We start from the raw sequence: 51,845 nt of genomic DNA, 5'->3' as shown, positions 1-51,845 counted from the left end.
AACCGAAACAATCATAGATGCTTTGCACACTCAAATTCAGTCACCCGTAAAAAAAAACCAAGAACTTATCGAAACCTAGCCAGAAAAGAATACTTGACAGTAGCAAAGAAACGAAGATCATCACTAAAAGAACGAAGAAAAGCGATTAAGAAACAACTTCAATATATTAAAAGAAATTTAGCTCAGATCGAGGACATGGGTGAGCTAACGTGGCTGAATAAATATTATTATAAAATGCTATTAGTAGTCACAGAAGTCTACCGTCAACAGTTATGGATGTATGAAAATAAAACACATAGTATTGAGGACAGTTGGGGTAAGTTTAACACAACCCCACATCCGCCCCATCGTCAGAGGGAAAGCCGGGAAATCCGTTGAGTTTGGGGCAAAGCTGTCAGCCAGTTGTCGTAACGGATACGTGTTTTTAGACCGAATTAGTTGGGATAATTTTAACGAGTCTGTAGACTTAAAGAAACAAGTAGAAGAATTTAAACGGTTCACGGGATTCTATCCTGAATCAATTCATGTAGATCGAATTTATCGAACCAGAGAAAATCGAGCGTGGTGCAAAGAAAGAGGGATTAGAATGAGTGGCCCCCCTCTAGGAAGGCCCCCGACAAATATCAGCAAGTCAACGAAAAAACAGGCTCAGTCAGACGAGAGAATTCGTAACTCAATTGAGGGAAAATTTGGAGAAGCCAAAAGAAGATTCAGCCTCGGTAGAGTGATGGCTAAACTTGGTAATACTTCTGAAACAAGCATCGCAATAACTTTTCTGGTGATGAATCTTTCTGCCCTGCTACGGCAGGCTTTTTGGCTTTTTTTCGGTCTATTTCACAACAAAAACCTTTTGTCATGTTTTTTGGCTTAAATCATTGGTAAAAGCTATGTTTCGCCATCACAAGATTGACACAACTTATATTGCCGATGCCAGCTCAAATTCACTCATCTTTCTAAATGCTGTTTTCTGACTTTTTCAGCAAGCCCTAAGTAGCTATCCAATCCTCTCGAAAAAGACAAGGTGGAAAAAGAAATCCGGTACTTTCCTATGGACAAGCTTCTCTAAAAGTACGGTTAGAGGCAGGGCTGTTTCAGGCTCCGTAGGGGCAAACCCTCGTGAAGAGTCCCGATATTTGAAACATCGATTTCATCGTCCGTGGGGGGGCGGGCACGGGGAGTAGGGGTCGCACAGCCCCTACTACAAAATCGCGATTTTCCTGAGAATGAAACCGCCCTGCGGTGAGAGGGGGATGCGGGATTATTTTTTTCCGAATCAAGAGAGTTAATGGCTACTTGTTGACATATTCATCTCAAACTCAAAACAACAAAGCCTGAGAGCAAATGCTCTCAGGCTTTTCTAGCGGGATTTTTAACTGCTTGTTGCATCTGGCGTGCTAGCTCAAGCAGAGGATTTGGTTTCTTCAGCTACTTGTTCGTTGTTGGGTAACTCCAGGCAATAACCAGCCCCGTATACGGTTTTGATGTACCGAGGATGGCGGGGATCGGGTTCCATCTTGGTTCTCAGGTGTCTGATGTGTACACGAATAGTTTCGATGTCGTCGTCGGGGTCGTAACCCCACACTTCTTTGAGAATTTCGCTGGGAGAGACTGTCTGACCGTGGCGCTGAAGCAAGCAGTGCAGCAACTCAAACTCTAGGTGGGTCAGTTTGACTGTCTGAGCGTACCAAACAGCTTCAAACCTTTCGGGGACAAGGGTCAGCGGGCCGTAATTCAGAATTTCGGAGTGTTTGGCAGCTTGGGGAATGCGGTCTGTGCGCCTTAGTAGAGCTCGCACTCGGGCTAGCATCTCTTCTAGTTCAAAGGGTTTTGTCAGGTAGTCGTCGGCGCCGGAGTTGAAGCCTTCTACTTTGTCTTGAGTTTGACTTAAGGCTGTCAACATCAAGACGGGAATGTCTGAGGTGCGCTCGTCACGCCGCAAACGCTGACATACGGTGAATCCGTCTACTCTAGGCAGCATGAGGTCTAGGATGATCAGGTCGGGGAGCAGTTGTATTGCTAGTGCCTGACCTTTGATGCCGTCTTCTGCCTGGGTGACTTCATAGCCAGCCATTTCTAGGTTGACGGCTACAAGTTCGGCGATCGCCGCGTCATCATCAATAACAAGTATCCGGGGCATCATTATTTATCTCACCGCTAACCGAATGGCAGATCCTACAGCCTTCTGGGGGTTCCAGGTAACTTTAACGAACAATTTTTTAATTTTAAGCTTCATTAAGGATTATAAGGTTGATTAAGAACTTTCGGAGCTCTGTAAATATTCTTGTACTTATTATAAGCGATAACAGCGCATATCAGAAAACTGTTTACTCCAAATCTGGCTGGGGGCAGATTTGGGGTGGGGAAGAACAGCCTTAACTTTTGCAGGGTGCGCCTAGGTCCTCACAGGCTCGCCCTAGCGGTAGTCCGCGTCTTGCATTACCCTGTTAACCGTTAACTGTAAATTTTTTAAGTTGGTTAATTTTGCTTATAAAATTTTTGTGTTTTTTGAGTGGGTATGGCTGGCTTTTTGGGGGGATTTACGGTATTATTAAATAATAATAATACAAGTAAGCTGTGGAGCATTTAAACCACTAACGATGTCAGTAGGGTGCGTCAGATATCGCTCGCTTCCACCGACAAGGGAAACGCGGAGGACGCTCCGCACCATACAATACTATTTTAAATACTCCACAGCTTATTTATAGAAATAATAAAAACTATTACCATTATTAAATAATGACATATAAAAGTCAAATAATCAATCCCGCAACCTGAAAAATTTTGGTCATTTTTTTGCCTGTTGGGCTAATTTTTTTCTCTGCTTGGAATCAGCAAAACAACCGATAACAAATGCTTGCATACCTACTGAGGGCGAGTTTCCGATCGAGCTGGCGGAGTATTTTGGTTGGGAACAGTCGGCTTAGAACTTAATTTTTGGAAATAAAGACTGCCGATGGTGGTTAAGAATATTGTGTAAGCCGCCGCTTGGACGAGATAAAGTCGCTCTCTGTATCCAAACAGTGCTTTGAGAATCACTCCTGGAAATTGTCGATCGGGCAAAATTTCTGCTGCATTCCACACCATCGGGCCTAAAATACAAGAGTGGACTGGTGCGAGGCGATCGTAATAAACACAAATCGCTGCATACTTGCTATTCATCTGCGACAAAATCCCAGCGGCTTGGTCAAAATGCTTGAGTGCAGATACTGCCAAACCTGCCACGATTAACAACAACAAAATCCCCATAAACTTGAAAAACAGGCGGATATCAATTTTGACACCCCACTTGAACAGTAGCGCGCCAATGATTGCCGCCCCAGTCAAACCGCCCAAAGCACCCAAAGCGGGACTCAAACCTTGTTGAAATTGAGCGCTGACAAATATAACTGTTTCAAAACCTTCGCGCAGTACCGCAATAAAAATTAAGCCAAATACGCCCCAGCCGGCATTGCTATTTTCTGTCAAAGCTGCTGTAACTGCTCCTTCAACTTCTGCTTTGAGAAAGCGAGCTTGCTGAGTCATCCAAATTAGCATCCAGCTTAGCATTGCGATCGCCACAATTCCCAATACGCCCTCTAATAGCTGTTTAATGACTGGTGCGTAAGGCTGCTCAGATGTTGATAGTGCTGCGAGCAATCCATTGAATATAACACCCACAATACCGCTAGAAGCAATGCCGACTGCGACACCTGCATAAACCCAAGAATTGAGGTTACTTTGCTCAGCTTTTTTAAGACAAGCTAGTACAATTCCGACTACTAAGGCGGCTTCTACGCCTTCGCGCAGGGTAACTATAAAAGTTGGTATGGCTTCACTAAAATTCATTTTTTATAATTAGGGGGCATGGTCATGGGGCATGGGTCATTGGTCATTGGTCATTGGAAATAACCAATAACCAATAACCCATAACCAATCACAATTAACTAATGATTAAATCAACTATAATCCCGGAGCATTTTTTTCAGTTCTACTTGGTGTAATTCTTCTTGCCCAATTAGATTTCGGGCATATTCTTCCAAATAAACGCTGGAGTTGGTCACGACTTCAAGTAAAGACTTATACTTTTTGAGGGCTTTTTTCTCGTGATTTAAACTTTCTTCTAACAAGTCTTTCACCGAGTGTTTGTAGGTTTCTTCGATGGGAGCAATTTTCTGACTGGGGTGTCCCTCTAAACCGGTGAGAATTTCTCCTGCTTGTTGGGCGTGGAGTAGAGATTCCGTTGCTTGTGCTTTAAAAAACTGCACGATGGGAATCCGGTTTGGCCCTGTCACCATTAGTGAATAGTGGGTATAGCGCACGACACCTGCAAGTTCCCATTCCATGATGGTGCATAGCAGTTCCTGGGTTTTTTTCTCGTCAAGTTCTTTCATTTGTTGTTTTAGAGGTAGAATGCCTTAGAGGGCGCTGTTTATAATAGCACATTTAAGTTAAAAAGGAAAAGTAAGGTGCTGATGGCGCAGCTTACCGGAGAGATGTTGTATGTGAGCTAGGGGTTAACTTCTAAGGTTCCTGTAGGTTCAAACACTACAGTAAATTTAGCGACTGGTGCTGCACTGTTACTGCTGCTAGTTTCGGAAGATTTGAGGAGATTTGGCAAAGGAGTTTCTTTGGTGTAATCCTTGGCTGGTTGATTGAGTGGCTGGAAATTGCCGTAGCTTGCGGGGCGGAACGCCATCGCCCCATCTTGACTTGTACTGACTCGATAGACTAGATTTTGATTGAACGTAGGGCTAATTTGCCAACTTCGATCGATGCGATCGTACAGTTTCAGAGTTAACTCATCTAGTTTTACGCCGTAATTTCTGCTGTCTGATTTGTTCCATCTACCGCCTAAACTTTCTGCTGGGCTGCTGATACAGGTACAGCTTGGAGAGTATTATCTGTAGCCCTACTTGCCATAGCCGTTTCAGTAGACATATTAGTGAAAGGTACAACCTCTGGAGACTTGTCAGACAAATTTTTGGGGTTGTCAACAGCTAAACTGGAATTATTTGCAGCCGGAAGCGGACTGTTACTCGCAATAGCTCGTTAGGCCACCCCTTAGCAACAGCATTAGCGGGATTTTGCCCCTCCATTGTCAAAGACTTGACATGAAAACCGCGAAACATTTATTTTTGGCTAACGCGCGGGAGCATCTGAATGAAAGCAGCCCAGCTAAAAATTGGAGTTTTGAGGCTCTCTTGCTGGGGGGCAGGAGGCAGGAGGCAGGAGGCAGGAGGCAGGAGGGAAGAGGAAGAAGAAGTGTTTTTACAAATATGAGATGTTCCCTAACGCGCCACATTGCGATGGGAAAAGTCAATCGATTTTAGATTTGAGATGTGAGATTTTAGATTAAAGCATTAACCCAGCCCAAAAACGGATACGCTGCCACGTACAGGAGTGGTGGAAAGATCAAAATTTTAGACCCTAGTTCAAGCTCCCAGATTTATCTGTGGGGTAAATCTAAAATCTAAAATCTAAAATCTAAAATCGACTGACTTGCGCGAGATAAATACGTTCGGCAAGTTTCATCGGATACAGGTTTTTTATTTCTGGACGGATGAATTCAGGACTTGTATCCTGGATGATTTCGGTCAAAAATTTAATGTAAGTTATTCTCAAGAGTGGGAATAAAACCAATTAGGGATTTTCAGTTTTTTCTTGATATTTTTTTTTAATTATTGCTTGAGCTTGATGGTAAATACATTTTGCAGGTTAATCTGTAAACAAACATTGATCCTTTTTATCAAAAAGCTTGAATGTGGGGGTCTTCGGTACAATATCCGAATAATTCTTCAGGATTATTTAATGTTGCATTTTCATCCTCAAAACTTTGGCTGTGAAGCCCGAATCTATGTCAAATAAGCGATCGCCCGCCGCAAATCCCCCGATCGCTCGATCGCATTAATGCCCCCAGAGGGGGTTTTAAATTTTAGTAAAAAATAGTTGACTAAAGAGTTGGAACTTCTCTCGTTAGGATACATCAATGCACATACCTGATGGTTTTCTTTCACCGCCAGTAGCCATTGCCACCGGCATAGCAAGCGCAGCAGCAATCGCAGTTGCCCTAAATCGAACCAGCGCCAGTCTTGGACTCCGACAAGCCCCAATTATGGGCTTAACTACAGCTTTCGTGTTTGCAGCCCAGATGATCAACTTTCCGGTAGCTGGTGGCACTAGCGGCCACTTGTTGGGAGGGGCGCTCGCTTCCGTCGTTTTGGGGAGCCCTTGGGCGGCAACTTTAGCGATGAGCACAGTTTTTATAATTCAAAGCGTCTTGTTTGCCGACGGGGGCATCACCGCCTTGGGAGCTAATATTTTTAACATGGGGCTAGTTGGCATTTGGGTGGGCTGGTGGCTGTTGCAGCCATTGCAGCAACTTTTGGGAGGTTCTAGAAATCGTTTGCCCCTAGCTGCGGGTATTGCCGCTGGCCTCAGCGTCGTGGCTGCTTCGATTAGTGTGGCGATCCAATTGGCAATTTCTGGTACTGTAGGGCTCAATATCGCATTGCCAGCAATGGTAGGGGTACATATTTTAATTGGGATTGGCGAAGGGGTAATTACAGGCGGCGTGTTAACTTATCTCGTCAAAGTGCGGCCGGATTTACTGCCGGGAGAACAGCCACAATTGCAGAAATGGATAGTGCCAGTAATCGGAGTTTTATTAATTTCCGGGGTGCTTTCACTATTTGCTTCAAGTTGGCCTGACGGGTTAGAAGCGGTAGCCGAAAAATACGGCTTTAAAGATAAAGAAGCTGTGGCGATCGAAAATCCCACTCCTTTAGCAGATTACACAGTTAAAGGATTAGAAGAACAGCCTATTGGTACTAGCATTGCTGGACTTTTAGGGTCTGCCTTCAGCTTCGGCGCGGCTTTTGGGATTGCTCAGTTGGTGGTAAAACCTAAAGATGTCTAAACTCTCCATACCTTTTCGATTGCGAGTGTCTCTCACAATTGTGATTGGCATGGGTTTTCTGAAGACAGGCGCTTGGCTGTGGCTGGGAATTTATGGGGCGATCGCACTTTTTTGGTCGTTTTGGCTCAGGGCTCCGGTGCGAACCCTAGCGCAACTGTTGGGAGCAGAATTGATTTTTCTGTCCTTATTAGTGCTGCCCCAAGGTTGGGAACGCGCCAGTTTTTTGTTGCTGCGTTCCCTAATTTGCCTGCTAATTATGAACAGTTTTCTGCTAACTTTGCCACCCCACAGTTTCGGAATCGCCCTCAAAGGATTACCCCTACCAGCAGGTTTGCAAGAAATTGTACTTTTAACAGGACAATACTTAGAAATCCTGCTGTCCGAAGTCAACCGCATGAAAATATCAGCCCAACTCCGGGGCTTGTCGGGTACCGGAGGATGGCTGCGCTACGCCAGTGCTTCCATGATCGGAGCGCTTTATTTGCGAAGTCTCGATCGGGCAGAAAGAGTACACGCAGCAATGCTAATTCGCGGGTATCAAGGAGCTGTACCTGCCGAATCAAAATCAACACCAAAAGAGCGACTCTGGCTGACAGTAGCAATTGTAATGGCAGCCGGATTAACAATAGCTTCTTATGGTAAGTGGTAATTTAGAAGGGGCAATTGGTAATTGGTAATTGATTAATTCATTCCTCTACCTTTTGCCTTCTCCCTTCCCCTCTCTGCGCCCTCTGTGCTCTCTGCGGTTACATACTCTTAATCCTAAAATCGAGGCAAATAAAACTTGAGTAGACTAAAATCTGTGCCAACAATCGAAGTAGAAAACTTAGTATTTGGCTATCCCGATCAAAAGCCAATATTGCGGGGAATTTCTTTTAGTTTGCAACCAGGAGAAAGAGTGGCTCTACTCGGCCTGACAGGTGCTGGTAAAAGCACTTTACTCGAAAACTTGATCGGATTAAAAATCCCTCAAGCGGGCGAGATTAGAGTGCAGGGAAAAAAGTTGGAAGAGGCGACGTTATCGCAGGCGCGCAGGCAGATTGGATTTTGCTTTCAAGATGCTAACGACCAGCTATTTATGCCGACTATTTTAGAGGATGTCATGTTCGGGCCTCGCAATTACGGAGTGCCGCCGGGAGTGGCGCGCGATCGAGCTTTAGCCCTATTAGACGAATTTGGTTTAGTAGAATTTGCCAACCGTTCGGCCCACGAACTTTCGGGAGGTCAAAGAAGATTAGCAGCCTTGGCAGCAATTTTAGCATTAGAGCCGGCAATTTTAATCTTAGATGAGCCGACGAACGGACTCGATCCCTCGTGGCGGCGTCATTTGGCGTCTGTTTTGTCCCAATTGCCGATCGAGGTAATTTTGATTGCTTCTCACAATTTGAATTGGATCGGTAAAACGACTCAAAGGGCGTTAGTTTTGGCGGATGGTGAGATAAAAATTGACAGAAAAACCCAAGATTTGCTGGCAGACAAATCAACTCTCGAATATTACAATTTGCCACCAGATTGGTAATTAACTATTGGTCATGAGTCATTACATAAAGCAGTGATAACCAACCACAAGCGATGGCAACGATTGGGTGGAATTACAGGCAATATATATCTGTAATTACAGGTCGAATTTGCGGACGGCTTCATTGTACAAATGAATAGCTAAATCGCGTATAATTTGTTCATTTTGAAAATCACTTCCTAACTTCTGTTTGGCAATTTGAACACATTTTCTCATCAAGTCTGACGAACTTTCGATGTGAAGCGCGATCGCCCTTTGCTTTTCTTCAAAGCCGACCTCGATTTCCGCCAGCCTTTTGACCGATTGACAATTCGCCGATTGCTCTAAATTTGCCGCCATTTTTTCCTGCTTTCTCCTTTGGACTTCCTCGGAAAAACCCGCAGCGATGAGCCCCGCAGGTAACGCAAAAATTCCAATTCCCAAAAATGCTAATATTGCTCCTAACAATTTTCCTAAAGGAGTGATTGGATAAATATCACCGTAACCGACAGTAGTTAATGTCACAACTCCCCACCACATTGCATCGGGGATGCTCGCAAAAGTTTCGGGATGCGCCTCGTTTTCAACAAAATACATGACGCTAGAGGCAAATATTAAGAGAATAAAAACTGCAAATGCAGTGGCAATTAACTCTTCTTTTTTAGCGTACAATACTGCTCCCAGAGTTCTGAGCGATTCTGAATAGCGACTCATTTTTAGCAAGCGCAACAGGCGCAAAACACGAATTAAGTTAACGAAGTTAAAACTAGGAAATAACAGCAAGAAGTAAAAAGGTAAGATTGAAATTAAATCAATCAAGCTTAGCGGTGTAAGAGCATATCTCAATCTTCCCCAAAGCGGGTGGCTGTATTTGCGATCGACTGTAGAAACCCATAGCCTCAAAATATATTCTATTGTAAATACTAAGGAGGAAACAATTTCGATGTTTGCCAAAAGCGATGTGTGTTCTGGCGACAAGGTGGGGGAAGTAGAAGCAATAAAAGCTGCGACGTTAATCAGAATCAAACAAGTTATGAAAACATCATCTGCTAAACTGTATAAATTGCTTGACTCTGAGGTTTCTAAGATTTCATAAATTATAGTTTTGATTTTTTTAGGCATTGGAGTTTGTCCTAAGAATTTAGCAATTAACGCTCGCGCTTCACTACAGTATAAGCAATGAAATTCCCAAAATTAAGCAGGAGTTGCCCTCAAGCTAAAAAATTGTGTTCTTCAGAGAGGCTCTTGTTACGAAATTCAATATTTTTCATGGAAAGTGGGTTGTTTGGGGCAACGGTATTCTAGTAAAATTTAGAGTTGATCTGGAAAAAATTTCCAACTATTACTGGGTTTGCAGGCAAAAATCATGAAGGTAGCCGTATTCAGCACCAAATCCTACGATCGCACATTTCTGGAAGCAGCGAATGTCGGCGGCAAACACGATTTAGTTTTTTTTGAACCGCGTCTGAACCTGGAAACCAGCGTTTTGGCTGCTGGATTTCCGGCCGTTTGCGCGTTCGTGAACGACTCCTTGGACGCGAAAACGCTGCTTAGCATTGCCGAAAAAGGCGTCCGCTTGCTGGCCCTGAGATCCGCCGGATTTAATCACGTCGATTTAGCAGCAGCGAAGGATTTAAATCTAACTCTGCTGCGAGTTCCGGCTTATTCTCCCTACGCAGTGGCCGAACACGCAGTCGCTCTGATTTTGTCCCTCAACCGCAAAATCCACCGGGCCTACAACCGCGTCCGCGAAGGCAATTTCGCCCTAGACGGCTTGTTGGGTTTTGACCTTCATGGCAAAACGGTGGGAATCGTCGGAACAGGCAGAATTGGCGCAATTACTGCCCAAATTTTGCACGGATTCGGGTGTCGCCTGTTGGGATACGATGTTTACCAAAACCCAGATTGCCTCGCCCTAGGCATGGAATACGTCGCACTCCCGGAACTGTTCGCCACCTCTGATATTGTCAGCCTGCACTGTCCGCTGATACCGGAAACTTACCATTTAATCGGTGCAGAGGCGATCGAGCAAATGAAACCAGGGATGATGCTGATCAATACCAGCCGCGGTCAGTTGATTGACACTAAAGCTGTCACCAAAGCACTGAAGTCTGGTATAATTGGCTACCTAGGCTTAGATGTTTACGAACAAGAGACGGATCTGTTTTTTGAGGATTTGTCAAATCACGTTATTCAAGACGACGTTTTTCAGCGCTTGCTGACTTTCCCCAACGTCCTGATTACCGGACACCAAGCTTTTTTCACCGAGGAAGCTTTGAAAAATATCGCCGAAACCACGATCGGCAATATCACCGACTTTGAACAAGGACGCCCTTGCCCGAATCAAATCGACCTCTCTCAAGTGAAAAAATGAGTCAAAAGACCGATTTGGCAGCGAAGGCAATTGTTTAAAATCAAGTCATATCATTATTTTTGCTTGCAATTTGTGAAACTCTGCCTTAGTCTCATCAATTAGTCCCTGCAGCGCGGATGCTGTGCTAATTGCCGGAGAATTCTACTGGCAGCAATTCACAGCCTGCAATTTTACCTGACAACGGAGTAAGTATCCAATGACACAAGCTAACTTTTCGGACGAGACACAAACAATCACTGAAGTGGTGACAGTAGATCTGGTTGAGGACAAACCGGGGGTCATGACTACAGTGACAACCACAGAAACAACGGCCGGCCAGTTCCAAGATATTAAAGACCAAGTTATTACAATTTTGTCGGAACTTCCAGCCTATCTCTCTAATTTTTTTGCTGACTACCAAAAGCCCCTCATCACAGTTGGTTTAATCCTGGCAGGCGGTATTAGTATTAAGGTAATGCTGGGAGTTTTAGGTGCTCTTAATGATGTCCCTTTGGTAGCTCCAATTTTTGAGTTGATTGGCATGGGATATACGGGTTGGTTTGTTTACCGCTATCTGCTCAAGGCTTCTAATCGCCAAGAGTTGTTAACGGAAATTGATTCTTTAAAAGAACAAGTTGTAGGTAAAGATTCTTAAAGGGGTGTTGAAGGAAGAGGGAAGAAGGAAGTTCGGCAACGGATGTAACGGATGTCAGGAAGAAGGAAGAAAGAGGATTTTTCCCACTCTCCTCTTTCCTAATCTCCCACTCCTCCCTCTCCCCCTCTCCCACTCTCCCAATCTCAATTTGGATGGCAAACTTGTTGCAAAGTGGCGGTAAAGTCGGGGTAGGAAATGGCAGCAGCTTCTGCCCGGTGAATGTTAGTAATACCTGTGGCGTTGAGGGCTGCGATCGCCAAACTCATGGCGATTCTGTGGTCGGTGTAGCTGTCAACATCCGCGCCCGTCAAAGGAGTTCCCCCGGTAATTTCTAAACCGTCAGGTAACTCGGAAATTTGGGCTCCCATGCGGTTGAGTTCGGCAGCAGTCACCGCCAGCCGATCGCTCTCTTTGACTCGCAACTCGGCCGCATCTCGAATTATTGTAGTACCGGAGGCAAAGATCGCCGCTACTGCCAAAATCGGGATTTCGTCAATCAGTCGGGGAATTAAGTCGCCTGCAATGGTGCATCCCCGCAATTGGCCGGAACTACGAACCAAAATATCCGCTACAGGTTCCCCAGCCGCCTCTCGCTGATTTTGCAGTTCAATATCGGCGCCCATCATCTCCAAAGCTTCCAAAATGCCTGTACGAGTTGGGTTGACGCCGACATTTTCGACTACGAGCTCGGAACCTGGGACGATCGCCCCAGCAACTAGCCAAAATGCCGCCGAACTAATATCCCCCGGTACAATCACATTCTGCCCTTGCAGTTGTGTCGGCCCAGTGACTGTCACGCTACAAGTTTCTGGATCGACGCTCAATTGGGCTCCAAACGCTCGCAGCATCCGTTCGCTGTGATCCCGCGACAGAGCGGGTTCTGTGACTGTAGTTTCTCCCTCCGCCATCAAACCGGCGAGCAAAATGCAAGATTTAACTTGAGCCGAGGCGATCGGAGAATGGTAGTGAATCGGTTTTAACTGCTGTCCCAGTATCCCTAAAGGAGCTAAAGAATTACTTTTTCGCCCCCAAATTTGCGCTCCCATTTGTTGTAGCGGTTTAATGACGCGCGACATGGGGCGCGATCGCAGAGAACTGTCACCCGTTACCGCATAAAAACGCCCCGGATGAGAGGCTAAAATTCCCAACATCAGCCGCATCGTCGTGCCGGAATTACCCGCATCCAAGACTTCCACAGGCTCCTCTAACTCGCCAATTCCGACGCCCGTGACTGTCACCCGTTCCGCGTTGAGTTCAGAAACTTTGGCTCCCAGGAGCGAGAAACATTTAGCCGTGCTGCGGGGGTCTTCTCCTAGGAGCAGTCCCTCAATAGTAGTTTCACCTTGGGCGATCGCACCCAACATCAAAGCTCGGTGAGAAATCGACTTATCGCCCGGAACTCGAATCCTCCCCACCAGCGACAAGCCCGATGCCGGTTTTTGAATGCTTAAAGTTTGGCTTTTGTCAAGAAGCGTAGTAGTTATAATGTCAGCTTGCATTGAGATAAACTAGGATTGGATGGCGTTAGCTATCCTACCTTTTTCTCAGTCCTAAGTCAGTCGTCTTTTGTACGGGCTGAGGGTTTTTTCCCAATGTGTCCGGTTAACTTAAAGGCTGATTAAACTCGCCCGGAGACTCCGCTGTCAGTTGTCGGCGACACGGGAGTGCGGACGCAACGGCACGGATTTCACATTAATTTCACAAATATTATCCGTGTATCTGCTTAGATTTCATCTCCAGCTCTGAGTTATCGACCAGATGATTGAATTGTGACTAAACAATTTTAGATTTTCGATTGCGAGTTGTAGATTTTTCATTTTGTTAAGCAAAAGCTCCGGAATTTGGAACCCAGCCAATCTAAAATCTAAAGTCTAAAATCTCAAATCTCAAACTGCCCGATCCACCACAACTCCTAAACTTTTATTTATGCTGACCCATCACCGCAAGCCTGTAAGTTTATCGCTCGTCTCCACAGATTTACCTTTGTGGTCAGTCGTTGAAACCGCTGCTACGCTTTATCAAAAAGACCGCGAGCGCTTTCACTTGTTGTTGCACGAACCAGCAATAATCGATCGCGAATTTTCCGACGGTTCCAACGAATCTGCCGAGCCAGTTACAATCTTACCCCCAACTACAAAACCCCGGTTGCTCTGGCTAGAAGTTTCGCCCTATCGAGTCATTATGACGATGCAAGGAAACGGCAAATACAGTTACCGCCACTGCTGGGAACGAGGAATGTACGGCCTGAGCCGTTATTGGCTTCAGGGCGAATCGCTGGCGACTCCCGAACAGTTGCGACTCCGCAACTTCACTCGCAACTTGACCCTGACAGGAAAGCCGGAACCGGATCACTTGCAGTTAGAATACGAGTTGTGGTCGGAGAAAGTGCAACTCGGTCGCTATATTTTGAATCTAGAAATTCATCACTAAATTGGGTAATTGCAAAGGGGTAGATAGTAGGTGAAGGCGACGCATTCCTCAAATTCCTTCACCCCCCGTGGGTTGTTGGGGTTCGCGTGGCAATCTCAAAATACAAAACTCTTAGCCTTTAGCGATCGCCCTTACAATAATTAATCAGTTTGCTAGTCAAAGCGTCTTGATTTGCGGCTGCTTGATTCGCCTGTTGGCCGGCTCTAATAATATCTGCTTGAGCTGTTTGGATTTGCTCTCGACCTTCTATACTTGTAGAAGCGAGATTTCCAGCCTGAAGGCTTTTGCTTATGTCGCCGAGTGCTTGACTAATTTCCTGGAAGGATTTAACCGATGGCTCCTGAATTTCTTTGAGGGTTGGATCTGTTATTCGCAGAGCTTGAAGTTCATTCGCTATTAGGTTCAAATTTTTAGCTAAATTGTCGGTCGTTGCAGCATCGTTGCTGTCTTTATCAACATCAATGAGAGCGTTGCCTTTGTTGACAATTTCAGTAAATTTAGTACACTGGACAGTTCGACTCTCGCTGCAACTAATCGTCAGCGTACAGCAAGCAACAACTATCAGCAGGATGGCAATCTGTTTGCGAAAAAAGTACATGAACCCTCGGTTGCAAAAAAAGTAGATTCTGGGATTTTGTCGTAGAGTGCGTCACTCGATTTTCGATTTTCGATTTTCGATTTACTTGCGACATTGAATCAAAGGAGCTGGAACTTTGGTCTAAAATTAGGGATTGTCCACAAGGCGAGTGTACGCGGCACAGTATCCGTTTTTGGGTGTGTCAGCGGGCCGATCGATATATCGACTGTCGAACAACTTTCGCGGCATTCAAACACGCTCTACTAAGCTAAACTACGTACCTGTTTAGGAACTATGGTCAAAAACAGCAATAACCTAAAGAAGGGAAGCATTTGGGGATATCTTACCCTGCTTTTGCCTATTTCCTTGACGGCGGTTGCCAGTTTCGAGTCGGGAAGGATGTTTTGGGCGATCGCCACCACAGCGGGCGTTGCTTGGGCTTACAAGCTCTATCAGCAGCAGCAAAAAAATAAACTCGCTCATTTAGACTCGGTTTTCTATAAGTTGATCAAGGAAAATCAAGGGCGAGTTACGGCTTTGGATTTGGCGATGAATGCAAAACTGCCCGGAGAAAAGGTTCAAGAGTATCTCGACGAACGAGCCTCTGAGTTTGCCGCAGATTTTGAAGTGACGGAACAAGGCGGAATTTTGTATTATTTTCAAATAGCTCCAACTGTCAATCAAAGCGAAACAGCTAATGCGGCAATAGCTGTTCAAGAGCCTCCCACAAATCGGGAAAAAACACAAGAGAAAAAACCAAATTTATTCCCCATTGCTCAAACCAAGACTCCTCAAAAGCCCAAAATCTCTTTTACCCAGACGGAACTATCCCGCAGGTTCAAAGTTCACGCAAGTACGATCGGCAAGTGGAAACTTAAGCCGGAGTTTGCTCAGTGGAGCCGCGAAAAAGACCCGGAGGATCTCGCCTGGGAATATTCTACAGAAAACAAGCGATTTTATCCCAAAGATTGAGGTATTGACTAATTGACTGATTTGGGTTATCTTCAGTGAAAGTTGAAGTTTTTTTGAAATTAAAGGCAAAGCAAATGCAGCAGCACCAGAACCGAGAACAGCTCCCGCTAGATCGGATATTTCTGGGAAATTGTCTGGAACTTCTGAGCAGCTTGCCAGATGAATGCGTTGATTTAGTAGTATCCTCTCCTCCCTACAATTTGGGCAAGGAATACGAAACCAAGCAAGCTCTCAATATTTATTTAGAAGAACAGAGAATTGTGCTCCAAGAGTGCAGCCGAATTCTCAAAAAATCAGGTTCGCTGTTCTGGCAAGTCGGTGCTTTCTCCGATCGGGGTACGCTAATTCCGCTCGATATTCGCTTCTTTCCAATTCTAGAATCCTGCGGGTTAATTCCTCGGAATCGAATTATCTGGGGGAGACAGCACGGTTTGCACGGCAGAAAGAAATTCTCATGCCGCCACGAGACAATTCTTTGGTTTACTAAATCCGATGAATATATATTTAACTTAGACGATATTAGAGTACCGCAAAAGTATCAAAATAAAAAACATTACCGGGGATCTCGCAAAGGCGAACTTTCATGCAATCCTGACGGGAAAAACCCAGGCGACATTTGGATGTTCCGCAACGTCAAACACAACCACGAAGAACAAACTATACATCCCTGTCAATTTCCCGAAGACTTAATAGCTAGAATTGTCTTGACTACAACGGTGAAAGGTAATGTTGTTATCGATCCTTATATGGGTTCGGGTACGGCGGCCGTTGTAGCTAAAAACTGCGATCGGCATTTTATCGGTGCAGAATTGGATCTAAAATATTATCAAGTTGCGCTGCGTCGTTTAAGCGGGGAACCGGACGAGCGCGGCTATTTCCCCAACTTAAAAACTCTGCGGGACTATGTAGAAAAAACCGGACAGCCAATAGAAGGATTTCGGTTTGACGTACAAGTAGGTAAAAAACCAACTGAACGCAGCAAAGCAAAAATATATCCCGAAGAGTATCACTTAGAAGAAATGGAGAAACGCTTGCTCTATGAGGAAGCTGCTTTTGCTGCGGATATTCGGGGAAAAGCTCCACCAGTAGACCTCAAGCTAAATGGCAACGGTAAGAAAACGCTGAATTCTACTAAAATTGGAGAGCAATTAGAACTTGAGCTGTGGAGCTAGTATATCATTTTTCAAATAATCCGAATAGAACTGCGACTGCGGGGCGAGCGTCCTGAAATTATTTGACATTCACACTCTTGCTGAGTTACTATTGTCCTTGATGTTCGAGCGCTGTAAACAGTCAATTTTGCAGGTACTTTTGTATTCCTTTGGTTGAATAAACACACTATTCTGAGCGGTACATTAAATAGAGAGGCCGATAATACTGTTAACTGATTCACAGCTTGCTCGTAGTAAAGGCTGCTATTAGCAGCAGGAAACATTTGTGCTCTTGTAACTATAATAACAACCTTAACGGGCTGTCCTGTCAGAGGCGTCTTAGTGTTGAAAAACAATTGCGATCGCACAGTATTGTTTAATAGAAGTGCATAGTGAGAAAACTGAACTTCTACAATCGCACCAGCAGAGCCAAAGTCAACATCTGTTCCCAAAAATCGATATATCGGCGGAATCTTGATTTTCGCTAGCCATCCAAGTTTGAGCAACTCAGTTTTGATGTATTCATTGGTTGCTACAGTATCGAAAACTGGAGCGCCCAGAAATCCAGCTTGAGCTGAAGGTTTTATGTGCAGTGGCATAGCAGCAAGTACGCTGCTGATTTGGTTCCATTCCGCGCTACAGTAGTTACTGATGACAGTGTTTGCTTCATTGAAATCCGTAAATTCAATTAAAATAGCATAGCCTCCTTTTTCCTATGTCCAAAACAACCTTGCGAGTAGTCGCCCGCCTCGCAGCCTTTCCCGACAAAGTAGCAGAACTTAAATCTCTGCTGCTGAGCATTATAGAACCAACTCGTAAAGAAAAAGGGTGCATCAAATACGAACTCCTGCAAAATCAAGCCGATCCCACAGATTTTACCTATGTTGAAGAGTGGGAAAGTGCTGATTTGCTCGAACTACATCTCGGTTCAACTCACATTCAAGACGCCGTACAGAAATTAGACGGTTTGGCCGTTGGGCCTCCAGATATCCGCCGCTATGAATTGCTAGCTTAATCGGGTTTTTATAGCAATTTGATTAATGTGTGTGAAATAGCTTCTATTCCCCCAAAGTTTGCGGCGAACCCTACCTACATATATAGGTTCTGCGTAAGTCCAATTCTACTCACATCTTGCACTATTCTCGCTGAACAGGCTTTTCGGCCTGTTCCACAAAGAGTAGATTTTCTCGCTGAACAGGCCGAAAAGCCTGTTCAAAAAAGGATTATTGACAATGGTGCAAAATCTTAGATTCTACTAACTTCGGAAAAATTTATGACATTAGCAACAATAAAACAGTTATTTATTTATCCAATTAAAGGGCTGACACCGCAAGAAATGTCGGAGTTTGCTTTAACAGCAGGACACGGAATTAAGGGCGATCGAGCTTTTGCCTTAATGTTTGCAGATAATCTGGAAGCTGCAAAAAAGCCCGCAGATAATGTGCCTTGGATGAGCAAAAAAAATTTTGCGGTTCAAAACGATTGGCCTCTGTTAGCAGCTTTAGAATGTGATTATCAACCGGAAACTGCCGTTTTAACAGTCAAGCGTCAAGGAGTTGCAGTGTTATCCGCAGAAACAAACACAGCAGCGGGGCGCGATCGCATCGGCAGTTTTTTCACAGAATATTTGGCAGCAATTGAACCCACAAAAGAAGCGAGACACCCGCAGTTTGCACCTTTGCACTTAGTCGGCGACACCAGCGGCGAAACTCGTTATCCCGATCGAGAACCCGTACACATTTCTTTACTCAGTCAAGCCACATTAGACCAATTAACAGAAATTGCTGTTCAAAACATTGACGTGGGCCGATTTCGCCCGAACATTGTGCTAGAAGGTATGGCAGCTTGGTCAGAATTTGAGTTGATCGGAAAACAGTTTCAATTAGGAACAGCGCGTATAGAAGTTACAGCACGAATCGGCCGCTGTGTCAATATAGAAGTGAATCCAGAAACGGGCGATCGGGATATTTCCCTACTCAGTTTACTGCAAAAGGAATTCGGTCACGCACAAACTGGAGTTTTAGCCAAAATTATCAACAGCGGCACAGTTAAAATCGGCGATGTTTTGACTGCTGTAAAATAGTAGGACTTACGGGCGGGCTCTTCGGCCCAACCCCTACTTCCCACAAGAAAACTCATTATTTGTGGAACAGGCATCTTGCCTGTTCATGAGAATATCTTGGCTGTTCCTGAGAATGGTGCAAGATGTGAGATGCACCTCTCAAGGATTGCAGCTTACCTGAATATCTTAACTCATCCTGCTTGCGGCACCCTCACCTTATTACCAATCAAATTCAGAAAACTCGCTCCAAAATGTTGAATCTCCAAAAAATTAGCATAGGAAGGAGTTGACTTGTAAACTCTAAAAGTCCGCATAATTCCTAAAGTCGCCGCACTTTCCAGGGGGCCGATAAAGCTAGTATCTCTATCCAAAAAATGAGACTGCTTAGCCCAGTGTGCCATCTGTTCTGCATTCAAAAAGTAGCAGCCGGAATGAGGATTCAACGCTCGCTCAAAAGCGACTGTTTGTTCCATGATTTTTCCCTTTAACTGCCGCTGCTCCTCCACATTTTGAAACTTAGCAGTAGCTGTTGCTGCTAAATCACCATCAATATATGCTTTAAAAACCGCGCCTTGAGGCGCTATTTCATAGCGATTAGGTTGCAGCAAATTCCCATTTCCTCCGTGATGCGTAAACCACTTTAATTTACTAAAAAACCACGGGTCATGCAGAACTAAATCATCTTCCAAATAACAGAAATAATCGTATTTGTTAAGACAGGCTCGCAAAACTGCTTGACACTCAAACCCCAACAGCAGCGGTTCGCATTTGGTAGCGTGGTGCATAAAACATCTGGGCTGCACTGGCAGTTGAGGCAACAGATGATAACCTTGAGTAGTGCAAACAACAATGTCAATTTCGTGCTGTTGAGATTGATTTGCTGGGATAGTTGCACATTCGCTAATGTCAATCATGGACTGAGATTTGCCGTACAAAGCTTGCAGCGATGTCACGCAAGCTGTTAAAGCGTTTAGTCGTGGTTGCGGATCATTTCGCTGGGAAGCGTGTTTTCCGTCGCCGCTGGGATTGTAAAAGTGAGCAATAGTGAATAGAATTCGCATTGGTGTGGAGTAACAATTAGAAATTAAACAATAAAACAGAACGATCGCACAATAGCCTATAAATCTTACCGCACTTAGTCACCAAATAACTCCGGCAGGCGATCGCGCAACTCAGCATTTAAACGCGGCAACTCGTCCCGCATCTGTAAGTACCAATCTCGGCGCTGTCGGTAGTGCCCGCACAGCAAGCGGTTGTCGCGCACCCATTCGTAAGCATTCGCGGCTATTTTCCTGCGCCGAGAAGTGTCAGATATCAGCGAATTTAGTTTGGTTTCAAACTCTTTTTCATATCTATAAATCAATCCCGTTTCACCTTCGACAATAGAATGTTCGTACACAGTGGGACTTGCCAGCACCGCTACTCCCCGCGCTGCACATTCAATAAATTTTAAGTCAGATTTCGTTTCATTAACCGGGTTGGAAACAAGCGGTAGCAAAGCTATATCGCAACTGTACATAATTTCTTGATACCGTTCGTAACTGCAAAAGGGTTCAAATTCTTTTTGCTGTATTTCCAAGGATTCAAAAAATCGGCGGTCATGGATTACTTTAACTCGAATCCGGTGCTTGTGTGCGACTAAAACTCGATTGAGCGCTGCCATAATCGGCTGCCAATCTTTTTCGCGGTTGAGCGCACCAAAAAAAATTGTGACTGTATCTTCTGCCGGATAAATTCGCGGCGGAGGTAGATAGGCTAATTGATTGGGAAATACGGCAACATTTGGATTGTATTGGCGCAAAATTTTTGCTAGCGGTTCTGTCGAAGTTTGAACGCAGTGACAGCCGCGATAGCTGAGGTAATTATTGTCGGCGTATTCGCGGCGACGGATGGGATTGTCGTCAATTTCAGCTACTATTAAATAGCCTTGTTGCAGGAGTTCTTTGATTTGGGGAATGTACGCGGGATATTGCATGATTGTCCGCTGCCAGATGAAGACTTTTTCTTCTTCCGGCAGCGGCGGAATTAACTCGGCTTTTTTCACGCCGGATACGGCGCGGACACCGGGAATTGTAGCGCTAAATTTGTCCGGTTCCAAAACTCGCACACGATCGCACCCTGTAGGAGCCATAATGATAGTCTGAATCAGCAGTCTGCGCGCAGGTACGGCCGATTTGGTCGATCGCACGATATAATGTTCAGCACCGGTTTCCGTAGCAAAACTGCTCGATGTTAGCTCTAAAGCCTGTACCATTGGATGCAGCAATTGCTGAAACTGGACAAAATTTTCGGTTTTGTGTCCCTTCCCTTGAAATTCATAAACCTGCAATCCGGCTTGAGCAAATAGTGATTTAATACTTTCTAGGGTAAACCAGTGCTGCATCTTGTTGTCGGGATTCTCCCACTGTCCCCGCAACAGATTGACAATTCGCCGCCAGTATTGAACATTAGGGATTCTAGCGAGAATTTGCCCCTCTGGATTCAGCAAAGAATTGTACTGCTTGAGAATATCCCAAGGATTTTTAAAGTAGGGTAGCAAGTCGCCAAAAACCAAACAATCTACGGTTCCTGGGGCGATGTCAAGACTTTCGAGGGCAATTTCTTCAATATCGGCTACCGTCACCCAGTTTAGCCGATCGACCGCTATTTTAGCTTTTTCTCGATCGCATTCAATGCCAATATACTGACAATGGGGATTGATCAGCTTGTACTGTTCGCCCGTCGAGCCCATACCGCAGCCAATTTCAACAATGACTTTAGCATCCGGCGGTAGCAGCTTCAATAAGTCGTGGTTGACGCGATCGATCACTTTCTCTAAAATTCCTGATTAGTTGATCGTAAAATAAAACAGAGCCACCCATGCCGACAGACAACCAGCCGAAGGTTAGCATTGCGATGCCAGTATACAATGGCGATCGGCACATTTGTCAAGCACCCTATTTTCTGTTGCCAACCCTTTCTATTCCCTCTCTTCTCTTCCTCTGCGTTCTCTGCGCCCTCTGCGGTTCATTTAATCTTATTCACCCATCATACAAGCATTCCTATATCTTAGCAAAAATTGAGCAAAATTATAATTCATTCTCAACCCCTACCCTCATTCAGCGCGATAGAAAAACTCAATTAATTCGGCTTTTTCCCAAAAAAAATTAACCCAACAATTTGCTAAATACATTAGAAACTATGAACCCTAATCTAGGAATGAACATCGCCGGCTACATCAGCGGCGAATTTGGCATAGGAGAAGGTGTCCGAGCCAACATCAGAGCCGCAGAAGCAGCCAACATTCCCTTCATTATCAACAATTTTACCCGCAGTCCCCACCGCAAACAAGACACCACCTATCAAAACTTTAGCCAAGACAATCCCCATCCCGTAAACTTAATTCAAGTCAACGCCGATGAAGTTGCAACCTTTATCAAAGATAGAGGTTCCAGCTATTTTGAAAACAAATACAATATCGGATTTTGGGCCTGGGAACTTCCCGAATTTCCCCCAGAATGGCAGCCAGCATTTAATAACTTTCACGAAATATGGACTTACAGCAACTATTGCGCCGAGGCAATTTCCGCAGTCTCGCCAATTCCCGTCATCAAAATCATGCCCAGTATTGCTCTCCCCGCACCTTCCCTGAACAGAGAAGCACTGAATTTACCTAAAGATAAATTTATTTTCTTGTTTGTCTTCGACTTTTCCAGCCGCATCGAGCGCAAAAATAGTTTAGCGACAATTCAAGCATTTAAGCAAGCTTTTGGCGAAGATAACAGCGTATTATTGGTCATCAAATCTTCTAATTCAACCCAACATTTAGAACAGCAAAAGTTATTAAAGTCTGCTATCGCTAATTGTTCAAATATCAAACATCTAGACGGGTATTTGTCCAAAAATAAACTAAACGGTTTGCTGTACAATTGCGACTGTTATGTATCCCTGCACCGCTGCGAAGGATTTGGCTTAACAATGGCTGAAGCCATGTTTTACGGCAAACCCGTAATTGCCACCGGCTATTCATCAAATACAGAATTTATGAATGTCGGCAACAGCTATTTAGTCAAGTATAAGTTAATCCCAATTGAGCAAGATTGCGGGCCTTACAAAAAAGGCAATGTTTGGGCCCAAGCGGATGTCGAACACGCTGCGGATTTAATGCGGTACGTCTTCAACAATTACCGGGAAGCTCAACAAATTGGAGCGATAGCCGCTGAGGAAATTAAGACTTTACTCAACCCCCAAGTTACAGGGAATAAAATTAGAAAACGTCTCGAATATATTGCCGAGATTACCGATAACTTTCAAAGCATACCTCTGTTAGGAACAGCCAAAGCGAAGTCTGCCAAAATTAGGGCTAACTTGCCGCCATCACAGCAACAAAGTCAAGCAAAAGGAGAACTGCCAAACGAGCAGCCGAAGGTTAGCATTTGCATTCCGACATACAACGGAGAAGCATTTATTGGGGAAGCAATTCAAAGTGCTTTGGCCCAAACCTACGCTAACATAGAACTGATTATATCCGACGACGGCTCCACAGACCGCACAATTGCGATCGCCCAATCATTCCAATCACAAACCTCAGTCGATTTCCGCATCATACTGCACCGCAACTACGGTTTATCACAAAACTGGAATTTTTGCATCTCTCAAGCAACAGGTCAATATATTAAATTTTTATTTCAAGACGACTTGCTCGCACCAGAATGTATTGAGAAAATGGTCGCACTCGCCCAACAAAACTCAGAAATAGGTATGGTTTTCTCCCCGCGCGGCATCACCATCGCTGACAATGAATCTAACCCGATTTTGCGCGGAGCTTCCCAATCAATTAAAGATTTGCACAAAAGCTGGTCGAATTTAAAATCTATTCAGCCAGGAAAAGAATTACTCGCAGATACTAAATGCTTGAACAACCCGATAAACAAAATTGGCGAACCGAGTACCGTCTTAATTGCCGCGCGAGTCTTTGAAGAAATAGGATTATTTGATTCGGGATTATCTCAGTATGTAGACTTAGATATGTGGTGGCGAATCATGGGCAACTATCATATCGGATTTGTAGACGAAAAACTGTCCTCACTGCGGATTCATCCCGAACAACAAACTTGGAAAAACTTCGCCGCTGGGGAAAATCATAAGGATGTAGTAAGATTTTATAAAAAACTACTAAATAGTCCTGATTACAGTTTCCTGGATCAACAAATCAAACAGACAATCCGCCATAAGTTGGCATTGAGAACCCAGCCGAGTTTATCAGAATTATCACCACTGCTCGATCAATACAATAAATTCCCCTCAAAACAGCCTCTTCTCGCGCTGCGCCCCTACCGCCAACAGCTAGCTGAGTATTGGCTGAATTTGCCAGCGGAAAAATTAGAAATTGCTTACTCGAAAGACATGGGGAAGGCTCATAAATTGCTACTAGATAGCGCCCTAAAAAATGAAACTTTAACTGAGTCAGAACAACGTTTTGTCCAGCAGTTATCCTCGAAACTTGCTGAAGGAGGGGAAATTGCCGAGAAGATGCAATATCTCCTCGCAGCGATGCTGTACCGCGACGCTTATCAGTTGCCGATTGAGTATAAAAATGCAGCGATTCCCCAGTGGTTTTTTGACGATTTTCTGAAATTCCTATTTCAGTCACCGAATTATTTTCAAAGGAGAGGTGGAATTGTCAAGAACGGGCAAGATGCCCGTTCCACACAAGATGAATTTTCTGGTGGAACAGGCATCTTGCCTGTTGGTTCCACAACAGATGAATTTTCTGGTGGAACAGGCATCTTGCCTGTTGGTTCCACACAAGATGAATTTGCTGGTGGAACAGGCATCTTGCCTGTTGGTTCCACACAAGATGAATTTTCTGGTGGAACAGGCATCTTGCCTGTTGGTTCCACACAAGATGAATTTGCTGGTGGAACAGGCATCTTGCCTGTTCCTAAACAAGTAATTGAGAAGGGTGCAAGATATCAGTTTCAACCCAAGTCGGAAGTAGAAAGTTACTCTGAATATTTCCAGCAGTTAATCAAGTACGTCGCTGCTAATATCGCCAGTTTTCCAGATTCAGAAGTTTGGCGTTATTTGGCAGCTTTTATTGCCAAAAGTGTTAGCTTCCAAGCTTTGTATTTGAGCGACGAGGTCAATCTGCTCAATATATTGAGTCAGCGAGCTGATATTCTGGAATTTCATTTGAAAAATATCGGCAGTCAAATAGAATGGAATTTTCCTCAGAGAGAACCTGAAAGAACTAAAATCAGAGTTGGCTTTTTGCTGGATAAAATTAGTGAGGAATCCGAGACTCGTGCTGCAATTGCGAGTTTTGAATATTTAGACAGAAGCAAATTTGAAATTATTGTGTACTATTTCCAGGTACAAGACGAGCGACTGGGGAAATATTGCGAAAATTGCGCTGACAAACTGGTGCAACTGTCAGAAACTTTGCCCAATCAAGTCCGAGAAATTCGATCGCACGATTTAGATATTCTGCTAATCTGCACCAATACTACCGACACTTCTCAACCAAGCGCGCTGCTGTGCCTGCACCGACTAGCGCGGGTGCAAATCGCTACCGGTGCATCAACCCCCGCAACCACCGGCACCCGAAATATCGATTATTTCATTGCTGGAGATTTGACATTGCCCGCAGGTGCTGCTGCAGAGTTTCGCGAAAAATTAATTACTTTAAAAGGGTCGGGAGTTTGTGTAAGCTATACTGTAGGGTCAGCACCTGCCACAGTTGAACCGACTCGCAGGAGTTGGGGAGCCACCGACGAATCTGTAGTGTTCATGTCCGGCGCTCAAGCTTGGACAATTATCCCAGAATTGAGAGAAACTTGGGCAAAAATTATTGCTGCCGTACCGAATTCTATTTTAGTTTTGTATCCCTTTAGTTCCCGCAATGGAAACTATCCGACGGTGCCTTTTTACAACCAAATTCGATCGCTCTTTGCCGAATTTGGGATTGACAAAAAGCGCTTAGTTGTGATTAAGGCGCTGCCATCTCGCGCAGATTGCATAAAATGTCTGGAATTGGCTGATATATATTTAGACTCCTATCCATACAGCAGTGGCTGCTTCTTAGCAGAACCCCTGTTGGTGGGGTTGCCTGTAGTGGTAAGAAAAGGGCAAAAAACTCGATCGCGACAATCAGCCGCAGTCCTCGAAGAACTACTAATTCCGGAACTGGTAGCTGACAGCGAGAACTCTTATTTAGAGCTGAACACAGCACTGGGAACCAACCCAGAACTGCGCCGGCACTACCGCGAGCGAATCCAGCAAAAAATGGCGGCAAACCCCAAATATCTCGACAGTCGCGCTTGCTCGACCCAACTCGAAGCACTCTTTGAAAAACTATTCCGAGAGTGAAGGAAGAAGGAAGAAGGAAGTTCAGCAACTAAGCAGTGTACGGGATTTAACGGGTAGATGTTGAGGGAAGATTTTCCCACTCTCTCACTCTCGCATCCCGTTACCATTCTGAGCCCCGCGGGGAACCCCTCGCTAGGCAGAGCGTCAAGAAATAGACAGCAATAGCGCTAGCCCACTGACGGTCTGCTATCATCGGGGAATCGAGGGGTTAGTGGTTGTCGCTCTTTTCCTGCCACAGCTAAATTAAAAGGGGAAGCGCAAGTCAGTTGGAGATAAAAAAATGACAGGACTTTTTCAAATAGGCGATAAATTATTGCAAGCTCAAGATATGCCATCGCTCCTGAAGCGGTATCAGTTGATGCCACAATTCTTGCGGGGTGTAATAGTAGACCAAGCGATCGCATCCTTTAGTTGCAGCGACGAAGAACGAAAATCCGCCGTCCTTGACTTTCTGGCACAACACCAACTGACAGCCCCGGAAGCCAAAGAAGCTTGGCTGCGTAGCCAAAACATGACGGAAGAAGAACTTCAAGAGATGGCCGTTAGGCCCTTGCTGATCGAAAAATTTAAGCAAGCAACTTGGAGACCTAAAGTAGATAATTATTTTTTAACCCGCAAAGCCAGCCTAGACCACGTAGTCTATTCCCTGGTACGCACCAAAAATCCAGCACTGGCAAACGAACTTTACTTTCGCATCCTCGAAGGGGAACAAACCTTTGCTGAAGTGGCCCGCGACTATTCCGAAGGGCCGGAGTCCAAGTCAGGCGGCTTGTTGGGCCCCGTACCCCTCAGCCAGCCCCACCCGGCAATCAGCAAACTTTTGTCTGTCAGCCAGCCAAATCAACTCTGGACGCCGCGTCCTCTGGCAGAATGGATGGTAATTATTCGACTAGAAAAGTTCATGCCGGCCCAGCTTGATGAATCGATGCGGCTGCACTTGATTAACGAACTATTTGAAAGCTGGCTAGCCGAACAGATATCGCAAATAGGCCCGCTACAGCCCCTCTCCTCCGTGTCTTCAATTTCATGACAATCCAGCAAGTTGGTCAGGGGCCCCCGGATTTATCCGTGGAGACTTGAAAAAGCGTAGCATCCTGACAAAAACCCCCTGGATTCAATCTAAAATCTAAAATCTAAAATCTAAAATTGGATGACTTCTTCCGCTGTTTCCCTCTCCCAAATTCAGGATTTCCTAGCTCAAACACCTCCCTTTGACCGAATGTCAGAGACGGCTCTGACAGCCTTGGTGGCTAAATGCCAACTCCTTGGCTACCGGACGGGGCAACCCCTGTTTGAACGGGAAAAAATGCCGACTCAGGTGGCAATTATCTATCAAGGCCAGGCCCGGCTGCTGGGCTTTGACCAGCGCTCGCAGCGCCACGTAAGTTTACGCTTGGTGCAGTCGAAGGAAATCCTGGGCTGGGCTGGCTTGCTCAGAGGAGTTCCCTGCGAAACGGCGATCGCCTCTACAGATGTGATCGCGATCGTCCTACCTGCTGAAGATTTCCTGAGCGTACTGGAAAAACAGCCGACATTTGGAGAAGCCTTTCGCGAACACTGTTCGTTGAGCGAAGTATTTGAACTGTTGAGCCTGGAATTGCAGCGCCAAGCCGACGGCACTTCCAATCTCAAGGAACTCACCCTGCAAGCTTGGCAAGATGCGACAGTTGTCAACGTGCCAAACGGCAACAAAAAAACTCAAGACATCGCCAAAGAGCTAGATGCCGATCGAATTTGGCTCGTCAGCAGCGGCGTCTTGGGCGACTTTCCCACCGGCAGCCGCTTCTCTGTGGAAAACGCAGCCAAATCCTTAAAAGTAGAAGGCCGCCTCGGCGCTCGCTTGGTCGGCTTCCGGGAACCCCCCGAAGCCCAACCCGAAACAGACCCATTAAATGGCACGACAGAGACAGGAGGCTCTGGGCAGAATCCGCCCAACGGAACCTCGATCGCGGTTATAGACGCCCCCGATCGTCCCCCAGAACCCAAAACCGACCAACCAAAGGATGCCGGGAGATACCCAGTTTTCCGGGCCAAAGGGCAGATTGAGGCCCCGCTTGCTTGCTTCCAAATGTTGAGCAAGTATTTCGGCCTCAAGTTTCGTCGAGATATCATCCGCAAAGTTCTAGAAAATCAGTTAAAAACCGCTGGTTCTATCAGTATGCAAGCCTGCGGGGCGATCGCCCAAAGCATCGGCCTGACGCCCCAATTGGCGCAAGTGCCCGCAGAAGCCATCAACCGCATCAAAGCTCCCGTAATGATTAAATGGGAAACCAGCTTTGCCATTATTTACAGCATCACCGAGCAAGAATTGGTGATGGCCACGCCCGAAAAAGGGTTAATGCGGAAGCGGATACCTCAGTTTAAAGAAATCTGGGGAGAATCAGGAGAAGTCCTGCTGCTGCAAGCTCCGCAAGTCGAACAAAAAGAGCAGTTCAGCTTCTGGTGGTTTGTGCCGGCGCTGATGGAACACAAGACAGTGTTTTTTGAGGTGTTGCTCGCTTCGTTTTTTGTACAGTTATTTGGTCTTGCCAACCCATTAATCAGCCAAGTAATTATTGATAAAGTATTAGGTCAGCGCAGCATTGACACCTTGGATATTTTGGGTGCATTTCTGTTAGGTGTTGCCCTGTTTGAAGGACTGCTCAACGGTTTGCGTACCTTTTTGTTTATAGATACCTCAAACCGCATTGATGTCAAATTGAGTGCAGAAGTCATCGACCACTTGCTCCGGCTGCCCCAAAATTACTTTGACAATCGGCGCGTCGGAGATCTGGTTTACAAATTCAGCATGATGGGCCAGATTCGGGAATTCATGACGAGTACAGCTCTGACAGTGGTTCTCGATGCGGTATTTTCGGTGGTTTACGTCGCCGTGATGCTCTCCTACAGCGTGCAGCTAACGTTTGTATCTTTGGCAGTGGTACCGGTACTGGGGCTGATGATTGTTCTAATCAATCCGCTGGTGCTGCGCCTGATCAAACAGAGAAATATGCGTTTTTCTGACTCTCAATCTTATTTAGTGGAAGTAGTCAGCGGGATTCAAACTGTTAAGGCTCAAAATATTGAATTGAAATCCCGTTGGGAGTGGTCGAGCCGCTACGCAAAATACATTACAGCCAGTTTTAAAACAATTATCACGGGGACTACGGCCGGTACGATTAGCAGCTTTTTAAACCAGGTGGGTAACTTAGCTCAGTTGTGGGTGGGAGCTTATTTGGTACTGGGAAATGAGATTACTTTGGGTCAGTTGATTGCTTTCCGAATTATTTCCGGGAACGTGACTGGTTCGCTGCTGCGTTTTGTGAGCGTCTGGCAGAGTTTCCAAGAAGTCTCGATGTCGATCGATATGCTCAAGGATGTGGTCGATACGCCGACGGAAACCAGCGATGAAGATCGCAGCAATATCCCGCTGCCGGCAATTCAAGGGCAGGTTACCTATGAGGAGGTTTCCTTCCGATTCCTGGAGAGCGGGGCACTGCAATTGGCTAATGTTAATTTGGAATTTCCCGCTGGCAGTTTTGTGGGAATTGTGGGGGGAAGCGGTTCCGGTAAAAGTACGGCGATGAAGCTGTTGCAGCGTCTTTATCCGCCGCTGTCGGGCCGGATTTTTATTGACGGCTATGACATTTCTAAGGTGGAACTGTACTCGCTCCGCAGCCAACTTGGGGTGGTGTTGCAAGATACTTTGCTGTTTAACTGTACTGTGCAGGAAAATATTGCTCTGAGTAATCCAGATGCGAGTACGGATGAGATTGTGCGAGCTGCGAAATTAGCGGTAGCTCACGATTTTATTATGGGCTTGCCTGCTGGCTACAATACGATAGTCGGAGAGCGTGGTTCCTCGCTTTCTGGGGGTCAAAGACAGCGTTTGGCGATCGCCCGGACGATTTTGCAAAACCCGAAACTGCTGATTTTGGACGAAGCTACAAGCGCCCTCGACTACCATTCCGAACGCCAAGTTTGCAATAACTTAGCAGAAGCTTTCGCCGGCCGCACGGTGTTTTTCATTACTCACCGCCTGACTACCATCCAAAACGCTGATGTAATTATTATGATGGATCAAGGTTCTGTAGTCGAGCGGGGAACTCATAAAGAATTAATGGCTCTTAAAGGGCGTTACTACTGCCTCTTCCAACAACAAGAGTCATCGAATACCTAATCTCTAACAACTCACAACTGATCGCTAACCCTTAACAACTGAGAACTAACAAATGGCTATGAAATCGTTAATACTTTCTGAGCAACCAGTCATTCTCGAAAAACCAGCGATTTGGTCGCACTTGTTTTTGTGGATGATCATGCTGATGACCACTTCTGCTGTAGTTTGGGCTTATTTTGCTAGCGTAGAGCAAGCTGTCCCCGCTGTGGGTCAATTGGAACTCAAAGATGGTGCTAGAGACATCCAAGCACCTGCTACGGGCGCTGTGGTGAGACTTCACGTTGAAAATGGCGATCGCGTGGAAAAAAACCAGCCTCTGCTCACTTTCAACCCTGTTGCGCCCAGTGCCGATTTAACATCGGTTCAGAAAACTAAAGAAGCTCTGGAAAAGGAAAATAAATTTTACGAAGATGTTGTCAACGGCAAAATTCAAGGCCCTGTTCCTTCTAACCTAGAATCAACAATCAGGGACAGACAGAGCCTCACGGCACAAAATCAAGTGCTGCAAGCTTTGATTGACGAACTGTACCTCAATCGGGGAGCCAGCGGAAATTTTGATGCTGCTCAGCAAGGACTTTATGTTAATTATCGATCGGAATTTCTGTCTCGCGTCGCTGCAGCTCAAGGCCAAGTTCAGGAGTTGGAAAAACAACTGAAGCAAGCTCAGGATGCTGAGAAAGCTGCCGGCGATCAAATGATAGTCGCACAGCAACAATTGGGTTTTGCCCAGAACCAATTAAATTATGCCCAGCAGCAGTTAGCTTCTTCGCAAGAGCAAGTAAAATCCGCCCTGGCTCAGAGAGATTTGGCCCAAGAACAGTTAGCGAAATCGCAACAAGTATTGAAGTCGAATCAAAACATTCTAGGCCGACTCGCCCCCCTGGTGGAGGAAGGAGCCATCGCTGAACTGCAAAAAGAACGTCAAGAACAAGATGTTTTCAGAGGCCAAAGCGACGTTCTCAAACAGCAAGATCAAATCAAGCAGCGCGAAGGTGAAATCAACTCTCGCAGGGGCGAAATTAACACGCGCCTCGGTGAAATCAATACGCGCCGAGGCGAAATTAACGCGCGTCAAGGCGACATCCAAAAAATTAGTGCTGACATACAGCGCCAGCAAGGAGAGCAAGCGCGCATTCAGGAGTCCATCGCCCGCGCTCAAGAACAGTTAAAAAATACCAAGGATGCCTGGGCGAGAGAACTTTATACCAAAATTGCTGAAAACGAGAAACAAATTGCCAGCAGCGATTCTCAGCTAAGCCGCTTCAAAGTGGAAAACCTGAAAAAGTTGTCCGAGGTGAACGCTCAGCTAGAAAAGGCTCAAGAAAACCGCGACACTCAAGTTCTGAAAGCTCCGGTATCCGGTGTTATCTTCGATTTGAAGCCTTCTACGAAGGAGAAAGCTAAGTTGGATATGGCGAAAGATCCGATATGCCAATCCATTATTAATTCGGTGGTGAAACCGGGCGAACCGCGCCCAGCACGCTGCGAAGAAGCTTATTACGAAGCACAGCAAACTGAAAAGCTGCTTAAAGTTTTGGATGACGACAACGGTTTGGAAGCAGTTGTTTACCTGGAAAACAGCAATGTGGCTCTGGTATTGGATGCTTTGAGACAGAAGCGGGCCAAATTGGAGCCGTATCACGGCAAGCAATTAGACGGAGAAAAGATTGACTGCGAAACAGGTAAAATTTGCGTTTGTCCAGAGAAGGAAATTAACAGAGAGAAACTGGGTTTGACGAAATACCAATGCGTGCCTGTGGAAGTGAATGTAGAAGCTTTCCCGGCGATGGAGTTTGGTACTGCTGAGGGTGAAGTGATAGAGATTAGCAGCGATGCTGAGCCTCCTACTGAACTGCGGAAATACTATGCTTTCAAAACCAAAATTAAGCTCAAAAATCAGAAGTTTGTTTTGAACAAGGGCAAGGCAAATGAAGTGGAGGTTAACTTGCAGTCGGGAATGGCAGTGAGTTCTAATATTAATATCGGCAAGCGGACTGTTTTGCAGATGTTTATTAACCGATTTACTGGGAAAATGGATACGTTCAAGACTATTAAGTAGCGAACAGTTGACGGTTTACTGTTGACGGTTGACGGTTGACCGTTGACCGTTGACCGTTGACGGTTTACTGTTGATTTTCAGTCGAAAAGCTGATGATATCATGTCCGTTCGAGCGATCGCGATTTTTGTAGGGGCCCGTGAGCCAACAATACTTGCGAATAATTTACACTCTCAAAAACCCGCCCTGACCGGGATATTATGGTTAATCGATCGGACATGATATGACTAGATTTTACAATTCCGATGCTACCGGATTGGATATTAATGAAAAAAATCATATTATTTACTTTATATCTAATTCCTGTCCTCTTATTAATCGGATTTGTATCGAATTTTAACGTTAACGTTCCCGTTGATGACGAGTGGAGGTTAGCTAGCCTTTTTGAAAAAATAGCTGCGGGAAATGTAACTTTTAACGATTTTTGGGCTTTGCACAGCAACCACCGCATACTTTTCCCTAAAATAATTATTGCGGTGCTGGCTTTTGCTTCCCGATGGAATATTAATTATCAGTTGTGTCTCAGCATAGGTTTGGCTGCGATAACTTTTATCGCTATGTACAAGTTATCCTCAATGCAAGTTAAGAATGTTGGGGATGATTTGTGGCATTTAGCTAATATTTTAACTTGTATTTTGCTTTTCTCTCTAGTTCAGCACGAAAACTGGCTGTGGGGATTTCAATTAGCGTGGTTTTTAGTCAATTTGTGTTTTGTCGCTGCGGTTTATGCGCTGGTTTCAAATCACAAATTATTGCCTAATATTAGAATCTTTATTGCTGCTGTATTCTGCTTTGTTGCGAGTTTTTCCCTCGCGCAAGGCTTGCTGTCTTGGTTGGCTGCAATTCCCGCTGTGGCGGCTGTAGAAGGAAATGCGGCGCAGAAAAGAAAAAGACTTATTGTCTGGATGCTGCTGTTTGCGACAACTTGTGCTGTTTACTCAATTGATTATCATCCTAGTCGGAAAGCAAGTATTATTTCATTGTTGAATAAGCCGTTTGTGGTGATTGATTACTTTTTAAGTTTGCTGGGTTCGCCAATTGTGCGATCGCCTGGAATTTCAGCATTAGTTGGATTGCTAATATTTGCAAGTTTCTTATTTTTTGTGTTCCACTTTGGGAGAAAGATTACCGAGCATCGTGAGGCTTTACCTTGGCTGTCAATAGCCTTGTTTTCGGTTTTATCTGCTCTGTTTATTACGGCTGGTAGGGCCGAATTTGGGGCGATTCAGGCGATCGAATCGTCGAGATATACGACTAATTCGATTTTGCTGTTAATTGCTTTGGTTCAGCTCGGTCAATTGTTTGTCCGAGGTAAGATTGCTACCATAAATCGCACCTATAAGTTTGTTTATCGGGTGTTAGCAGGGCTGTTAATTGGGATAATTATTCTTAACTCTCAGCAGGCGATCGCCCAAACTAGATTAGCAGTTATTTACAAACAAGGCGCTCAAGATTGTTTGCAGTTAATTAACTATCTGGAACCGTCGGATTTTTTTGATAATTCGCCGGAAAGCTGTTTGAGGGTGCTGAGCAAAAAAACTTGGCTGGTGAGAGAAGGCGCTGCAATTATCGACAAAATAGGTTGGATCAAGTTCGCGAAAAATGTAGAGTTTATTTCTAATACGGAGAAAGTTTACGGTTATTTAGACAAACCTCAAACTAGCGATAAATCCTTGACTGTTAAGCAAAATGAGGCTGTCAAGGCTGCTGGTTGGGCGGTTTTGCCAGAAAAATTGCAACAGCCCAATATTGTACTGCTATCTGTCGGGGATAAAAAATCTTTTTTTGCTAACGCTTATGTAAATTTGGACAGTCCCGACATTGCTGAGAGTTTAAAATCTGAGTTATACAATAATGCCAGGTGGGCTGTTGATTTGTCGGATAATAATTTGCCGATCGCCCAAACAGAAATTAAAGCTTGGGTGTATAATCCTGTTGACAACCAGTTTGTCGAGTTGCGCGGAGGATGAGGAGTGAAAATTTCTGTGATTATACCAGCCCACAATGAGGAGGGCTGTTTGTACGGTACTGTGCGGGCGATCGCCCAGACGCTCGATTTAGAAGGCATTCCGCACGAAATTTTGATTGTGAATGACAATAGTGTCGATCGAACTATTGATATTTGCCAGGAGTTGTCAGAGACTTTTCCCACAGTGAGATACATCAACAATCAACCTCCCAACGGTTTCGGATTTGCGGTGCGTCGGGGATTGGTGGAATTTGACGGAGATGCTGCGGCAATTGTGATGGCGGATGCTTCCGACGATCCGATGGATTTGGTAGCAGGATACCGCAAGTTGCAAGAAGGATATGATTGCGTTTTCGGTTCCCGCTTTATCAAAGGTGGTTTTATAGTTGATTATCCCATTCACAAGTTAGTAATTAACCGCTTAGCAAACTGGTTTGTCAAAAGTATTTTCGGCTTGCGGTACAGCGATGTCACCAATGCTTTTAAAATTTACCGCAGAGAAGTAATTGAAGGCGTGCAACCGATTCTGAGCCATCATTTTAATTTGACAGTGGAACTGCCTTTAAAAGCAATTGTTCGGGGTTTTTCTTATACGGTGATTCCTCTGAGGTGGTACAATCGGACTGCTGGTATTTCTAAGCTGAAAATCAAAGAGATGGGCAGTCGATATTTGTTTATTGTCTTGTATGTCTGGCTCGAAAAACATCTGTCTCGCGGCGACTACCACCGGACTAGAAAGATAGCAAAGTTGAAAGTGAATGCCTGATAAAATTTTAATTGTTGGTGGTGCGGGTTTTATCGGCAGTTGTTTGGCAATTGGCCTGAAGAAACTGCACCCGGAATGGCAAATAATTTGTTTAGATAACCTGCGTCGCCGGGGCTCGGAATTGAATCTGCCTCGGCTTAAAAGTTGTGGTATTCAGTTTGTTTACGGGGATATTCGCACAGCGGCAGATTTAGATCCAGTTGCACTCAATGCTGACTGCATTATAGATTGTGCTGCGGAGCCTTCTGTGCTGGCTGGTTTTAGTTCGCCTCAGTACGTTTTGCAGACGAATTTACTGGGCACTGTGAATGTTTTGGAGTTGGCGAGACAGACTGGTGCGAGTTTGCTGTTTTTGTCTACGAGTCGGGTTTATCCGATCGCCAGTGTCAAATCTGTTAAACTGTTAGAGTTGCCCAATAGATTTGCGATCGCCCCTGAGCAAACTTTACCCGGTATATCTGAGTTGGGCATATCAGAAGACTTCCCATTAAAAGGACACCGTTCGCTTTACGGAGCCACTAAATTAGCTTCGGAATTGCTGATTGAGGAATACAGGGAAGCATACAATGTACCCGCAATTATTAACCGCTGCGGGTTAATTACTGGTGCTTGGCAAATGGGTAAAGTAGATCAGGGAGTTTGCGGTTTGTGGGTGGCGGCTCACTATTTTCAAAAGTCGCTGAGTTATATCGGTTTTGGTGGCAGTGGGAAGCAGGTTAGGGATTTGCTGCACGTGGAAGATTTGTTGAGGTTAGTTAATTATCAGTTAGAAAATTTTGCTAAATTTGACGGCGAAGTTTTTAATGTAGGCGGTGGTTTTAGCAACAGTCTTTCTTTGGTTGAGACAACTGATTTGTGCCAAAAGATTACGGGTAAATCGATTTCAATTAATCCTGTTTTGGAGGAACGCGCGGGGGATATTCCGATTTTTATTACTGATTCTTCTAGGGTGATGGAGAAAACAGGATGGCGGCCTGTTATTGGGCCGGAAGCAGCTTTGCAGGATATTTATGATTGGATTGCTGCTAATGAGGTGGTTTTAAGTTCGATTTTGTAGGGATTTTTTTAATGGCAGGTACAGGGGGATAAACGCGGCTAAACGCAGATGAATCTCTCTGCCTGCATATGACTAGGATTGCCTGTCATGAGGCTCTGCCTCTATTGTTTTGTTTCGATGCTTTAACAAACATTTGCCCTCCCAAAAAACGCCACAACAAAGGCAATTTTAAGTAAATTTTTAACAGCAAGGGCGAGGCCGGTCTGCCTTTCGTCGAAAAGGGTAAAAATCTCGGTATAATTAAGTCGATTTCAAACCCGACAGTTTGTAAAAGCTCTTGTAGCGATAAATGCGTTATCGGTAATTGATGGTCGATAAAATCGTAGTATTCCTTGTATGAATATTTAAAATTAGGCTGAATTACCAACAGAGAACCGCTAGGCTTGAGGGCCTCGAAGCAAAAAGAGATAATTTCTACAAGTTCCTCTTTGTTGCGGAGGTGTTCAAAAAAATTTGAGATAAAAATACTATCGAACTGTTCGGTAAAAGATGTGTAATTTTCTAAATTCAACACATCAATATTAAGCACATTTACATCAGCATTAGCAAATAACTTTGAATCGGGATTAAGATCAATTAAATATTTTTTTTTAGCCCGAATTTGATTGATAAATTCGCAGTAACCGCCGCCTATATCTAAAACCGCTGATTCGGGAGGAACATAATTTTGTAAGAAGTCGTCAATTAAAACTTTCCATAGTGCCACCTTCGCTTGCATTTGTCGCGAATCAAAGCGGTTGGCATACAATTTTTTGAGATATGTGTCAGTTTTCATAGTAAAATAGCCTAGACTGAGTATGAGTTTATCACTTTCACAGCTAACTATGAATGTTATATCTACCGAAATACCGGAAGTTCTGATCGTTGAGCCGAAAATTTTCGGAGACGATCGCGGTTTCTTTTTTGAGAGTTTCAATCACCGAGCTTTTGTCGAAAAAACAGGCGTGACAGCCGAATTTGTTCAAGACAATCATTCCAAATCCTCTAAAAATGTGTTGCGCGGTTTGCACTACCAACTGCAGCAACCTCAAGGAAAATTGCTGCGGGTAGTTGCTGGCGAAATATTTGATGTAGCGGTGGATATTAGACAAAGTTCGCCGACTTTCGGAAAGTGGGTGGGGTGTTTGGTGAGTGCAGAAAATAAACGGCAATTTTGGGTGCCGGCGGGATTTGCACACGGTTTTTTAGTGGTTTCCGAGACGGCTGAAGTTTTGTACAAAACTACAGATTATTACGCACCGGCACACGAGCGGTGTATCCTGTGGAATGACCCCGATTTGGCGATCGACTGGCCGCTAGATGGTGCCAAACCAATCTTATCAGCTAAAGACCAAGCTGGACAAACATTGAAAACAGCTCAAGTGTTTTGATCATGAAAATTTTACTCGCAGGCGGCAGCGGACAGCTAGCTCAAGAATTGCAGCCGATTTTATTATCTTCGGGAGAGGTAATTGTGCTCGATCGCACTCGCCTCGACTTATCCCAACCCGAAAGCATCCGTCAAGCAATGGCTGAAATTAAACCGGATTTAGTCATCAATTCGGGTGCTTACACTGCGGTAGACAAAGCCGAAAGTGAACCAGAATTAGCATATGCAGTCAACGCTATTGCCCCAGGAATTTTTGCCGAAGAATGCGAAAAACAGGGAGCAAGTTTGATTCACTTTTCTACTGATTATGTATTTGACGGCAGCCACGGTTCTGCTTATTTGGAAACAGATTCTACGAATCCACTGGGAACTTACGGCAAGTCGAAATTAGCAGGCGAGGCAGCAATTCTCAAATCGGGAAACCGACATATTATTATTAGAACCGCGTGGGTTTACGGCAACGGTGGCAAAGGTAATTTTGTCAAAACCATGCTGAGGTTGGGAAAGGAAAGGGAAGAAATTCGAGTAGTAGCAGATCAGATCGGAAGTCCTACTTGGACTCGGGATTTAGGTGCGGCGACTTCACAAATTATTCCTCTCCTTGGGCCAGAAACTTTTGGGACTTACCAGTACACTAATAGCGGTGTTTGTAGTTGGTACGATTTTGCGATCGCCATTTTTGAGGAAGCAGCACAACTCGGCTTTCCCCTAAAAGTTCAGCGCGTAATTCCCATCACCACCGCCGAATATCCGACACCGGCAAAACGCCCCGCTTTTTCTGTCCTATCTACGGTAAAAATATCAGCACTTTTGGGCACGTATCCTCCCCACTGGCGGCAAGGGCTCAGACAAATGCTGGCAAGAGAAGTCAGTCGATTTTAGATTTTAGATTTTAGATTTTAGATTTACTTGCAGCATTGAATCTGGGAGTTTGAACTTTAGTCTAAAATTTAGGGATTCAGGACAATAGGACTTATCCACTGGTGGCCAGAAACCGGGTTTTTTACGAAAATCCTTCGCTGTAGCCTAGAGATTAAATAAAAAACCCGGTTTCTTTGTCGGGAGTGCGTCGCTAAACCTGCCCCATTAATTAAAAATACCCCATGTCTGAATCCATGAAAATCAAGCAACAATATATTTTAATTGCCGCCTCAGTTCTCGGCATCCTAATACCAGCTTCATATATTTTGTACTTGATATCGCAAGCGGGAGACTTGTCTAATTTTGATTATTGGTGGATGACATGGAATTTTTATTCAGTAGACGGTTTTTCTACAAATCCTTTTAATTGGATATTTCGGGCCAACGAGCATTTTGTCTTGATTCCGGCCATTATTTATGGCTTGAATATAGCTGTCACCCAAGGTTCAAATATTGGTTTGTGTTTAGTTGCCTGGTTTTTGGCTTGGATTCAGTGCCACGTATTAATTGCTCTGCTGCCGTTAAAAATGAGGCGTTTTCCGCTGCAATTTATCTCGCTACTCCTTTGCATTTCTATTTTTAATTTTACTCCGGCGGCAGCTCACAATTGGATGCGGGGATTCAGCGGTGTTCACTGGATAATTGCTAATTTATTTGTGATTTGTTCGATATATTGTTTGCAATCCTATGTGACAGATTTATTAAAGAAAAGGGAGGCAGAGCCTGGTAACGAGTTGGTAGGGGCGGTGCCCCCGTGCCCGCCCCCGCATTTACAAAATAAGTGGGTAATTGGCAGCATTATTTTTGGCGTTTTAGGCTGTATTAGTTACAGCACTCCTTTAGGTTTGTGGCCGATATTGTGTGCTGCTGCTGTTGTGCTGCGGTTTCCTCGGCGAATAACTTATTTGTATTTCATTGCTTCGATTGCAGTGATTGGGATTTATTTTTTAACTTATAAAACTCCATCTCATCACCCTTCTTTAACTAAAATTAACCCGCTCAAAACTCTCGAATATATTCCCATTTATCTCGGCGGAATTTTTAGCGAAAATATTATTGTTGCTTCAATTATTGGTATAATTGGTTTGATTGCAGCGACGGGTTTTGTGGGTTATTGGCTATTTGTAAAAAAGGTAGATCGCCCGGATTGGCTGCCTTGGCTATCAATCCAACTTTACACGCTGCAAACGGCCTTAATGGCCGCGGTTAGCCGATCGGGATTTGGCGTCGAACAAGCCACCGCTTCCCGCTACGCCACACTTCCAGCTTTGTTTTGGATGAGCACAATTGTGCTGACAGTATTGTGGGTGCGCGAGTTGCAGCCAACACCAAGAATCCAAGGGCGTTGGTTGACACCGCTGTTTGCAGTCACCACAGTCGCGATTATTTTAATGTACGGGGTGGGAGGCGAAACTGCAATGGCGATCGCCCACAGAGCAACCTATCAACCGTTAGTAGCATTATCACTGCAACTAGGCATCACCGACGTAACCCTAATTAAAGACCGCGTAGGCAACAAACCCGCCGCTTTTGTCGGCTTAATCGACGCTTTAAAAACTAACAACTTAGTGCCATTTAACCGAGACATCAAAAAACACAATTTCTGTGCAGCATTAGACACAAAAATCGACGCAAATTTACTGTCAGCCCCCAAAGACGGAGTACCCGGATACTTTGATACAGCCACCAGACTGGCACCAACAGCAGCCAGAGTAATTGGCTGGGTAGGAGACCCCGAAAACAATGTAAAATGTATTGCCATTCTCAACCAAGAAAATGTCGTTAGAGGTTTCGCCATGTCAGGATTTCCCCGCCCAGATTTAGTTAAATTATTTGGCCCTTCCTACGAATTCGCAGCTTGGAGAGGATACATTCAAACATCACCAACAGATAAACTATTGACAGCCTATGCCTCCTTTAAAAACCGCAAAGGTTGGGTAGCCTTACGAAACTCCCAAGTTATCAATAAAAACTAAAAAACCTCTCTTTCTCCTCCTCTGCGCCCTCTGCGCCCTCTGCGGTTAATAAAAAAAAATCTCATTAACAACAAAAATGAAATAAAATATCTCTATGCCAAAACAACTCAGCTTCGTAATCCCAGTTCACAACGAAGAAGCCACCCTAAAATTGCTGTTTGACAAAATCAAAATTGTCATGTTGCAAACAGAAATTGACAGTTACGAAGTCATTTTCATAGATGACGGTAGCCGCGATTATTCCTGGCAAGAAATCACAGATTTAGCCAGCAAACATCCCAAACTAATTAAAGCAATTAAAATGCGCCGCAACTTTGGCAAATCCGCCGCGCTTTCAGCAGGATTTCGCAATGCAGCAGGGATAATTATCTTTACTCTCGATGCTGACCTTCAGGATGACCCCGCTGAAATTCCCAAATTTTTACATCATTTAGAATCGGGATTTGATTTAGTTTCCGGTTGGCGAAAACAGCGGAACGACCCGCTTTCTAAAACTTTACCTTCCAAGCTATTTAATGCCGTTGCGTGTTTGCTGACTGGCGTGCAAATGCACGATATGAATTGCGGTTTTAAAGCTTACCGTAGGGAAGTTTTGCAGTCGATTAAATTGTACGGAGAATTGCACCGCTACATTCCAGCTTTAGCAAACAATTTAGGGTTTAAAATTGGCGAAGTAGTCGTGGAACATCATCCGCGAAAGCACGGAAAATCGAATTACGGCTGGGAACGTTATGCGCGGGGTTTTATTGATTTGTTGACGGTGTTAGCCACGACGCAATATTTGCACAAACCGGGTCATTTGTTTGGCGGTTTGGGTTTGTGTTTTGGCTTTGTTGGAACTGTTTCGCTGAGTTATTTGATAGTTATTTGGTTTCTGAATTTGGCGGGGATGAATTTTGGGCCGATCGGCAATCGACCTTTGTTATTTTTTGGGATTTTGTGTACAATTCTGTCGGTGCAGTTGATTTCTTTGGGGATTTTAGCTGAGTTGATGGCGCGGAATGTGGATGCTGATTATGTGGACAAGCAAATTAGCGAAATTATTGATGATTCTGGTTTTGATATTTAACCGCAGATTAAGGCGGATTAACGCTGATTAACGCAGATAAATCGGCGATGGCAATTGCTTCTAAACAAGCAAAGTCTGTCTCTGCTGACTAATACCAATTTCATAAAGTAGCGCTAGATATTACCCCCCCAACCCCCCCTTATTAAGGGGGGGCTAAGACTTCATCCATAGCACATCTTTAGAAAAATGGTATAAGATAAAATTATAATTGGGATTTAACAAGTTTTACCAATTACCTATTACCTAATTTTATACAGTATCCATTTGCCTTGTTTGTCTGCGATTTCCCCTTGCATATTTGGGTGCCAGTCAGTACGAGTCAGGATATAATCGGCATGATAGTTTTTGGCTACTTTGACTAAATCCGCACTACTGCGGCGGATGAAAAAGTCATTTCCTCCCCAAATCATTTGCGGGTTTAAGGGGACTCCTAAAACAGCTTCCATGCGATTTTGCCATTCTTTGATGCCTTTTTCGGTAAAGGGGAAGTTTTTGAAGTTGACGACAATCGCCCTTTCGGAGAAAAACTGGAAGCTGGTAACTGAAGGCGGAATTAATACGAGTGAATCGCGGCTGCTACTTTGCGAAAATCGCACAGCTAATTTGCTTAAGTCATCCCTGGGAACGGCATTAATATTAACTCTTGGTTGAAATACATTTAATATAGGTTTGGGCAGAATTCCTGCTACTCCAAAAACTAAGGTGGCGGTAGTTATTAAGGCTAAGGTGTGAGTTAGAGTTTGTTTGATAGATGTAGCTAGGGATGTTTTTTCTAAAATGAATGGGAAGGCGAGGATTGAGAAAAAAACTGGGATGCTAATTATTCGATCGCCCATTATTTCCCATGAATCAGTCACCGGATATATCAAGCTGAAAATTACCGTTCCTGCTGCTAAAATCCACAACAATATATTATATCGTTTGGGAAATACGTATTTTTTTGTTTGCCAAACTGATAATCCTAGGAAAATGATACCCCTAAAAGGCAAAGTTAGTACAGCTAACAGCAACAAGCTAATAGCTATGTGTTTTTCTCTGTAAAGTTGCTCGACCGTCAAAGCAACAGCAATAAATATAATTAGTTGAGCAAAAGGTACGGTTCTAGCTAACTGTAGTTTTGCGATAAAAGCCAGCGGGTAAATTTCTACAAATATGTAATTTAGAAACAGTCCCAAAATGGATGTAGTAACAATTATATAAAAATTAACCTTGTCTTCTTTGGACAATAAATCGGAATTTTTGATGCACAGTAAGCCACCAATTATGAAACATATAAAGTTGAACCAATTCCCCAAATACCAATTTGACGGGAGGATGTGGTGGGGGTTGCGGACTTTTGCGTGAATGTAGACAAAATCGGCGTTGTCGATAGTTTGAGTGCTGGTAGTACCTGTTAATAACATCGGTACGTAAACGATACTTGCCATTGCTGCTAAAAGTGCGATCGCCAAAATCAATGTTTTGAAATTCCGCTGTCTTACAGATTCAATAAATAAAACGGGAACCATCATCAATCCCGGCAACAAACCCACTAAGAATTGCAGCAGACAAGCTAGTCCAAAAAAGAAATATCCAGTCAGCCATTTCTGGCGCAAACTAAAGTAAATTCCCCAGATTGCGAAACCCATTGCGAAGATACTGGGTACTGATTTAGTGGAAAATATCAGCGTGTTACCAACATCGGTAAATGAAGCGGCTATACATAAAAAAGCCATCGCTGCTGCTGGCAGTTTGGAATTAGTATAGATATTGAGAATTGCGTAGCAAGCTAGGACAAATGAACCGAAGGCGAGGAATTGATAAATAAAGTGCGCTAGGGGAATGCTTGTTCCTAAGTTGGCGAGAAAATAGATAATATAATAATAGTAATATCTCGGATTAAATTTCACCATTTCCTGAACGTAATAGTCATTTTTGTAGAGTTCAGGATTTAACATAAATTGAATAGGCGGCACTTCTGGGAAATTGCCTCCAATGGGGAAAATATAGCCAGTAGCCATCAGGGAGCCGATGATGACAAAAGTATAGAGAGATAGATTAAAATACCAGTGGGATTTTTGATGTTTTTGCATTGACGGTTCAATTTATCTACTGACAGCCAAATTGTTAATCTCCAGTTGACATTGGTTTGTTAAATCCTGTTGGCTGCTACTCAATACCTCAAGCAGCAGATAAATGGGATTTTTGCCTTCAACTAATAGATTTAAGGCGAGATAACTTTTTTGACTATAAGCCATCTCTGCTGAGTCTACTAATTTACCTTGCTTGTCCCACAAAGTCAAGCGCAGGGCAACTCCCGGACATTGTTGGTTAGGTAAATTGAGTTTGCCGGTAACTTTTACTTTATCTGAAATGGAACCTAAATACAGAAAAGATGTATCGAGTTTCTTGCTGTTTTTAATTGGATGAGTTACAATATTATATAGGTTATCCGATTCTTGACTTACTGAATAATTGGCACTTGTGTAGATTGATTGATGCAAACTAATCCAATCTAACTGCGTGCCTGGTCGATCGACTATTTGTCGCTGCATTGCATCCAGAGTCCTAACTGCCGTTGCTGTATCAGTCGGCCGCATCCTCCGGTAAACGCTGAGTGTCACGCCGTTTTCTAGCTTAAACTGTTCCGGTAGCAATTGGAAATCGCGGGCAATTTCCCAGTTTTGAGTAAAGGCATCGTACACAACTTTAACAACATCTTGTTCGTGCGATCGCAAAACTTGTTCGTCAGTCGCTAACACCTGCTGAAAAGGTACAGCAACCACCGCATATTGTGACTGCAACAACTCCGGTAGCGGGTAAGTATCGCGCGAGTCAATTTGCGGCCTCCCGATTGTATTTAATCTCCACCAACCCTCCGGCGGGTTTAATTTTCGGTTAGCTTGTCTGAGGATATTAGCATTAAAACTGTTAGAAGCACCGGCAATATAAATTGGTTCTTCGTTGGGTGCTAATTTTCGCAGAAACTCTACTAATTTTACAACTTCGTCGTAGTCCGATCGCACTAACGGCGGAAAATTACCCACAAACAGTCTTGGCAAATCTATTTTGAGAGGAATTAACCCGACTCCGGCATTCAAAACCAGGTACAAACCCGCCGCGCCCAGCATGAAATACCGGACTTTTCCCTTGAGTGTCAGCCAAGTTGTCCAGAAAAATGTGGAGAGTCCCAAAAGTGCGATCGGTGTAATATGAATTGTATAGTGCAAGTAGCCATAACGCAACACTAACAGCCATTCAATCAGCGACAAAACTCCAAACAAGGAAACAAAAATAGCCGCTGCCGGAACCAGCATTCGGGTGAGAATTCCCGCCGAAAAACCAATCAGTACCAGCAGCCAAGTTCCCCAACCGTAAAAATCCGCATAACGAGTTAAAATATCATTTACAGGCAAACTCCAAGCGACATACAAATTGCGGTAGTCAACCGTCAGAGCACTGCGAGTAAAATCTCCCGCTAACAACATTAAAATAGTTAAGCTAGTTGCAGCTATCAATCCCAATTTTACAGCGGATTCAAACAAATTTTTCCAACCTTTGTTTTGAATACTTTGAAATAGCAATCCTAAATGACTTGTGGGATGGGCTTCTAGCCCGTCCCGGCTAAAAGCCTGAACCATTGTGATAACTGCCTTGGGATTGCTATACTGTATAATAAACTCGATGAAAGCCTGTAAAGTCGCGGCACCAAAAAATGCGATCGCACTATAAGCAAAATGGCGCCGCAACAGAATAGCCGCCGCCAGCAAAAACCCAATCAACGGGATTTTCCACCAAGATTTCAGCTTAACATCCTGCAAATAAACCAAAATTGCCAAGGCTACAAACACACACCCGCCAGTATCCAGATATCCCCGCAGAGTCGGTATCCAACTCATAGGAATTAATAAACTCAGCAGCACAGTTGACCAAAACACCCGGCGGGGATAAACTGGAATCAGCTTTGCAGAAATTGCCCCCAGCAACAGGCGAAACGGCAGCACATAAATCAGGGATACGCTGAGAATGTAACTCAGCCGAGACTGACCAAATAAGAGAATAAACGGCACTAACGGCAAAGAGATTAACAGGTTTTTTTCCTTAGATAGCGATTCTATAACTCCGCCCCATGCTTTATCGGGCGAGTCTCGAAATAAATTTGCCGTGTTGACTGTAGCGGTATTGTATCCCGCGTAATCCCACCAATAAAAAGTATGTTCGCTGGATACATAGATTGATGTTACTGCAACTGTGAGGAGAACAAGTAAAAACAGGAAAAACCCATCAATTAGAAATTTTCGAGGCAATTTAAAAGAAACAACATCAAATACTTCCATCACTCTAGCAACCCTCAATCAATTGTATAGTCCTGGACGCACGGGTAGTCAGAAACCGGGTTTTTTTGCCAAAATCTTGCATCAAAACTTTTAATTTCGGTAAAAACCCGGTTTCTTTGGTATGGATGCGCGTCCAAGATTGTTACCTTAAAACACTACCTTGCAAAAAAACGTCCAACTTTTCTGCATATTGCCGATTCGCGATCGCACTTGGATGAAGGTCATGAGGTAAATTATTATTGGCAGGTATTTTCAAATCAACAGAAATATCCACCGTAGAAATTCCCTCCTGACTTAACTCCCCCAACATCTTAGCAGAACCGACATTAATTCCGGCCACAACTAACTTAACACCATTAGCCTCTGCCACCCGGTGAAACTCTTGAATAATTGCCTTAGAAACCTCATGGCTTCTATACAATCCCTCTTCAAATTGATTGTAATTAACCTCCAAAAAATGGCTTAATGCAGAAACCCGCATCAGCGGGAACTCGCGATATTCAAGTTTTGCCATTTTGTAGGTAAAATTATTTTCTCCATTCAGCCTCGCATCGGGCTGAAATAGAATACCGAGTTTATTCCAAGCAGCCATTTGCTTTCTTCTCGCCCTTAACAAAGTATTGCGGCGGTTATGAAATCCCGCATAAGCAATCACCGCAACTTTGGGTTTATTTCCTTGTTTGAGTGCTTCTTTAAATTGAATCAACGAGTGCAGCGTGCCGTAGCCGTTAACGCCAAAATTCACTATTTCATATTTGGGTAATTTCTCTTGCAACAACCAAGCATAAGTTTCGCTGTCATTCAATGACCAACCGTAGGTAAATGAACAGCCAAATATCCAAATTTTATGCTTTTTTGACGAAGAATTGTAAGTAGTGAGGGGATGTGTTATTCTGAGACTATTATTGAGGTGAGTGGCATTAAATGAGTAATTGCCGTTAAGTGTCACTTTGAATTGACCCGGCAAATGCTTGTAGCCAAGTTCTGAGTCTTTGGTAAAAAAGTTACCTTTGGGTTCGACGGCAACATCAACATTTTCTATTTGCCAGGGTTTGTATCCCGCAACTCGCAAGACAATTTCAGCCGTGGTGGTGGATAAAAAAATTGGAAAAATTAGATATGTTATTAATCTGAAAGCAACATTTTTAGCAAAATCTTTTTCGATCATTAACATAATATGAAACGTCAGCAAAAGTATAATAAACTGCCATGCCAGTATTCTCTAGTTCATGGATCTAATTTAATTAGATTGAGCGCACCAATATCAGCAACGGGCTAGAAGCCCGTTCCACAATAAAATCTACTCTTTGTGGAACAGGCATCTTGCCTGTTCTTAAGAATGGTGCCACATCTCAGTTTAAACTCACATCTTGCACCAATATCAGCAACGGGCTAGAAGCCCGTTCCACAATAAAATCTACTCTTTGTGGAACAGGCATCTTGCCTGTTCTTAAGAATGGTGCCACATCTCAGTTTAAACTCACATCTTGCACCAATATCAGCAACGGGCTAGAAGCCCGTTCCACAAAAAATAAACTTGATTGTGGAACGGGCATCTTGCCCGTTCTTAAAAAGAGTGCAAAATATTGGTTTCAGCTAATTGAGTGATTCCTAATAACCAGGCTCTTCCTCGTACTCAGGAGTCTTAGTTTTCTCAGGGATATTCACGCGAGGAGCCTGGTAAGGCTTCGGTGCCTCATCGTCAGCCCAAGCATCAGCCTCCACATCATCTTCGTACTCCACCAGCGGCTGCTTCGGGCGAGAAATCTCGGCGCGAGTGTATTGTGGCTTCGCCTCGTACTCCTCCTCCTCGTAATCGTCCTCCTCGCCGCCCCAATTATCCTCTTCGTAATCCTCGTAATCGTCGATGGGCTGCTGCTGTACCTGCACCGCGCGCATCGGCGGCTGGCGAACCGCAGGCCGATTCCACTCTAAATCCTCATCCCAAGGAACTTCCTCCACAGCAGGCGCAGCTACGCGGCTCCGCATTTCCGGTGCAGGTATCCGCACGCCTGGGCCCAATTGATTTCCCGTAGCCACGGGTTTCGGATAATAACCTGCCTCGTCCTCTTCTCGTTCCCAAGGTGCTTGGCCCAAACCAACGCGCTCCAGCAAACCCACACTAAGCTGCCTGAGCCTTTCCTCGGAACCTTCAAACACAATCAAGCGATTCGGGCCGCTGCTGACAATTTCTTCAATCCCCAACTCGTAAGTGCTAAGAACTTGGTCAGGGATTTGGGGGATTCCCAGAGAAGCGATAATTATAGAAACTAACTTACCGTCTTCGGGGTCGAATCTAAAGCCCCGCACCCTACCCAAAAGTTCGCCGGTTTCGGTAATAACTTCGCTGTTAATCAAAATGCTGTAGACTTCAACATCAACATCATCTTCGATCGCGCTCTCATCTTCCACCAACAGCACGTCGCCGATTTCACTGACATTGCTGAGGAACATAAACCTCGGCATTCCAGCGACCGCAAATATATTATCACGCAGACCGATCGCCACAACTTCCCGCCGATCGATGTCCACCCACAATTGACTAACCACCCCCAAGCGTTTACCTCTGTCGCGGGTGATGACCTGAGTGCCTAGAATATCGGAGCGTTGGCAGATTTGTTCGGATGTCATTCTAACTTTAATCCTGATTTATTAAGTACATATATCACTCAACACGAGCGTTAACATAAACTCCGGGACTACAACTTCAGCCCTATGACTTGAGTATAAGCTCCCCGCGCTTGAGTAACGCCAATTGTACGCTCAGCCGATTGAATCATAGGTCGCCGCAAACTCACAACAATAAACTGGGCTTGTTCAGACTGTCGTTTTATCATTCTAGCTAATCGCTCCACATTTGCCCCATCCAGAAACATATCCACTTCATCAAAAGCGTAGAACGTAGACGGGCGGTAGCGTTGCAGCGCAAAAATAAAACTCAGCGCCGTCAACGACTTTTCGCCTCCAGACATGGAAGCCAGCCGCTGTACGGGTTTGCCCTTCGGGTGAGCCACCAAATTCAAGCCACTGCTGAAGGGGTCTTCCTGGTCATCTAGCTGGAGATAGCCATCGCCTTCGGAAAGTTCCGCAAAGATAGTCTGGAAGTTCTCGTTAACCGCGTCGAAAGCTTCTTTAAAAGCGCGCCGCCTGAGTGTGGTAAAATTTTCGATTCTCAACAGCAGTTCAGTGCGTTCTCCTTCCAATGTCGTCAATTTTTGACTTAATTCTTGAAGGCGTTCTTGAGTGCGGTTGTACTCTTCCAAGGCTAGCATATTGACTGGTTCTAAAGCTTGAATGCGCTTGGCGATCGCCTTTACTTCCTGCTGCAATTCCGTCAAATTGGCTTTCTCGACATTTTCAGGAATTGACGGCACGGGGTCGGGCATTTCCGCCCGCTGCGTTTCCAAGAGAGTGCGGATGGCGGCTAATTGTTCCCGGCGTTCTTGCTGGGTTTCGTGCAGTTTTTGCAACTGCCACTGTAACTGTTGTTTGGCTAAATGCTGTTCTCGCAATTGAGATTCCGCCCGATCGCGCTCTCCCTTTTCCACGCCCAATTTTTCCTCAATTTCCCCCAAAGTCGCCTTAGCTGCGGCAATTTGTCCATCGAGTTCTAACTGCTGCGAAACAATGCGATCGAGCGCATCCGCCCCCGCGTTTTGCTGCACTTGCCATTCCTGCAATTTCTCGCTGCCTTCCTTAATTTTCTCTTCCAAGCGCCCGAATTGATTTTCCAAGTCTACAAGGCGCTGCTGGACGTTTCTCAGAGCCAATTCTCGCTCTTGGAGTTGCGCTTCCAAAGCGCGCAAACTCGATTGCATTTGTTGCCATTCGCTGTGACTGTTCGACTCTTCCAACTGCGCCAAAGTTTGGCGGTACTGCTGCAATTGAGTTTCTTGTGCCGGCAATTCTCGTTCCAGCAACTGCAATCTCGATCGCGAATTAGTTAATTCCTGTGTATTTTTCGCAATTTGCGATCGCACTTGTTCCTGTTGCGCTTGCAAATTCTTAATTTCTGAATCCAACTGTTCCAAGCGCAACTGATGTTCGCGCAAATTTTGTTTCGCTTCCATCAATTCTTGGCTGCGAGTTTTGACTGCTAGTGAAGCGCGATCGATCGCAATTTTGCACCGTTCCAAAATCCGCTCAATTTCCTCCAACCTTTCTTGCAGAGATGCGATGGTTCGGGCTTCACTAGCAGCCTCACTCGCCTCAACCGTGCCAAAATGCAAGGTAGATCTATTAGTAGAACTTCCCCCAGTCATCGCCCCGCTAGTTTCCAAAATTTCCCCGTCCAAAGTGACAATCCGGTACTGTCCCAAATAGCGGCGAGCATCGCTGAGGTTGCTAAACACAACCGTACTGCCAAAAACGTAAGCAAAAATTTCCTGATACCGCGAATCGCAATCAATCAAATTAACAGCCGCATCCACAAACCCAGCCGCGCGCCGCAAATTTTCATTCACCGAATACCTGCCGCCCCTAATCTTATTCAAAGGCAAAAAAGTCATCCTTCCCGCCCGTTTTTGTTTCAACAATTCGATCGCAGCAGCAGCCACGCTGTCATCTTCCACCACCATATTACCCATGCGCCCGCCCGCCGCAATTTCCAGCGCCAACTGATAGCGCGGTTCCACCCTGCCGAGTTGAGCCACCAAGCCGCAAACTCCGCCAATTCCGCTTTGCGCGACAATTTTGGCAGTAAACGTTCCCGTCGCTTCTTGCAGTGCTTGAAACTGCACTTCTAGTTTGTCTAATTTGCGCTGTCTTTCCCGCTGTTCTTCCAACAAACGAGTTTGAGTTTCCTGTTGCAGTTGCAATTCTTGTTCGGCTTCGACTAAAATCTGATTTAGCGATTCTACTTGCAAAGATGCAACGCCTTTGGTTTCCACAAGGCGAGATTGCTGCTCTTTTTTCGCTGCAATTTCCTGTTCCAATACTTGCAGCGATTGGTTTTGTTCTTGAATTTGACTTTGCAGGCGATCGGCTCTTTCGCCAATGGTAGCTTGTTCTGTACGCTGCGGTTCCAAAGTTTGTTGAATTGTTTCGATTTGGCGGTGCAGTTCCGTTTGCTGCTGTACCCAAACTTCGGCCGTGGAGGCGATCGCATTTGCAACTTCCCGATTTTCATCTAAACTTTGCTGGGCTGCGTCCCGCTGTTCCTGCAAACTTCCTATTTGAGACTTAACATAAGATATTTCAATCTCAATTTGCTCCAAACTTTGCCGAAATTGGCGAACTTCTTCCTCGGTTTGTGCTATATTAGCCGCCATTTGCCCAGCAGTTTTTTCCAAATCCTGTTTGCGGTTTTGCAGTTGCCGCCTTTCCGCTTCCTGAGTGGCAATCGTCGCTTGCAAAGCCAACAATTCCGACTCTCCCAAAGCTTTAACGCGGGCATTCAGCGCGTCTAGTTCGGCGGTTGCTGCTTGAATTTGGGTGCTAATTGTTTGCAGTTGTTCGGTGAGAGATGCCGAAGTGCGATCGCCCGTTTCGATTTGTTCGCGCAGTTTCCATTCTTGCTGCTGCAATTGCCGGAATTTCAGCACAATTTCCCATTGCGACTTTTCTTGAAATTCCGCCCGCAGCTTTTGATATTTTTCCGCTTTTGTGCGATCGGAAGCAAGTCTATCGCGCTGAGACATCAGCTCTTTTTCTACAATCCTGCTGCGTTCTTCCACCTCCTTAACTTCATCCAACTTCTGCCTAGCTAAAGAGATTTTGCGATCGAACTGAGCCACCCCAGCCAATTCGTCAATGATTTCTCTGCGTTCCTTAGAATTCATCGAAATAATGCTGGTAACGTCTCCTTGTAGCACGACGTTATAGCCTTCGGGATAAATTCGTAAGCGGTTGAGTTGTTCGTGAAGTTGAGTCAGCGTGCAAGGTTGGCCGTTAATGTAATAAGTTGAAGTGTAAGTACCTTGGCGAGTTACCCGAAGTTTGCGCGTTACACTCCACTCATCCGATTTTGGATTTTGGATTTTGGATTTTTTATTAGTAGCGAGTAGTTGTCCGTTGTTGTCTTGACTTGCTGCGATTTCAATCTCTTCTACGTCTTCAACAGATAACTCATCCGATTTTGGATTTTGGATTTTGGATTTTCGATTGGCAGATGATTGGCCGTTGTTGTCTTGAGTTTCGGCAATTTCTATCCCTTCGACTTCCTCTGCTTCAACAGATAACTCATCCGATTTTGGATTTTGGATTTTGGATTTTCGATTGGCAGATGATTGGCCGTTGTTGTCT

At 44.7% G+C, this 51,845-nt stretch carries 40 protein-coding genes and 1 pseudogene; 23 read left to right on the top strand and 18 right to left on the bottom strand.

Features of this window, described 5'->3' with window-relative positions; all coding sequences use genetic code 11:
• Nucleotides 1-868, top strand: a pseudogene (locus tag QUA88_RS11470) (hypothetical protein); the annotation flags it as partial.
• Nucleotides 869-1,399: 531 nt separating this feature from the next.
• Here the strand turns inward: QUA88_RS11470 and QUA88_RS11465 are convergent.
• The 6 genes from QUA88_RS11465 to QUA88_RS11440 all read right to left on the bottom strand — a co-directional run bounded on the left by QUA88_RS11465 (nt 1,400) and on the right by QUA88_RS11440 (nt 5,966).
• Nucleotides 1,400-2,137: a response regulator transcription factor gene (locus QUA88_RS11465; protein ID WP_333053479.1), complete on the bottom strand. Its 738-nt coding sequence runs from the start codon at nt 2,135-2,137 to the stop codon at nt 1,400-1,402.
• 725 nt (nt 2,138-2,862) lie between these two features.
• Complete coding sequence (locus QUA88_RS11460; RefSeq protein WP_333053329.1) at nt 2,863-3,825, bottom strand: FTR1 family protein; 963 nt, start codon at nt 3,823-3,825, stop codon at nt 2,863-2,865.
• A gap of 110 nt (nt 3,826-3,935) precedes the next feature.
• Nucleotides 3,936-4,370 carry a ferritin-like domain-containing protein gene (locus tag QUA88_RS11455; protein ID WP_333034807.1) on the bottom strand — a complete coding sequence of 145 codons (435 nt, stop codon included), beginning with the start codon at nt 4,368-4,370 and terminating at the stop codon, nt 3,936-3,938.
• Nucleotides 4,371-4,486: 116 nt separating this feature from the next.
• Entirely contained in the window at nt 4,487-4,675 is a 189-nt protein-coding gene (locus tag QUA88_RS11450) for a hypothetical protein (protein WP_333053330.1), read from the bottom strand.
• A 155-nt stretch (nt 4,676-4,830) separates the two neighbouring features.
• Nucleotides 4,831-4,956, bottom strand: coding sequence for a hypothetical protein (locus QUA88_RS11445; protein WP_333053331.1), 126 nt, complete (start codon nt 4,954-4,956; stop codon nt 4,831-4,833).
• A gap of 875 nt (nt 4,957-5,831) precedes the next feature.
• The gene (locus tag QUA88_RS11440; protein ID WP_333210398.1) at nt 5,832-5,966 is read right to left on the bottom strand and encodes a hypothetical protein; all 135 of its coding nucleotides are present in this window, start codon (nt 5,964-5,966) and stop codon (nt 5,832-5,834) included.
• On the opposite strand from QUA88_RS11440, the gene QUA88_RS11435 reads away from it, so the two are divergent.
• From QUA88_RS11435 to QUA88_RS11425, 3 genes are all read left to right on the top strand, one after another.
• A complete protein-coding gene (locus QUA88_RS11435; RefSeq protein ID WP_333053334.1) occupies nt 5,966-6,895 on the top strand; it encodes an energy-coupling factor ABC transporter permease in 930 nt (309 codons plus the stop codon). The two genes, QUA88_RS11440 and QUA88_RS11435, sit on opposite strands and share 1 nt — an antisense overlap.
• Nucleotides 6,888-7,544, top strand: a complete 657-nt coding sequence (locus QUA88_RS11430; RefSeq protein WP_333053335.1) for an energy-coupling factor transporter transmembrane protein EcfT — start codon at nt 6,888-6,890, stop codon at nt 7,542-7,544. The genes QUA88_RS11435 and QUA88_RS11430 overlap by 8 nt, the downstream gene beginning before the upstream one ends.
• A gap of 135 nt (nt 7,545-7,679) precedes the next feature.
• Nucleotides 7,680-8,414 (top strand): ABC transporter ATP-binding protein, encoded by a 735-nt coding sequence (locus QUA88_RS11425; RefSeq protein WP_333053336.1) that lies wholly within the window; start codon nt 7,680-7,682, stop codon nt 8,412-8,414.
• Between the two features lie 96 nt (nt 8,415-8,510).
• Here QUA88_RS11425 and QUA88_RS11420 read toward each other — a convergent pair whose 3' ends face one another.
• Complete coding sequence (locus QUA88_RS11420) at nt 8,511-9,515, bottom strand: ion transporter (RefSeq protein ID WP_333053337.1); 1,005 nt, start codon at nt 9,513-9,515, stop codon at nt 8,511-8,513.
• Between the two features lie 244 nt (nt 9,516-9,759).
• Here QUA88_RS11420 and QUA88_RS11415 point away from each other — a divergent pair, with 244 nt between their 5' ends.
• Together QUA88_RS11415 and QUA88_RS11410 are read left to right on the top strand one after the other, a co-directional pair.
• Nucleotides 9,760-10,767 carry a 2-hydroxyacid dehydrogenase gene (locus QUA88_RS11415; protein WP_333053338.1) on the top strand — a complete coding sequence of 336 codons (1,008 nt, stop codon included), beginning with the start codon at nt 9,760-9,762 and terminating at the stop codon, nt 10,765-10,767.
• A 196-nt stretch (nt 10,768-10,963) separates the two neighbouring features.
• Nucleotides 10,964-11,401, top strand: a complete 438-nt coding sequence (locus QUA88_RS11410; RefSeq protein WP_333053339.1) for a CAAD domain-containing protein — start codon at nt 10,964-10,966, stop codon at nt 11,399-11,401.
• A 143-nt stretch (nt 11,402-11,544) separates the two neighbouring features.
• Here QUA88_RS11410 and aroA read toward each other — a convergent pair whose 3' ends face one another.
• Nucleotides 11,545-12,900: a 3-phosphoshikimate 1-carboxyvinyltransferase gene (aroA, locus tag QUA88_RS11405; protein WP_333053340.1), complete on the bottom strand. Its 1,356-nt coding sequence runs from the start codon at nt 12,898-12,900 to the stop codon at nt 11,545-11,547.
• A gap of 427 nt (nt 12,901-13,327) precedes the next feature.
• Here aroA and QUA88_RS11400 point away from each other — a divergent pair, with 427 nt between their 5' ends.
• Nucleotides 13,328-13,831, top strand: coding sequence for a hypothetical protein (locus tag QUA88_RS11400; protein WP_333053341.1), 504 nt, complete (start codon nt 13,328-13,330; stop codon nt 13,829-13,831).
• Between the two features lie 118 nt (nt 13,832-13,949).
• Here QUA88_RS11400 and QUA88_RS11395 read toward each other — a convergent pair whose 3' ends face one another.
• Nucleotides 13,950-14,429, bottom strand: coding sequence for a hypothetical protein (locus tag QUA88_RS11395; RefSeq protein ID WP_333053342.1), 480 nt, complete (start codon nt 14,427-14,429; stop codon nt 13,950-13,952).
• Nucleotides 14,430-14,702: 273 nt separating this feature from the next.
• On the opposite strand from QUA88_RS11395, the gene QUA88_RS11390 reads away from it, so the two are divergent.
• Complete coding sequence (locus tag QUA88_RS11390; RefSeq protein ID WP_333053343.1) at nt 14,703-15,380, top strand: hypothetical protein; 678 nt, start codon at nt 14,703-14,705, stop codon at nt 15,378-15,380.
• 74 nt (nt 15,381-15,454) lie between these two features.
• Complete coding sequence (locus QUA88_RS11385; RefSeq protein ID WP_333210391.1) at nt 15,455-16,552, top strand: DNA methyltransferase; 1,098 nt, start codon at nt 15,455-15,457, stop codon at nt 16,550-16,552.
• Between the two features lie 11 nt (nt 16,553-16,563).
• Here QUA88_RS11385 and QUA88_RS11380 read toward each other — a convergent pair whose 3' ends face one another.
• Nucleotides 16,564-17,130: a hypothetical protein gene (locus QUA88_RS11380; RefSeq protein ID WP_333053346.1), complete on the bottom strand. Its 567-nt coding sequence runs from the start codon at nt 17,128-17,130 to the stop codon at nt 16,564-16,566.
• 116 nt (nt 17,131-17,246) lie between these two features.
• Here QUA88_RS11380 and QUA88_RS11375 point away from each other — a divergent pair, with 116 nt between their 5' ends.
• The gene (locus QUA88_RS11375; protein ID WP_333053347.1) at nt 17,247-17,546 is read left to right on the top strand and encodes a putative quinol monooxygenase; all 300 of its coding nucleotides are present in this window, start codon (nt 17,247-17,249) and stop codon (nt 17,544-17,546) included.
• A 258-nt stretch (nt 17,547-17,804) separates the two neighbouring features.
• Nucleotides 17,805-18,614, top strand: coding sequence for an MOSC domain-containing protein (locus QUA88_RS11370; RefSeq protein WP_333053348.1), 810 nt, complete (start codon nt 17,805-17,807; stop codon nt 18,612-18,614).
• Nucleotides 18,615-18,784: 170 nt separating this feature from the next.
• On the opposite strand, the gene QUA88_RS11365 is transcribed toward QUA88_RS11370, so the two are convergent.
• Both QUA88_RS11365 and QUA88_RS11360 read right to left on the bottom strand, forming a co-directional pair.
• Nucleotides 18,785-19,654 carry a calcium-binding protein gene (locus tag QUA88_RS11365; RefSeq protein WP_333210387.1) on the bottom strand — a complete coding sequence of 290 codons (870 nt, stop codon included), beginning with the start codon at nt 19,652-19,654 and terminating at the stop codon, nt 18,785-18,787.
• 74 nt (nt 19,655-19,728) lie between these two features.
• Nucleotides 19,729-21,402, bottom strand: coding sequence for a methyltransferase domain-containing protein (locus QUA88_RS11360; RefSeq protein WP_333053350.1), 1,674 nt, complete (start codon nt 21,400-21,402; stop codon nt 19,729-19,731).
• Nucleotides 21,403-21,773: 371 nt separating this feature from the next.
• On the opposite strand from QUA88_RS11360, the gene QUA88_RS11355 reads away from it, so the two are divergent.
• The 7 genes from QUA88_RS11355 (at nt 21,774) to QUA88_RS11325 (ending at nt 35,951) form a co-directional block, all read left to right on the top strand.
• On the top strand, nt 21,774-25,943 hold the full coding sequence (locus QUA88_RS11355; RefSeq protein WP_333271748.1) for a glycosyltransferase: 4,170 nt from the start codon (nt 21,774-21,776) through the stop codon (nt 25,941-25,943).
• A 280-nt stretch (nt 25,944-26,223) separates the two neighbouring features.
• A complete protein-coding gene (locus QUA88_RS11350) occupies nt 26,224-26,973 on the top strand; it encodes a peptidylprolyl isomerase (protein ID WP_333053352.1) in 750 nt (249 codons plus the stop codon).
• Between the two features lie 120 nt (nt 26,974-27,093).
• Nucleotides 27,094-30,102, top strand: a complete 3,009-nt coding sequence (locus QUA88_RS11345) for a peptidase domain-containing ABC transporter (protein WP_333271745.1) — start codon at nt 27,094-27,096, stop codon at nt 30,100-30,102.
• Nucleotides 30,103-30,154: 52 nt separating this feature from the next.
• The gene (locus tag QUA88_RS11340) at nt 30,155-32,161 is read left to right on the top strand and encodes a chromosome partitioning protein ParA (protein WP_333231346.1); all 2,007 of its coding nucleotides are present in this window, start codon (nt 30,155-30,157) and stop codon (nt 32,159-32,161) included.
• A 264-nt stretch (nt 32,162-32,425) separates the two neighbouring features.
• Complete coding sequence (locus tag QUA88_RS11335; RefSeq protein ID WP_333053355.1) at nt 32,426-34,129, top strand: hypothetical protein; 1,704 nt, start codon at nt 32,426-32,428, stop codon at nt 34,127-34,129.
• Nucleotides 34,130-34,132: 3 nt separating this feature from the next.
• Entirely contained in the window at nt 34,133-34,894 is a 762-nt protein-coding gene (locus QUA88_RS11330; protein ID WP_333053356.1) for a glycosyltransferase family 2 protein, read from the top strand.
• On the top strand, nt 34,887-35,951 hold the full coding sequence (locus QUA88_RS11325) for an NAD-dependent epimerase/dehydratase family protein (protein WP_333053357.1): 1,065 nt from the start codon (nt 34,887-34,889) through the stop codon (nt 35,949-35,951). Before QUA88_RS11330 ends, QUA88_RS11325 begins: the two co-directional genes overlap by 8 nt.
• 85 nt (nt 35,952-36,036) lie before the next feature.
• On the opposite strand, the gene QUA88_RS11320 is transcribed toward QUA88_RS11325, so the two are convergent.
• Nucleotides 36,037-36,726: a methyltransferase domain-containing protein gene (locus QUA88_RS11320; RefSeq protein WP_333237285.1), complete on the bottom strand. Its 690-nt coding sequence runs from the start codon at nt 36,724-36,726 to the stop codon at nt 36,037-36,039.
• A gap of 49 nt (nt 36,727-36,775) precedes the next feature.
• On the opposite strand from QUA88_RS11320, the gene rfbC reads away from it, so the two are divergent.
• The 4 genes from rfbC to QUA88_RS11300 all read left to right on the top strand — a co-directional run bounded on the left by rfbC (nt 36,776) and on the right by QUA88_RS11300 (nt 41,286).
• Nucleotides 36,776-37,321, top strand: a complete 546-nt coding sequence (rfbC, locus tag QUA88_RS11315; protein WP_333053480.1) for a dTDP-4-dehydrorhamnose 3,5-epimerase — start codon at nt 36,776-36,778, stop codon at nt 37,319-37,321.
• Between the two features lie 2 nt (nt 37,322-37,323).
• Nucleotides 37,324-38,202 carry a dTDP-4-dehydrorhamnose reductase gene (gene rfbD / locus QUA88_RS11310; RefSeq protein WP_333271740.1) on the top strand — a complete coding sequence of 293 codons (879 nt, stop codon included), beginning with the start codon at nt 37,324-37,326 and terminating at the stop codon, nt 38,200-38,202.
• 221 nt (nt 38,203-38,423) lie between these two features.
• On the top strand, nt 38,424-40,217 hold the full coding sequence (locus tag QUA88_RS11305) for a hypothetical protein (protein ID WP_333231348.1): 1,794 nt from the start codon (nt 38,424-38,426) through the stop codon (nt 40,215-40,217).
• A gap of 94 nt (nt 40,218-40,311) precedes the next feature.
• Nucleotides 40,312-41,286 carry a glycosyltransferase family 2 protein gene (locus tag QUA88_RS11300; RefSeq protein ID WP_333053361.1) on the top strand — a complete coding sequence of 325 codons (975 nt, stop codon included), beginning with the start codon at nt 40,312-40,314 and terminating at the stop codon, nt 41,284-41,286.
• A gap of 239 nt (nt 41,287-41,525) precedes the next feature.
• Here QUA88_RS11300 and QUA88_RS11295 read toward each other — a convergent pair whose 3' ends face one another.
• The 3 genes from QUA88_RS11295 to QUA88_RS11285 all read right to left on the bottom strand — a co-directional run bounded on the left by QUA88_RS11295 (nt 41,526) and on the right by QUA88_RS11285 (nt 46,776).
• A complete protein-coding gene (locus tag QUA88_RS11295; protein ID WP_333271737.1) occupies nt 41,526-43,358 on the bottom strand; it encodes a DUF6798 domain-containing protein in 1,833 nt (610 codons plus the stop codon).
• 12 nt (nt 43,359-43,370) lie between these two features.
• The gene (locus QUA88_RS11290; protein ID WP_333271759.1) at nt 43,371-45,602 is read right to left on the bottom strand and encodes a hypothetical protein; all 2,232 of its coding nucleotides are present in this window, start codon (nt 45,600-45,602) and stop codon (nt 43,371-43,373) included.
• 142 nt (nt 45,603-45,744) lie between these two features.
• The gene (locus QUA88_RS11285; RefSeq protein ID WP_333271734.1) at nt 45,745-46,776 is read right to left on the bottom strand and encodes an SGNH/GDSL hydrolase family protein; all 1,032 of its coding nucleotides are present in this window, start codon (nt 46,774-46,776) and stop codon (nt 45,745-45,747) included.
• Between the two features lie 149 nt (nt 46,777-46,925).
• Between QUA88_RS11285 and QUA88_RS11280 the strand changes: the two genes are divergently transcribed.
• Nucleotides 46,926-47,210 carry a hypothetical protein gene (locus QUA88_RS11280; protein ID WP_333271731.1) on the top strand — a complete coding sequence of 95 codons (285 nt, stop codon included), beginning with the start codon at nt 46,926-46,928 and terminating at the stop codon, nt 47,208-47,210.
• 3 nt (nt 47,211-47,213) lie between these two features.
• Here QUA88_RS11280 and QUA88_RS11275 read toward each other — a convergent pair whose 3' ends face one another.
• Nucleotides 47,214-48,233, bottom strand: coding sequence for a PRC-barrel domain-containing protein (locus QUA88_RS11275; RefSeq protein ID WP_333053364.1), 1,020 nt, complete (start codon nt 48,231-48,233; stop codon nt 47,214-47,216).
• 68 nt (nt 48,234-48,301) lie between these two features.
• Nucleotides 48,302-51,805 carry a chromosome segregation protein SMC gene (gene smc / locus QUA88_RS11270; protein ID WP_445300591.1) on the bottom strand — a complete coding sequence of 1,168 codons (3,504 nt, stop codon included), beginning with the start codon at nt 51,803-51,805 and terminating at the stop codon, nt 48,302-48,304.
• Between the last annotated feature and the right edge of the window lie 40 nt (nt 51,806-51,845).

Origin of the sequence: Microcoleus sp. D3_18_C2 (genome assembly GCF_036702395.1) — a bacterium.
Lineage (GTDB): Bacteria > Cyanobacteriota > Cyanobacteriia > Cyanobacteriales > Microcoleaceae > Microcoleus.
Note: the sequence above shows the minus strand (reverse complement) of the source record. Positions and strands in the feature narration are given on the sequence as shown.

Coding starts and splice junctions, on each gene's coding strand:
- QUA88_RS11410 (WP_333053339.1), top strand. CDS start 10,964: ATGACACAAGCTAACTTTTCGGACGAGACACAAACAATCACTGAAGTG.
- QUA88_RS11465 (WP_333053479.1), bottom strand. CDS start 2,137: ATGCCCCGGATACTTGTTATTGATGATGACGCGGCGATCGCCGAACTT.
- QUA88_RS11370 (WP_333053348.1), top strand. CDS start 17,805: ATGACATTAGCAACAATAAAACAGTTATTTATTTATCCAATTAAAGGG.
- QUA88_RS11390 (WP_333053343.1), top strand. CDS start 14,703: ATGGTCAAAAACAGCAATAACCTAAAGAAGGGAAGCATTTGGGGATAT.
- aroA (WP_333053340.1), bottom strand. CDS start 12,900: ATGCAAGCTGACATTATAACTACTACGCTTCTTGACAAAAGCCAAACT.
- QUA88_RS11300 (WP_333053361.1), top strand. CDS start 40,312: ATGCCAAAACAACTCAGCTTCGTAATCCCAGTTCACAACGAAGAAGCC.
- QUA88_RS11350 (WP_333053352.1), top strand. CDS start 26,224: ATGACAGGACTTTTTCAAATAGGCGATAAATTATTGCAAGCTCAAGAT.
- QUA88_RS11355 (WP_333271748.1), top strand. CDS start 21,774: ATGAACCCTAATCTAGGAATGAACATCGCCGGCTACATCAGCGGCGAA.
- QUA88_RS11320 (WP_333237285.1), bottom strand. CDS start 36,726: ATGAAAACTGACACATATCTCAAAAAATTGTATGCCAACCGCTTTGAT.
- QUA88_RS11460 (WP_333053329.1), bottom strand. CDS start 3,825: ATGAATTTTAGTGAAGCCATACCAACTTTTATAGTTACCCTGCGCGAA.
- QUA88_RS11455 (WP_333034807.1), bottom strand. CDS start 4,370: ATGAAAGAACTTGACGAGAAAAAAACCCAGGAACTGCTATGCACCATC.
- QUA88_RS11420 (WP_333053337.1), bottom strand. CDS start 9,515: ATGCCTAAAAAAATCAAAACTATAATTTATGAAATCTTAGAAACCTCA.
- QUA88_RS11345 (WP_333271745.1), top strand. CDS start 27,094: ATGACTTCTTCCGCTGTTTCCCTCTCCCAAATTCAGGATTTCCTAGCT.
- QUA88_RS11400 (WP_333053341.1), top strand. CDS start 13,328: ATGCTGACCCATCACCGCAAGCCTGTAAGTTTATCGCTCGTCTCCACA.
- QUA88_RS11385 (WP_333210391.1), top strand. CDS start 15,455: ATGCAGCAGCACCAGAACCGAGAACAGCTCCCGCTAGATCGGATATTT.
- QUA88_RS11450 (WP_333053330.1), bottom strand. CDS start 4,675: ATGGCGTTCCGCCCCGCAAGCTACGGCAATTTCCAGCCACTCAATCAA.
- QUA88_RS11435 (WP_333053334.1), top strand. CDS start 5,966: ATGCACATACCTGATGGTTTTCTTTCACCGCCAGTAGCCATTGCCACC.
- QUA88_RS11290 (WP_333271759.1), bottom strand. CDS start 45,602: ATGGAAGTATTTGATGTTGTTTCTTTTAAATTGCCTCGAAAATTTCTA.
- rfbD (WP_333271740.1), top strand. CDS start 37,324: ATGAAAATTTTACTCGCAGGCGGCAGCGGACAGCTAGCTCAAGAATTG.
- QUA88_RS11285 (WP_333271734.1), bottom strand. CDS start 46,776: ATGTTAATGATCGAAAAAGATTTTGCTAAAAATGTTGCTTTCAGATTA.
- QUA88_RS11380 (WP_333053346.1), bottom strand. CDS start 17,130: ATGCCACTGCACATAAAACCTTCAGCTCAAGCTGGATTTCTGGGCGCT.
- rfbC (WP_333053480.1), top strand. CDS start 36,776: ATGAATGTTATATCTACCGAAATACCGGAAGTTCTGATCGTTGAGCCG.
- QUA88_RS11415 (WP_333053338.1), top strand. CDS start 9,760: ATGAAGGTAGCCGTATTCAGCACCAAATCCTACGATCGCACATTTCTG.
- QUA88_RS11430 (WP_333053335.1), top strand. CDS start 6,888: ATGTCTAAACTCTCCATACCTTTTCGATTGCGAGTGTCTCTCACAATT.
- QUA88_RS11305 (WP_333231348.1), top strand. CDS start 38,424: ATGTCTGAATCCATGAAAATCAAGCAACAATATATTTTAATTGCCGCC.
- QUA88_RS11335 (WP_333053355.1), top strand. CDS start 32,426: ATGAAAAAAATCATATTATTTACTTTATATCTAATTCCTGTCCTCTTA.
- QUA88_RS11365 (WP_333210387.1), bottom strand. CDS start 19,654: ATGCGAATTCTATTCACTATTGCTCACTTTTACAATCCCAGCGGCGAC.
- QUA88_RS11295 (WP_333271737.1), bottom strand. CDS start 43,358: ATGCAAAAACATCAAAAATCCCACTGGTATTTTAATCTATCTCTCTAT.
- QUA88_RS11395 (WP_333053342.1), bottom strand. CDS start 14,429: ATGTACTTTTTTCGCAAACAGATTGCCATCCTGCTGATAGTTGTTGCT.
- QUA88_RS11340 (WP_333231346.1), top strand. CDS start 30,155: ATGGCTATGAAATCGTTAATACTTTCTGAGCAACCAGTCATTCTCGAA.
- QUA88_RS11275 (WP_333053364.1), bottom strand. CDS start 48,233: ATGACATCCGAACAAATCTGCCAACGCTCCGATATTCTAGGCACTCAG.
- QUA88_RS11375 (WP_333053347.1), top strand. CDS start 17,247: ATGTCCAAAACAACCTTGCGAGTAGTCGCCCGCCTCGCAGCCTTTCCC.
- QUA88_RS11325 (WP_333053357.1), top strand. CDS start 34,887: ATGCCTGATAAAATTTTAATTGTTGGTGGTGCGGGTTTTATCGGCAGT.